Origin of the sequence: Rhizobium herbae (genome assembly GCF_019511375.1) — a bacterium.
Lineage (GTDB): Bacteria > Pseudomonadota > Alphaproteobacteria > Rhizobiales > Rhizobiaceae > Pararhizobium > Pararhizobium herbae_A.
Genome location: NZ_JAEUAO010000001.1, coordinates 1,016,489 through 1,071,318, shown reverse-complemented (window position 1 = coordinate 1,071,318; position 54,830 = coordinate 1,016,489). Strand labels below are relative to the sequence as shown.

General features: G+C 61.5%; 59 protein-coding genes (2 of these 59 running past the window's edge). 27 read left to right on the top strand and 32 right to left on the bottom strand.

Features of this window, described 5'->3' with window-relative positions; all coding sequences use genetic code 11:
* Nucleotides 1-768: the 5' portion of a redox-regulated ATPase YchF gene (gene ychF / locus JNB71_RS05220; protein ID WP_018326940.1), read on the bottom strand. The gene continues 336 nt to the left of window position 1, outside the view; only the first 768 of its 1,104 coding nucleotides appear in the window; it begins with the start codon at nt 766-768; its stop codon lies beyond the left edge, outside the window.
* 278 nt (nt 769-1,046) lie between these two features.
* Between ychF and clpS the strand changes: the two genes are divergently transcribed.
* Nucleotides 1,047-1,358, top strand: a complete 312-nt coding sequence (clpS, locus tag JNB71_RS05215) for an ATP-dependent Clp protease adapter ClpS (RefSeq protein ID WP_220370739.1) — start codon at nt 1,047-1,049, stop codon at nt 1,356-1,358.
* Here clpS and JNB71_RS05210 read toward each other — a convergent pair whose 3' ends face one another.
* From JNB71_RS05210 to JNB71_RS05185, 6 genes are all read right to left on the bottom strand, one after another.
* On the bottom strand, nt 1,359-1,820 hold the full coding sequence (locus JNB71_RS05210; RefSeq protein WP_220370738.1) for a GNAT family N-acetyltransferase: 462 nt from the start codon (nt 1,818-1,820) through the stop codon (nt 1,359-1,361).
* A gap of 3 nt (nt 1,821-1,823) precedes the next feature.
* Complete coding sequence (pth, locus tag JNB71_RS05205; RefSeq protein WP_220370737.1) at nt 1,824-2,537, bottom strand: aminoacyl-tRNA hydrolase; 714 nt, start codon at nt 2,535-2,537, stop codon at nt 1,824-1,826.
* 118 nt (nt 2,538-2,655) lie between these two features.
* Nucleotides 2,656-3,372 (bottom strand): substrate-binding periplasmic protein, encoded by a 717-nt coding sequence (locus tag JNB71_RS05200; RefSeq protein WP_220370736.1) that lies wholly within the window; start codon nt 3,370-3,372, stop codon nt 2,656-2,658.
* A gap of 22 nt (nt 3,373-3,394) precedes the next feature.
* Nucleotides 3,395-5,776, bottom strand: a complete 2,382-nt coding sequence (locus tag JNB71_RS05195) for a putative bifunctional diguanylate cyclase/phosphodiesterase (RefSeq protein ID WP_220370735.1) — start codon at nt 5,774-5,776, stop codon at nt 3,395-3,397.
* Nucleotides 5,777-6,012: 236 nt separating this feature from the next.
* Entirely contained in the window at nt 6,013-6,624 is a 612-nt protein-coding gene (locus JNB71_RS05190) for a 50S ribosomal protein L25/general stress protein Ctc (RefSeq protein ID WP_220370734.1), read from the bottom strand.
* A gap of 209 nt (nt 6,625-6,833) precedes the next feature.
* Entirely contained in the window at nt 6,834-8,021 is a 1,188-nt protein-coding gene (locus JNB71_RS05185) for a benzoate/H(+) symporter BenE family transporter (RefSeq protein ID WP_220370733.1), read from the bottom strand.
* Between the two features lie 194 nt (nt 8,022-8,215).
* Between JNB71_RS05185 and JNB71_RS05180 the strand changes: the two genes are divergently transcribed.
* The 5 genes from JNB71_RS05180 (at nt 8,216) to JNB71_RS05160 (ending at nt 12,343) form a co-directional block, all read left to right on the top strand.
* Nucleotides 8,216-9,163: a helix-turn-helix domain-containing protein gene (locus JNB71_RS05180; RefSeq protein WP_220370732.1), complete on the top strand. Its 948-nt coding sequence runs from the start codon at nt 8,216-8,218 to the stop codon at nt 9,161-9,163.
* Between the two features lie 178 nt (nt 9,164-9,341).
* A complete protein-coding gene (gene adh, locus JNB71_RS05175) occupies nt 9,342-10,850 on the top strand; it encodes an aldehyde dehydrogenase (protein ID WP_220370731.1) in 1,509 nt (502 codons plus the stop codon).
* Nucleotides 10,851-10,979: 129 nt separating this feature from the next.
* The gene (locus tag JNB71_RS05170) at nt 10,980-11,360 is read left to right on the top strand and encodes a DUF779 domain-containing protein (protein ID WP_220370730.1); all 381 of its coding nucleotides are present in this window, start codon (nt 10,980-10,982) and stop codon (nt 11,358-11,360) included.
* A gap of 63 nt (nt 11,361-11,423) precedes the next feature.
* Complete coding sequence (locus JNB71_RS05165) at nt 11,424-11,783, top strand: ArsR/SmtB family transcription factor (protein ID WP_223215749.1); 360 nt, start codon at nt 11,424-11,426, stop codon at nt 11,781-11,783.
* Nucleotides 11,780-12,343, top strand: a complete 564-nt coding sequence (locus JNB71_RS05160; protein ID WP_220370729.1) for an SRPBCC family protein — start codon at nt 11,780-11,782, stop codon at nt 12,341-12,343. Before JNB71_RS05165 ends, JNB71_RS05160 begins: the two co-directional genes overlap by 4 nt.
* Here JNB71_RS05160 and JNB71_RS05155 read toward each other — a convergent pair whose 3' ends face one another.
* The 6 genes from JNB71_RS05155 to lgt all read right to left on the bottom strand — a co-directional run bounded on the left by JNB71_RS05155 (nt 12,344) and on the right by lgt (nt 18,479).
* The gene (locus JNB71_RS05155) at nt 12,344-13,276 is read right to left on the bottom strand and encodes a ribose-phosphate pyrophosphokinase (protein WP_018326953.1); all 933 of its coding nucleotides are present in this window, start codon (nt 13,274-13,276) and stop codon (nt 12,344-12,346) included. It lies immediately after the preceding gene.
* Nucleotides 13,277-13,499: 223 nt separating this feature from the next.
* A complete protein-coding gene (locus JNB71_RS05150) occupies nt 13,500-14,369 on the bottom strand; it encodes a hypothetical protein (protein WP_220370728.1) in 870 nt (289 codons plus the stop codon).
* Nucleotides 14,370-14,455: 86 nt separating this feature from the next.
* Entirely contained in the window at nt 14,456-15,607 is a 1,152-nt protein-coding gene (locus JNB71_RS05145; protein ID WP_220370727.1) for a M24 family metallopeptidase, read from the bottom strand.
* 1 nt (nt 15,608) lies between these two features.
* Nucleotides 15,609-16,403 carry a peptidoglycan editing factor PgeF gene (pgeF, locus tag JNB71_RS05140; RefSeq protein ID WP_220370726.1) on the bottom strand — a complete coding sequence of 265 codons (795 nt, stop codon included), beginning with the start codon at nt 16,401-16,403 and terminating at the stop codon, nt 15,609-15,611.
* Nucleotides 16,404-16,560: 157 nt separating this feature from the next.
* Complete coding sequence (locus JNB71_RS05135; protein ID WP_220370725.1) at nt 16,561-17,655, bottom strand: class I SAM-dependent methyltransferase; 1,095 nt, start codon at nt 17,653-17,655, stop codon at nt 16,561-16,563.
* Between the two features lie 8 nt (nt 17,656-17,663).
* Nucleotides 17,664-18,479 (bottom strand): prolipoprotein diacylglyceryl transferase, encoded by an 816-nt coding sequence (gene lgt, locus JNB71_RS05130; protein WP_431028321.1) that lies wholly within the window; start codon nt 18,477-18,479, stop codon nt 17,664-17,666.
* A gap of 220 nt (nt 18,480-18,699) precedes the next feature.
* Between lgt and JNB71_RS05125 the strand changes: the two genes are divergently transcribed.
* The 6 genes from JNB71_RS05125 to JNB71_RS05100 all read left to right on the top strand — a co-directional run bounded on the left by JNB71_RS05125 (nt 18,700) and on the right by JNB71_RS05100 (nt 22,040).
* Nucleotides 18,700-18,960, top strand: coding sequence for an accessory factor UbiK family protein (locus tag JNB71_RS05125; protein ID WP_018326959.1), 261 nt, complete (start codon nt 18,700-18,702; stop codon nt 18,958-18,960).
* A gap of 434 nt (nt 18,961-19,394) precedes the next feature.
* A complete protein-coding gene (locus JNB71_RS05120) occupies nt 19,395-19,895 on the top strand; it encodes a YbjN domain-containing protein (RefSeq protein WP_112849477.1) in 501 nt (166 codons plus the stop codon).
* Nucleotides 19,896-19,897: 2 nt separating this feature from the next.
* Nucleotides 19,898-20,716, top strand: a complete 819-nt coding sequence (gene proC, locus JNB71_RS05115; RefSeq protein WP_220370723.1) for a pyrroline-5-carboxylate reductase — start codon at nt 19,898-19,900, stop codon at nt 20,714-20,716.
* Nucleotides 20,717-20,730: 14 nt separating this feature from the next.
* Entirely contained in the window at nt 20,731-21,072 is a 342-nt protein-coding gene (locus JNB71_RS05110) for a tRNA-binding protein (protein ID WP_018326962.1), read from the top strand.
* 11 nt (nt 21,073-21,083) lie between these two features.
* Nucleotides 21,084-21,641 (top strand): protein tyrosine phosphatase, encoded by a 558-nt coding sequence (locus JNB71_RS05105; protein WP_220370722.1) that lies wholly within the window; start codon nt 21,084-21,086, stop codon nt 21,639-21,641.
* A gap of 18 nt (nt 21,642-21,659) precedes the next feature.
* Nucleotides 21,660-22,040 carry a type II toxin-antitoxin system VapC family toxin gene (locus JNB71_RS05100; RefSeq protein WP_220370721.1) on the top strand — a complete coding sequence of 127 codons (381 nt, stop codon included), beginning with the start codon at nt 21,660-21,662 and terminating at the stop codon, nt 22,038-22,040.
* A gap of 16 nt (nt 22,041-22,056) precedes the next feature.
* On the opposite strand, the gene JNB71_RS05095 is transcribed toward JNB71_RS05100, so the two are convergent.
* Genes JNB71_RS05095 through JNB71_RS05085 form a run of 3 tightly spaced genes read right to left on the bottom strand, consistent with a single transcriptional unit; the run spans nt 22,057 to nt 24,695 of the window.
* Complete coding sequence (locus tag JNB71_RS05095) at nt 22,057-23,436, bottom strand: ATP-binding protein (RefSeq protein ID WP_220370720.1); 1,380 nt, start codon at nt 23,434-23,436, stop codon at nt 22,057-22,059.
* Between the two features lie 23 nt (nt 23,437-23,459).
* Nucleotides 23,460-24,161, bottom strand: a complete 702-nt coding sequence (locus JNB71_RS05090; protein WP_220370719.1) for a response regulator — start codon at nt 24,159-24,161, stop codon at nt 23,460-23,462.
* 48 nt (nt 24,162-24,209) lie between these two features.
* Nucleotides 24,210-24,695, bottom strand: a complete 486-nt coding sequence (locus JNB71_RS05085) for a MarR family winged helix-turn-helix transcriptional regulator (protein ID WP_220370718.1) — start codon at nt 24,693-24,695, stop codon at nt 24,210-24,212.
* 272 nt (nt 24,696-24,967) lie between these two features.
* Here JNB71_RS05085 and JNB71_RS05080 point away from each other — a divergent pair, with 272 nt between their 5' ends.
* From JNB71_RS05080 to JNB71_RS05070, 3 genes are all read left to right on the top strand, one after another.
* Nucleotides 24,968-25,858 carry a branched-chain amino acid aminotransferase gene (locus JNB71_RS05080; RefSeq protein WP_220370717.1) on the top strand — a complete coding sequence of 297 codons (891 nt, stop codon included), beginning with the start codon at nt 24,968-24,970 and terminating at the stop codon, nt 25,856-25,858.
* A 321-nt stretch (nt 25,859-26,179) separates the two neighbouring features.
* Complete coding sequence (locus tag JNB71_RS05075; RefSeq protein ID WP_220370716.1) at nt 26,180-26,344, top strand: hypothetical protein; 165 nt, start codon at nt 26,180-26,182, stop codon at nt 26,342-26,344.
* A 125-nt stretch (nt 26,345-26,469) separates the two neighbouring features.
* On the top strand, nt 26,470-27,111 hold the full coding sequence (locus tag JNB71_RS05070) for an MBL fold metallo-hydrolase (protein WP_220370715.1): 642 nt from the start codon (nt 26,470-26,472) through the stop codon (nt 27,109-27,111).
* A 79-nt stretch (nt 27,112-27,190) separates the two neighbouring features.
* Here JNB71_RS05070 and JNB71_RS05065 read toward each other — a convergent pair whose 3' ends face one another.
* The 5 genes from JNB71_RS05065 to JNB71_RS05045 all read right to left on the bottom strand — a co-directional run bounded on the left by JNB71_RS05065 (nt 27,191) and on the right by JNB71_RS05045 (nt 32,885).
* A complete protein-coding gene (locus JNB71_RS05065; RefSeq protein WP_220370714.1) occupies nt 27,191-27,598 on the bottom strand; it encodes a BA14K family protein in 408 nt (135 codons plus the stop codon).
* Between the two features lie 145 nt (nt 27,599-27,743).
* Entirely contained in the window at nt 27,744-27,959 is a 216-nt protein-coding gene (locus JNB71_RS05060) for a cold-shock protein (protein ID WP_018326972.1), read from the bottom strand.
* Nucleotides 27,960-28,657: 698 nt separating this feature from the next.
* On the bottom strand, nt 28,658-29,764 hold the full coding sequence (locus JNB71_RS05055; protein WP_431028319.1) for a PQQ-dependent sugar dehydrogenase: 1,107 nt from the start codon (nt 29,762-29,764) through the stop codon (nt 28,658-28,660).
* A gap of 102 nt (nt 29,765-29,866) precedes the next feature.
* Complete coding sequence (locus tag JNB71_RS05050) at nt 29,867-30,499, bottom strand: class GN sortase (protein ID WP_222857204.1); 633 nt, start codon at nt 30,497-30,499, stop codon at nt 29,867-29,869.
* Between the two features lie 43 nt (nt 30,500-30,542).
* Entirely contained in the window at nt 30,543-32,885 is a 2,343-nt protein-coding gene (locus JNB71_RS05045) for a marine proteobacterial sortase target protein (RefSeq protein WP_220370711.1), read from the bottom strand.
* Between the two features lie 469 nt (nt 32,886-33,354).
* Between JNB71_RS05045 and JNB71_RS05040 the strand changes: the two genes are divergently transcribed.
* Both JNB71_RS05040 and JNB71_RS05035 read left to right on the top strand, forming a co-directional pair.
* On the top strand, nt 33,355-34,557 hold the full coding sequence (locus JNB71_RS05040) for a pyridoxal phosphate-dependent aminotransferase (protein ID WP_220370710.1): 1,203 nt from the start codon (nt 33,355-33,357) through the stop codon (nt 34,555-34,557).
* 182 nt (nt 34,558-34,739) lie between these two features.
* Nucleotides 34,740-35,147, top strand: a complete 408-nt coding sequence (locus JNB71_RS05035; protein ID WP_220370709.1) for a GFA family protein — start codon at nt 34,740-34,742, stop codon at nt 35,145-35,147.
* Nucleotides 35,148-35,156: 9 nt separating this feature from the next.
* On the opposite strand, the gene JNB71_RS05030 is transcribed toward JNB71_RS05035, so the two are convergent.
* Nucleotides 35,157-36,050 carry a LysR family transcriptional regulator gene (locus JNB71_RS05030; RefSeq protein WP_220370708.1) on the bottom strand — a complete coding sequence of 298 codons (894 nt, stop codon included), beginning with the start codon at nt 36,048-36,050 and terminating at the stop codon, nt 35,157-35,159.
* Nucleotides 36,051-36,140: 90 nt separating this feature from the next.
* On the opposite strand from JNB71_RS05030, the gene JNB71_RS05025 reads away from it, so the two are divergent.
* On the top strand, nt 36,141-37,181 hold the full coding sequence (locus JNB71_RS05025; RefSeq protein ID WP_220370707.1) for an NAD(P)H-binding protein: 1,041 nt from the start codon (nt 36,141-36,143) through the stop codon (nt 37,179-37,181).
* On the opposite strand, the gene JNB71_RS05020 is transcribed toward JNB71_RS05025, so the two are convergent.
* From JNB71_RS05020 to trxB, 6 genes are all read right to left on the bottom strand, one after another.
* Nucleotides 37,171-38,112: a lytic transglycosylase domain-containing protein gene (locus JNB71_RS05020; protein WP_223215748.1), complete on the bottom strand. Its 942-nt coding sequence runs from the start codon at nt 38,110-38,112 to the stop codon at nt 37,171-37,173. The two genes, JNB71_RS05025 and JNB71_RS05020, sit on opposite strands and share 11 nt — an antisense overlap.
* A 69-nt stretch (nt 38,113-38,181) precedes the next feature.
* Complete coding sequence (locus JNB71_RS05015; RefSeq protein ID WP_220370706.1) at nt 38,182-38,685, bottom strand: GNAT family N-acetyltransferase; 504 nt, start codon at nt 38,683-38,685, stop codon at nt 38,182-38,184.
* Nucleotides 38,686-38,859: 174 nt separating this feature from the next.
* Complete coding sequence (locus tag JNB71_RS05010; RefSeq protein WP_220370705.1) at nt 38,860-39,984, bottom strand: alkene reductase; 1,125 nt, start codon at nt 39,982-39,984, stop codon at nt 38,860-38,862.
* 58 nt (nt 39,985-40,042) lie between these two features.
* Complete coding sequence (locus tag JNB71_RS05005; RefSeq protein WP_220370704.1) at nt 40,043-40,336, bottom strand: ArsR/SmtB family transcription factor; 294 nt, start codon at nt 40,334-40,336, stop codon at nt 40,043-40,045.
* Between the two features lie 630 nt (nt 40,337-40,966).
* The gene (locus tag JNB71_RS05000) at nt 40,967-41,863 is read right to left on the bottom strand and encodes a LysR family transcriptional regulator VtlR (RefSeq protein WP_220370703.1); all 897 of its coding nucleotides are present in this window, start codon (nt 41,861-41,863) and stop codon (nt 40,967-40,969) included.
* A 113-nt stretch (nt 41,864-41,976) separates the two neighbouring features.
* Nucleotides 41,977-42,951 (bottom strand): thioredoxin-disulfide reductase, encoded by a 975-nt coding sequence (trxB, locus tag JNB71_RS04995; protein WP_112857291.1) that lies wholly within the window; start codon nt 42,949-42,951, stop codon nt 41,977-41,979.
* 394 nt (nt 42,952-43,345) lie between these two features.
* Between trxB and JNB71_RS04990 the strand changes: the two genes are divergently transcribed.
* The 6 genes from JNB71_RS04990 to JNB71_RS04965 are packed head-to-tail and all read left to right on the top strand — an operon-like array spanning nt 43,346 to nt 47,944.
* Nucleotides 43,346-44,269 (top strand): glycosyltransferase family 2 protein, encoded by a 924-nt coding sequence (locus JNB71_RS04990; RefSeq protein WP_222857203.1) that lies wholly within the window; start codon nt 43,346-43,348, stop codon nt 44,267-44,269.
* Nucleotides 44,270-44,274: 5 nt separating this feature from the next.
* On the top strand, nt 44,275-44,808 hold the full coding sequence (locus JNB71_RS04985; RefSeq protein WP_346657238.1) for an acyltransferase: 534 nt from the start codon (nt 44,275-44,277) through the stop codon (nt 44,806-44,808).
* A 52-nt stretch (nt 44,809-44,860) separates the two neighbouring features.
* The gene (locus JNB71_RS04980; RefSeq protein WP_220370702.1) at nt 44,861-45,331 is read left to right on the top strand and encodes an Lrp/AsnC family transcriptional regulator; all 471 of its coding nucleotides are present in this window, start codon (nt 44,861-44,863) and stop codon (nt 45,329-45,331) included.
* A gap of 43 nt (nt 45,332-45,374) precedes the next feature.
* The gene (locus JNB71_RS04975) at nt 45,375-46,076 is read left to right on the top strand and encodes an FkbM family methyltransferase (protein WP_220370701.1); all 702 of its coding nucleotides are present in this window, start codon (nt 45,375-45,377) and stop codon (nt 46,074-46,076) included.
* A gap of 13 nt (nt 46,077-46,089) precedes the next feature.
* Complete coding sequence (locus JNB71_RS04970; protein ID WP_220370700.1) at nt 46,090-46,914, top strand: glycosyltransferase family 2 protein; 825 nt, start codon at nt 46,090-46,092, stop codon at nt 46,912-46,914.
* Between the two features lie 7 nt (nt 46,915-46,921).
* Nucleotides 46,922-47,944 carry a glycosyltransferase gene (locus JNB71_RS04965; RefSeq protein WP_220370699.1) on the top strand — a complete coding sequence of 341 codons (1,023 nt, stop codon included), beginning with the start codon at nt 46,922-46,924 and terminating at the stop codon, nt 47,942-47,944.
* A gap of 182 nt (nt 47,945-48,126) precedes the next feature.
* On the opposite strand, the gene JNB71_RS04960 is transcribed toward JNB71_RS04965, so the two are convergent.
* On the bottom strand, nt 48,127-49,197 hold the full coding sequence (locus JNB71_RS04960; RefSeq protein ID WP_220370698.1) for a glycosyltransferase family 4 protein: 1,071 nt from the start codon (nt 49,195-49,197) through the stop codon (nt 48,127-48,129).
* An 83-nt stretch (nt 49,198-49,280) separates the two neighbouring features.
* Nucleotides 49,281-49,757 (bottom strand): transcription elongation factor GreA, encoded by a 477-nt coding sequence (gene greA, locus JNB71_RS04955; protein ID WP_220370697.1) that lies wholly within the window; start codon nt 49,755-49,757, stop codon nt 49,281-49,283.
* A 247-nt stretch (nt 49,758-50,004) separates the two neighbouring features.
* Here greA and JNB71_RS04950 point away from each other — a divergent pair, with 247 nt between their 5' ends.
* From JNB71_RS04950 to JNB71_RS04940, 3 genes are read left to right on the top strand one after another with little or no spacing between them, the layout of a single operon-like run.
* Entirely contained in the window at nt 50,005-50,301 is a 297-nt protein-coding gene (locus JNB71_RS04950; RefSeq protein WP_220370696.1) for a hypothetical protein, read from the top strand.
* A 14-nt stretch (nt 50,302-50,315) separates the two neighbouring features.
* Nucleotides 50,316-50,669, top strand: a complete 354-nt coding sequence (locus JNB71_RS04945) for a hypothetical protein (RefSeq protein WP_220370695.1) — start codon at nt 50,316-50,318, stop codon at nt 50,667-50,669.
* Between the two features lie 17 nt (nt 50,670-50,686).
* Nucleotides 50,687-51,667, top strand: coding sequence for an SDR family oxidoreductase (locus tag JNB71_RS04940; protein WP_220370694.1), 981 nt, complete (start codon nt 50,687-50,689; stop codon nt 51,665-51,667).
* Between the two features lie 149 nt (nt 51,668-51,816).
* On the opposite strand, the gene JNB71_RS04935 is transcribed toward JNB71_RS04940, so the two are convergent.
* The gene (locus tag JNB71_RS04935; protein ID WP_220370693.1) at nt 51,817-53,367 is read right to left on the bottom strand and encodes an MFS transporter; all 1,551 of its coding nucleotides are present in this window, start codon (nt 53,365-53,367) and stop codon (nt 51,817-51,819) included.
* A gap of 171 nt (nt 53,368-53,538) precedes the next feature.
* A protein-coding gene (gene carB / locus JNB71_RS04930; protein ID WP_220370692.1) for a carbamoyl-phosphate synthase large subunit crosses the window boundary here: on the bottom strand, nt 53,539-54,830 show its 3' end. It continues 2,200 nt past the right edge of the window; 1,292 of the gene's 3,492 nt are visible here — the last part of the coding sequence; its start codon lies off the right edge, out of view — the gene reads right to left on this strand; the stop codon is at nt 53,539-53,541.

Here is a 54,830-nt window from a genome sequence, read left to right as displayed (position 1 = left end):
GGCCTCCTCCTCAGGCAGCTGTGCAACTTCGGCTTCGATCGCAGCCGAAATAACCACGGTTTCGGCGCCCTGCGCCTTCGCCATTTCCTCGACCGCCCTGGTATGGGCGTTGCCGGAGACGGCATCTCCCTCGGCGACGTTGCAGACGTAGAGCACCGGATGGGCGGTCAGAAGGTTCAAACCCTGCAGGATTTTCTTTTCTTCGGCATCCAGCGTCGACAGCAACGTGCGGACCGGCTTGCCGTCCTGAAGCAGCTTCAGGGCTGCGTCCATGACCGGCAGCAGCGTCATCGATTCCTTGTCCTTGGAGGCGGCGCGCTTGCGGGTCTGCTCGGTGCGGCGCTCGAGGCTCTCGAGATCGGCGAGCATCAGCTCTGTCTCGATCGTCTCGGCATCGCCGACCGGGTTGATGCGGCCCTCCACATGGGTGACGTCGTCATCCTCGAAGCAGCGCAGCACATGCACCGTCGCATCGACCTCGCGGATGTTGGCGAGAAACTTGTTGCCGAGGCCTTCGCCCTTCGAGGCGCCGCGCACGAGGCCGGCGATATCGACGAAGGAGATGCGGGTCGGGATCAGTTCCTTCGACTTGGCGACATCGGCAAGCGCGCGCATGCGCGGGTCCGGCACGGCCACTTCGCCCGTGTTCGGCTCGATGGTGCAGAACGGATAATTCGCGGCTTGAGCCTGCGCCGTCTTGGTGAGCGCATTGAAGAGAGTGGACTTGCCGACATTCGGCAGTCCGACGATACCGCATTTGAAACCCATGGCACCTTGTCCATATCTTGAAGAACTTTGCCCTGCCTATGGGGGAAGGGGGTGATATGGTCAAGCCTTGCGGCGGTACGGCGGCGCTTTTTCCGGATTTGCCGCCTGCGGCGCCGGCAAACTGGCCGGCATGGCCGGGCGCAGCCATCTCACTCGCGCAGCACCCGCGTCATCGTTGCCACGGGCGGCCCCACTTGAACGGCGTTTCCGGCGGTGCGAATATTGCCGGGTTGAAATCATCCTCCGCCGGCCCTCTTTGTTTTTGAGAGGATATCCAGATGAGTGAAAACGACACCACCATCAAACCGAAAACCAGGACCCGGCCGAAGCTGGCGAGGCCGAAGCTCTACAAGGTCATTCTCCTCAACGACGACTACACGCCGCGCGAATTCGTCATCCTGGTGCTGAAGGCGGTATTTCGCATGAGCGAGGAGACCGGCTACCGGATGATGATGACGGCGCACAAGCTCGGCGTCTGCGTCATCGTCGTCTGCGCCCGCGACATCGCCGAGACGAAGGCGAAGGAAGCGACCGATCTCGGCAAGCAGGCGGGATTTCCGCTGATGTTCACCACGGAGCCGGAGGAATAGTCAGATGCCGGCCGGTCGTCTTTTCTGAAAACCCGTCTTGTCCTGCACGAAGCCACAGCCCTCATAGAATTTCAGCGTCGCCGGGTCCTGCGAGCCGGTCAGGAGCATCACCTTGTAGCAGCCTTTCTGCCAGGCCTGCTCGAAGGCATGGCGGATCAGCGCCCCGGCATGGCCGCGCTTGCGAAACCGCGCGTCGGTCACGACGTTTTCGATGAGCGCATAGGGCTTGCCGCCGCGGGTGAGGTTTGGAAGGATGCTCAGCGCCACCGATGACGTGATCGTTTCTGCAGAAACGGAAACGAAGACCGTCATGCCGGGATGCGCCAGTATCTCGGCGAACCTTTCGGCGGCAAGACCGGAGGGGAGCGGCGGATCGTCGGCATGGAGCTGCCGGTAGAGAGCGAGCAGCCCGGACAGGTCGCTCGCCTTCGCCGGCCGGATGGCCAAGTCGCCGGTCGTCACCGGCTATTCGCCCTTATTGCCGAACAGCTTCTTCAGCATGTCGGCCATCGGTCCGGTTGCCGGCAGCGTTTTCGGCTGGGTACTGTTGCGGGCCTGGCGGATATGCGATTTTCCGGCGGACTTTGCTGGTGCCAGTTCGGGCTCCGGTTTGCTGCCGGTGGCGAGTGCCAGCTTGTTCAGGAGCTGCGAATCCTCGCCCCTGACCAGCATCGCCGCATTGTCGGCGAGCGCGTCGAGCAAAGGGTCCAGCCAGACACGGTCGGCCTTGGCGAAATCGCCGAGCACGTGGTTGTGTACCTGTTCCTTCGAGCCGGGATGGCCGATGCCGAGCCGCAGGCGGCGATAGTCCTTGCCGCAATGGGCGTCGAGCGATTTGATGCCGTTGTGGCCGCCATGACCGCCCGCCGTCTTGATACGCGCTTTGCCGGGCAGAAGGTCGAGCTCGTCGTAGATCGCCAGGATGTCCTTCGGCTCCAGCTTGTAGAAGCGCATGGCTTCGCCGACCGCTTCGCCGGAAAGGTTCATGAAGGTCTGCGGCTTCATCAACAGCACGCGCTCGCCGCCGAGCTCTCCTTCGGAGACCAGCGCCTTGAACTTCCTGGACCAGGGCGAAAAACCGTGCCGCCGCTGGATCGCGTCGACGGCCATGAAACCGATATTGTGGCGGTTGCCTGCATATTGGGGGCCGGGATTGCCGAGCCCTGCGAAAATCAGCATGGATATATCTCTACCAGTCAAACAGCGCTGTCTTGCACCGCGTCGGAGCGCGCAAGTCAACTGTTTACCACAGACGATCCGTCATTTCTCATCTGGCGCGAATGCCGCCTGTGATCCGCTATCGGTTCGGTCGCAGGCCGTATTTGGCGAAAATGCGGTCCTGGGTGCCATTGGCAATCAATGTGTCGAGTTCTGCCTGCATCTTTGCAATGAATTCGTCCGGCAGGTTGAGATTGCAGGCAAAGCCGTACAGTTTTCCCTCAAGCACGAGAGCCGATTCAAGCGGCTGGCCTTGATCGCGCATGGTCTCGAAGGTCTTTTCGGACGTCATCATCAGGTCGATGCGGCCGCTCACCAGCTTCTTTTCTGTCGTCTCCATGTCGGCGGCGAGATCGATCTTCGGGAAACTGTTCTTTTTCAGGAAGTTGAAGGAAAAGTCGTCGCGCTGTGTGCCGACGGTGAAGCGCTTTGCGTCCTCGATATTGGACGGATTGACGCCGGATCCCGCCTTGCGCACCATCACCATGCGGTCGGCGAGCAGCGGTTCGACCCATTTGAACCGCTTGTCGCGCTCCTCGTCATGGCCCGTGGTAAACAGACAGGTCCAAGGCTGGTTCTCCGTCAGAGACAGCGCTCGCGCCCAGGGCAGGATTTCGAGCGAATATTCGGCATCGAGCGCCTTCATCATCAGTTCGGCCTGCTCGACCGACGCTCCCTTCACAGCGCTGTTCTCGCTGAAATTATATGGCGGATACTCCTCGGTCAGCAATCGGAGGGTCTCGGCATGGGCCGTGCCCGACAGGAGCAAAAACAGTGCTAAGGCGAATTGTTTCATATCTGCTTTTCTTCTGTTTTTGTCATGCGCAGTCCGTAGCCTTCACTTCCGATTCCATTTCCAGCATGAGCAGCATGTTTTCAATCGGCATCGGTCGGCTGAAAAGATAACCCTGGCCGTAGTCAAGTCCGAGCTTGCGCAGAAGCTCCCACTGTTCCTTCGTCTCGATGCCCTCGGCAACGACGGTGCAGCCCATCTGGTGGGAGATGGTGCGGATGCCCTTGATCAGCATTCTGCTCTTGCGGCGAACATCGGCGGTTCCGGTGCTGAGCGAGCGGGTGAAGGACTGGTCGACCTTGACGATATCGACGGGGAAGCGGTTGAGGTAGCTGAGCGAGGAATAGCCCGTTCCGAAATCGTCGAGCGCGATGCGGCAGCCGAATTCACTGAGCTGCTTCAACACTGCGTGAACGTCCGGATTGTCGAGCATCAGCACGGCCTCGGTGATCTCGATGACGATACGGGCAGGGGAGATGTGGTGTTTCAGAAGCAGCGCCGCGAGCTTGTGCGGCAGCGTTTCCGTGAACTGAAGCGGTGAGAAGTTGATGGCGAGATAGGTCGTATCGGCGCCTTCGAGCTGGGTCAGGCGCGCGAGATTGCCGATTGCTTTCTCCAGCACGCGCTCACCAACGCGAGCGATCGATCCGTTCTCCTCGGCGATACCGATGATTTTGGCGGGAGACAGAATGCCCTTTTCCGGATGGTTGAGGCGCATCAACGCTTCGAACCCGGCAATACGGCCGTCACCGAGACTTACGATCGGCTGCAGGTAGGCCTCGAACCAGTCCTCCTTCAGCGCCGCCTCGATATTCTGCTCCATTTCATGGCGCTCGCGGGCGCTGTCGAGCATGCTGGTGTCGAAGACGAGCATGCCGTTCTTGCCGTCACGTTTGCGGGCGTACATCGCCATGTCGGATTTCAACAGCAGCTCCGCTGCGTTGGCCGCGTGATCGGGGTAAAGCGCGATGCCGATGCTGGCGCTCACCGAAAGGTCTGCCCCCTCGACGAGGATCGGCTCGCGCAGCTTGGCACAGATGCGGTCGCCGATCTCGCTTGCCAGGGCTTCGACCTCGTCGGCATTGACGAGAATGGCGAATTCGTCGCCGCCGAGGCGGGACATCGTGTCTTCCAGGCGCAACGTGGTACGGATGCGGGCAACCACCTGGCGCAGCACCTCGTCGCCGACGGCGTGGCCGAAATGGTCGTTGATCCACTTGAAGCGGTCGAGATCGATGAAGATGCAGGCCAGTTGCGTCGTCGTCTCGTCGGCGTTGCGAATGGCGTCGTCCAGCACTGCCTCAAAACCCTGGCGATTGAGAAGGCCGGTCAGGTGATCGGTAATCGCCTGCGCGTGGTTGCGGCTCTCGGCCTGCTTGAGTTCGGTGACGTCGGTCATGACCGAGAGCGAAAGACCGCAGTGCTCGTCGCCCGTGGCGCTCTTCATCTCGAGGATGAGAACCGTCATGGTCTCGCCGTCGGCCTTGATGAAAGGCACGGTGACTTCACAGATATTGGCATGCGTGGCATTGCCGTTGCCGCGGCGCGCCCGATAGGTCTCATGCCAGTGGTCGTCGACGAAATCGGTGAAGGTACGTCCGATGACCTGGTGGCGGCTGTAACCGGTTGCAATCAGCCAATAGTCGCTGACCGCAGTGAGGCGGTTGTCGGCATCGAGTGAGAACAGCATGGACGGTGTCAGGTTGTAGATATCCGTCGCGCGGGCATGCGCGAGCTTCAGTTCCTTCTCCTCGCGCTCCAGATTGCTCTGCATTTCATTGAAATTATGGGCGAGTGTGCCCATTTCGTCGTCCGACGTCCAGTCGACATGGTGGCGGGAGCCGAGCCGCCGTGTCGCTTCGATCGCGGCTGTGAGGCGCATCAAGGGCCGGATCACGGTGATGCGGTTTCCGAGGATGGCGGAGGCGAAGACCACGCCGACAGCGACAACCAGAATGGCAAAGACGGTGAGTTCGTCCTTGCTGAAGCGCGACAGCAGGCCCGGCGTTGCCACCCAGATTTCGACGGTGCCGACCGACCTCTGGCCATCCTGCGAATTGTAGAGGATCTCTTTCGAGAGGGTCTTGTGCGGCACGTTCGGATCGACGGGAACAGGGGGAACGTGGACGGAAATGGTTCCGGAGCTATCCTTGATGTGGACGCTGAGGACGTCGACGTTGGCGCTCAGGGATTTTGCGATGTGCTCGGCGCCGTCGCGGTCGAAATCCCAAAGGGGCTTGCCGAGAGCCTGGGCACCGGCCTCCATGAGGATCTGCGTGTTTTGCAGCCGTTCACGGGCGACGCGTTCCGATGACAGGGTCAGGAAAAGGACGATGAGAGGGGCGACGAACATAAGCATCGCGCCACAGACAATGGCAATAAAACGGTTCTCGACAGAATGCATCATCGGATGCACCCGGTCGCGCTGCTAGTCTCGCGTCCCATTCGGATTCTCGTACATTGAAGCCGGAGCAATCCCCCGGGGACAACACATCATGAAAGTCTTAAATGTTGCTGAAATCGCAGGGTAAAGAGTTTTAGTTTTGGTTGCGGGCTGCAAGCGAATGCCGCTGGCGGCGAGCAACAAAAAACCCGCCCCATGGGAAATGGGACGGGTTGTCGATCGAGCTTTGAAAGCGCCGATTACTCGGAAGCGGCTTCTGTTTCTTCTGCTTCCGATACGCCGCCGGCCGGGGTGGCAATGGTGGCAATCGTGAAGTCGCGGTCGGTGATGACCGGAGTCGCGCCCTTCGGCAGCTTGATGTCCGAGATATGGATGCCGTCGCCGATCTTCAGGCCGGAGAGGTCGGCCGTCAGGAATTCCGGAATCTCTTCGGCAGCAACGACCACTTCGACTTCGTGGCGAACGATGTTCAGCACGCCGCCGATCTTGAGGCCCGGGGACTTTTCTTCGTTGACGAAGTGAACCGGAACTTCGACGGTGACCGTCGAGTCCTTGGACACGCGCAGGAAGTCGACATGCATGGTGAAGTCACGGACCGGATCCAGCTGGTAGTCCTTCGGCAGGACGCGGATCTTCTCGCCGCCAACGTCGATCGTGGCGATCGTGGTCATGAAACCACCGGCGTGAATTTTCTGGGTGACTTCCTTCGTGGAAAGGGCGATGGAAATCGGAGCCTGCTTGTCGCCGTAGATGACAGCAGGAATAAGACCGTTGCGGCGAAGTTCACGGGAGGACCCCTTACCAACCCGTTCGCGCGTTTCGGCCTTGAGCTCGTAGGATGCGTGGCTCATGGCAGTACCTTTCTGGTGTTTTTGGAGAGCTCATCCGCTTGCTATGAAGACAGGGATGAACCGAGGCCTTTGACCGCCTCATCCGCGTTTGCCTCCAAGGGTGTCTGCGCGGACGCGCGTCCATAACCGAGAATACCGTGAAATGCAAGCAAGTGCCGGTTCTGGCCGAAAAAACTGCGTGAAGCGCAGCCCAGGAACGAGCGATGCCGTCATCGGCGCCCGCGCGATCGCGTGAACCGGGCGAGTGCGAGCATGAGGCCGCCGGCCAGCAGCCCCCAGAAGGCACCCGAAATTCCTGCAAAGCTGACCCCGGAGGCCGTTACGAGGAACGTGACGGCCGCGGCTTCGCGGCTATCCTGCTCCTTGAAGGCTGCCATGGCCGAGCCGGCAAAGGCGCTGATCAGGGCAAGACCGGCGACCGCCTGGATCAGGATCGGCGGCGCCAGGCTGACGAAGGCGGTAACGGCCGCGGCAAGGAAGCCGAAGACGATATATACAGCCCCGGCGATAATTGCCGACCAGTAGCGCCGGGATGGGTCGTGATGCGCATCCTCGCCAGCGCACATGGCCGCCGTGATTGCGGCGAGATTGACCGCATGGCCACCGAAGGGCGCGCTCAGGATGGAAAAGAAACCGGTCGTCGTGAAGAGCGGCCCGGGCTGCGGCTCGTAGCCATTGACCTTGAGTACGGTGATGCCCGGAATGTTCTGCGAGGCCATGGTGACGATGAACAGCGGCAGCGCGATGCTGACCAAGCCGGCCAGGGTAAAGCTCGGGCTGACCCACTCGACATGCGGGATGAGCGTCGCCAATACCCGCGCCATGGCATCGGCCGGCATGTCAACACCGAAGGCGAGCACCAGAACGAAGGCGAGCAGGGCCGCGGGGACGGCAAACAGCCGGTTGGCGCTGCCGACGATGACCCAGGCGAGTACGATGGGAAGGCCGAACAGCGGATTGAAGGCGATCGCCTTGACCGGCGCGAAGCAGAGCCCGATCAGGACGCCCGCCAGCATGGCATTGGCGAGTGGCGTAGGAATTGCCGCCACCGCACGGCCGAGCGGTTTCCAAAGGCCGGCCAGAATGATGAGCACGCCGCAGACCAGGAAGCCGCCGACAGCCGTGTTGAAGCCGCCCGCGACCGCGCCGGAACTGGCAAGCAGCGCCGCCCCGGGCGTCGACCAGGCGATGCTGACCGGCACCCTCGTCGCAACACTGAGCACGATTGCACACAGCCCCATCGATACCGACAGCGCCATCAGTCCCGAGGCTGCCTGCGCCTCCGTTGCCCCGACGCCGGTCAACCCGTTAAGCACGACGGCAAAGGAACTGGCAAAGCCGACAAAGGCGGTAAGCAGCCCCATGAAAAGGCTCTGGAACGAGAATTCACGAATCATCGTGCGGGGACCATCAAAGCTTGGAGGTAAACGGGGTAAGCTGCCCTATCACATCGTCATCTTCATGCAAGAGCACGCAGGCGAAGCGGCGTGTGCGGTGCTGACCGGTTTTGCCTTTGGACCTTTGTCGAGGTGGACGTTTCGCCGAATATGCCTATAGTTGCATCAGCGTCAGCCCTCAGGGAGGAGAGCCGATGAATCATTCGGATCACGTTCATTCCGTCGCACATCATGCTTCGGCTGCGGCCAGCTCGCCTGTCGCGGCATCCTGGCGCCGCTGCCTGACGGTGCATGGCCTTTCTCCGGAAGAGGCGCGTGCGCCGCAGCGCCTGTCCGAACGCGAGTTTCAGGCGGCGCGGGAGGCGTCCGGGCATCTGATCGAAGAAGCCCAGGGCGAACTTGACCGATTGTTTTCGACAGTCGGCAGAGCCGGGTGCTGCCTGCTTTTGACCGATGGCAACGGCGTTGCCCTCGAACGTCGCGGCGCTGCCGGCGACGACAAGGATTTTCGCGGGCTTGGCCTCTGGTCCGGCACCGTCTGGAGTGAAGCGAGCGTCGGCACCAACGGCATCGGGACGGCGATTGCCGACGAGCGCCCTGTTGTCATCCAGCGCGACCAGCATTTCCTCAGCTGCAACACCAGCCTTATCTGCTCGACCGCCCCGATCCGCGACCATTGCGGCCGGGTTGCTGCCGCCATCGACATCTCGACCTGCCGGGAGGACGCCGGCGAAATGGCCATGCTGCTGATGTCGCAGGCTGTCCGGGATGCCGCCGCCCGGATCGAGGCCAATCTCTTCCGCCGCGCCTTCAACGGCGCCCGCATCCTGCTGGTCCCTGGCGAAGGCAAGAGCAGCCCGGCGCTGCTTGCGATCGACCGCGATGACCTCGTGCTTGGAGCGACGCGGGCGGCGCGTCTGCGCCTCAATCTCGATGACCGGCGCATTGCCGCCGGCGTACCAGCCGCCGATGTGCTCGACGAGGTGCCGGCGGGGCAGGGCGAGGATCTTTTCGAGGCCGAGCGTGCGGCGCTGCGCCGCGTCCTGTCGCGCAGCAGCGGCAATGTCTCGCAGGCGGCCGATACGCTTGGCATCAGTCGGGCAACGCTCTACCGGAAAATGAAGAAGCTCTCGATCAACTGATCGGCCGGACGCCAGCGCGGTCCCCGTACCGCGCTGCAGCATGCTTCGCGTCATTCAACTGTCGCACATCTGAGACACTTGCCCGCCCCGGCACGTCTCGCCTCTCTATCCGCATGAACGGTTTCGGCGCACCTTCCTGGCAGCAGATGTTGGAGTCTGTTTCAGGAGGAGAAATCAAATGTTGCATCAGAAAATCGTCGAGAATCCGTTCAAGCAGAAGTATGGCAACTTTATCGGTGGTCAGTGGCGCGAGCCGGTCGACGGGCGCTATTTCGACAACACGACGCCGGTCACCGGCGGTGTTCTCTGCCAGATCGCCCGCAGCCAGGCCGCCGATGTCGAGCTGGCGCTCGACGCCGCCCACGCCGCCAAGGACAAGTGGGCCCGCACCTCGACCACCGAGCGCGCCAATATCCTCATGAAGATCGCGCAACGCATGGAAGACAATATCGAGCTCCTGGCGCGCGCCGAGACCTGGGACAATGGCAAGCCGCTGCGCGAAACCAAGGCAGCCGACATGCCGCTTGCCATCGATCACTTCCGCTACTTCGCTTCCTGCGTCCGTGCCCAGGAAGGCTCGATCGGCGAGATCGACCACGACACCATTGCCTACCACTTCCATGAACCGCTCGGCGTCGTCGGCCAGATCATCCCGTGGAACTTCCCTATCCTGATGGCTGCGTGGAAGCTTGCGCCCGCGCTTGCCGCCGGCAATTGTGTCGTGCTGAAGCCCGCCGAGCAGACGCCCGCCTCGATCCTCGTCTGGATAGAACTGGTCGGCGACCTCTTGCCGCCGGGCGTGCTCAACATCGTCAACGGCTTCGGCCTGGAAGCCGGCAAGCCGCTGGCCACCAGCCCGCGTATCAACAAGGTGGCCTTTACCGGCGAAACGTCGACCGGCCGGCTCATCATGCAGTATGCCAGCCAGAACCTCATTCCGGTGACGCTGGAACTGGGCGGCAAGTCGCCGAACATCTTCTTCGAAGATGTGCTTCGTGAGGACGACGACTATCTCGACAAGGCACTGGAAGGGTTCGCGATGTTCGCGCTCAACCAGGGTGAGGTCTGCACATGCCCGAGCCGCGCGCTGGTGCACGAGAAGATCTACGACCGTTTCATGGAAAAGGCGGTCAAACGCGTCGCGGCGATCAAGCAGGGCAACCCGCTCGACATGACGACGATGATAGGCGCCCAGGCCTCGAGCGAGCAGCTGGAAAAGATCCTGTCCTATCTGGATATCGGCCGCCAGGAAGGCGCTGAGGTGCTGATCGGCGGCGAGCGCAATACGCTCGAAGGCGAACTCGCCGGCGGCTTCTACGTCAAGCCGACGGTGTTCAAGGGCCACAACAGGATGCGTATCTTCCAGGAGGAAATCTTCGGGCCGGTCGTGTCCGTGACCACCTTCAAGGATGATGCTGAAGCGCTCGAAATCGCCAATGACACGCTGTATGGCCTCGGCGCGGGCGTGTGGAGCCGCGACGCCAATCGCTGCTACAATTTCGGCCGCAACATCGAGGCCGGCCGTGTCTGGACCAATTGCTATCACGCCTATCCGGCCCATGCCGCTTTCGGCGGCTACAAGCAGTCCGGCATCGGCCGCGAAACCCACAAGATGATGCTCGAGCACTACCAGCAGACCAAGAACATGCTGGTGAGCTACAGCCCGAAACCCCTGGGCTTCTTCTGAGGTTTCGTCTTCCTTCTCCCCGCTTGCGGGGAGAAGGTGCCCGAAGGGCGGATGGGGGGCGCTCAAATCTGCCCCTCACCCTAACCCTCTCCCCGCAGGCGGGGAGAGGGGACTGTCCTGGAGAAACCCATGACCGACATCACCAACGGCCAGCCCCGCGTTCTCGCGACCGACGCGGCACTCGCCTTCATCACGGAAATCCGGTTGGACCATCCGCATATCCTGTTTCACCAGTCCGGCGGCTGTTGCGACGGCTCGTCGCCGATGTGTTACCCGGCGGATGAGTACATCGTCGGCGACAATGACGTGAAGCTCGGCGAGATCGGCGGCGTGCCGGTCTATATCAGCGCCAGCCAGTTCGAAGTCTGGAAACACACCCAACTGATCATCGATGTCGTGCCGGGCCGGGGTGGCATGTTCTCGCTCGACAACGGCCGTGAGCGGCGCTTCCTCACGCGTTCGCGCTTGTTTTCCGGCGGCGAGGCCTGCACCATCCCCATGCCGCGGTGAGCCTTCGCAAAGCTGCGTCAGCCTATATTCAACCATTCGGTTGACAATTGCTGGCGCCCTGTTATGTTCAACTACATGGTTGAATATCTATCTCCACTCGATGCCGTCTTTCATGCCCTGTCGGATCCCACCCGCAGGGCCATGCTGAAACATTTGAGCGCCGGCGAGCAGAAGGTCGGCGATCTTGCCGCCCCCTTCGACATGTCGCTCGCGGCCGCCTCCAAGCACGTCAAGGTGCTGGAAGCAGCAGGGCTGCTGCGCCGGGAAGTGCGGGGCCGCGCTCATGTCTGCCGCCTGGATGTCGGGCCCATGCATGCTGGCCTTGAATGGATGCGTTACTACGAAAAGTTCTGGAATGCGCAGCTCGATACTCTCGAGGAAATTCTCAACAGCGAAGATAGTGAAAAGGAGAAGAAGTCATGAGCCTGGTCGAATCCATTCCTGTCGCCGAGTTCGGCGTGATCAATCCGAAGGACACTGTACGCATCGAGCGCCTGCTGCCCGGCCCGATCGAACGGATATGGGCCTATCTGACGGAGGAGCAAAAACGCCGTCAGTGGATGGCGGCAGGCCCCATCGAATTGCGAGCGGGCGGAACTGTCTGCCATCTCTTCGACAATTCACGACTGACGGCGAAGGACGATCGGCCTCCGGCAAAATATGCCGCGCATGCCGGACCAATTGAATCGCACGGGACTGTCATCACCTGCGATCCGCCGCGGCTGCTTGTCTACACCTGGGCGGAAGAAATGGGCGAACCGTCCGAGGTTCGTTTCGATCTGGCGGAACAAGGCAGCAAGGTTCTCCTCACCGTCAGCCACAGCCGCATCCTGTCGCGAGACGCGATGCTGAGCTTCGCCGCCGGTTGGCACACGCATCTCGATATTCTCGCCGACAGGCTGAACGATCGGGAGCCGTCCCCCTTCTGGCCGAAACATACGGCGCTCGAAGCGGAATATGGCAAGCGGGTTCCGGCTGCCTGATCAATCGAACAGGCTGGAAACCGATTCTTCCTGGCTGGTGCGGTTGATCGCTTCGCCGATCAGGCTGGCGGTCGAGATGACGCGGATGTTGTGGGCCGATTGCACTGCGGTCGTCGGCTGGATGGAATCGGTGATCACCAGTTCCTTCAGCTTCGACGAGGTGACGCGGGCAACCGCGCCGCCGGAAAGCACGCCGTGGGTGATATAGGCGGTGACGCTGGTCGCGCCGTTCTTCAGAAGTGCTTCGGCGGCATTGCAGAGCGTGCCGCCGGAATCGACGATGTCGTCGATCAACAGACAGTCCTTGCCGGTAACGTCACCGATGACGTTCATGACTTCCGACTCGCCGGCGCGTTCGCGGCGCTTGTCGACGATCGCCAGTTGACAGTCGAGGCGCTTGGCAAGCGCACGCGCACGCACCACGCCGCCGACATCCGGCGATACGACCATGACGTTCCGCAAATCGTAGTTTTCCTTCACGTCGCGCGCGAGGATCGGCACGGCGTAGAGATTGTCAGTCGGGATGTCGAAGAAGCCCTGGATCTGGCCGGCATGCAGGTCGAGTGTCAGGACGCGGTCAGCGCCGGCCTCGGTGATCAGGTTGGCCACAAGCTTGGCCGAAATCGGCGTGCGTGGGCCGGGCTTGCGATCCTGGCGCGCATAGCCGAAATAGGGAATGACGGCGGTGATGCGACGGGCTGAGGATCGGCGCATCGCGTCGATCATGATCAGCAGTTCCATCAGGTGGTCATTGGTCGGAAACGAGGTCGACTGGACGACGAAGACGTCCTCGCCGCGCACGTTTTCCTGAATTTCCACGAAGATTTCCTGGTCTGCAAACCGTCGGACGGTTGCTTTGCCCAGGGGCAGGTTGAGATAATTGCAGATCGCTTCGGCAAGGTGCCGGTTCGAGTTGCCTGCGAAAACCTTCATCGATGGTCCGCCTGTGCTGGCGCGGATTGCCTCCGCGCAAATTCCGTAAGCCAGCCGGGGCCTCGATCGTCCCAAGCCTATGCGCGCTTCATAACCTCCTTGACTTTGAATGCAAGAGGATTGCCGCATTGCAGCGTGGTTTATCCTAAAAAGTTTTGCATTGGCGTGGTTTTGCGACGGGATTTGGCGCTGCAAGGCAGCGAACAGGAGATGCCCGGCAACCTTAGCCGGCGTTTTTCGCCCGCCAGTTCAGGTACTCGGCGATGGTCCTGGTGGCGATCGCCTGCATTGTCTGCGGCGGCACGACCGACCAGAGATTGGCAGCGGTGGCATCGACCGTGTCCTGTCCCTGGATGCGATGCAGCCGGTTACCGCCACCGTCGAGCACGTCCCAGACATAGACGACCGTCGTCTTCTCGCCGTCCTTCAGTGCCGAGAAATAGCCCTTAAGGATGTGTTGGCTGCTGGTATCGGATGCGCTCTTGATGGTCAGGCCGTGGGAACGCGCCTCGCTGCCGAGCTGTTTAGACAACGGCGTGACGGCTTCGACCGGGGCTCCGATGATCGGCAGGAATCGGATCGTGCCCGGCGTCGCCGCCGGCGCGATCGCGGCGCTCTTCTGCGGTTTCTGGATCTCAGGTGTTTCTTCCGCGGCACGCAACGGCGCCGCCGACTGGCGTGGTTCGTCTGATGCGCGCTCGTCGACGGGTGTGGTTTCGGCCTCTTCGGCGATGACCTGGCGGCGCGCCAGCCGCTGCTGTGCCGGGACCAGTCCCTGCTGCAGGCGTCCTGCCTGCGCGTCCAGCGATCCGGCCGGATCGGTGTATTCGCCGTCGCCCTGGGCGAGAACCGTGCCGGTCGCCCCCTCGACAAACCCCTCCTGTGCGGGAGAAGCGAGCTGGGCACTCTGCACCGGTGTCGTTGACTGGGGAGGGACGGTCAACATTGCGTCGAGGTCGGACTGGTTGACGGGCGGGGATCGGAAGGTACCGCCGCCCACGTCGACCTGGGGGGTCAGATCGTCCAGGCTGTTGCAGCCCGAAAGGGTCGCAGCAATTCCAAGGCCTGCAATGAGCATGATCGACTGGCGCATCGTTCTACCGTCCGGTTTCCTCGGGTGGCGGAGTGATCAGGCCCCCACCTTTCTCCGCCTATCCCGCGAACGGTAGATCAATTTTCCTAAGCAGTTATGAAGTCCAGTCCGAAGCGCGACAGAGGTCTCGGAGCGCCGTCGCTGGTCAGGTAGGTCTGGCCAAGCGTCATGGCGGTGCCGCTGTCTGAATCCATGATGATCATGTGCACGAAGAGCGACATATTCGGCTCGATCGCCTCCGGGTTGCCGATGTGGAACATCTGGTGCTCCATCCAGGAGGGCGAGAAACGCGCGCCGAGCGAATAGCCGCAGGCGTTCAGCCGGTGGCGCGTAAGGCCACGCTCGTCCATAATTTTCGCATGCACGTCGAAGACGGTGCCGAAGGTGTTGCCGGGCCGCAGGACCATTTCGATCGCCTGGATCGTCTCGCGGCAGGCGCTGTAGAGTTCACGGTGGCGATTGGTTGGCTCTCCAACGACCACGGTGCGCATCATCGCTGCGTGATAGTGGGCGCTGACGCCCGCCCATTCCAGGGTGAGCTGGTCCTGCGCATCCAGCGTCCGGCGCCCGGCCTTGTAGCGGCACAGAAGCGCGTCCGCCCCGGAGCCGATAATGAACTCATTGGCCGGGTAGTCGCCGCCGCCGGCAAAGACCGCGCCCTGCATGGCCGCCAGGATATCGGCTTCGCTGCCGCCGGCGTGGATCAAGGGGAGGGCGGCGTCGAGCGCGTCGTCGGCAAGGCTTGCGGCCTTTTCGACGTGGAGGATTTCCGCCGGGCTCTTGATGAGGCGCAGGCGGCTGACGAGCAGCGACGCATCGACCATCTCGCCGAAACTGGTCAACTGACGGTCGAGCAGGCGGGCAACGCGGCCAGTCATGCCGTGCGTGTCGTATTCGACGCCGATTCGCGTACCGAGCAGGTCGAGATCGCTCAGGAGGTTCTTCAGGTCCATCGTCGGATCGGCATTGACGCGGTCGACCCAGATCTCGATGTGTTCGATGTTCGAGGTATGTTTGGCCTGGCGCAGATCGGCGGAACGGGTCAGGAGCACCATCGAGCCGTCGGCCTTCACCACCAGCGTCTGGAAGAAGCAGTAGCCGAAGGTGTCGTAGCCTGTCAGCCAGTACATGCTTTCCTGCGCGAACAGCAGCATGGCGGCAAGTTTTTCCTCTTTCATCCTTGTCGTCAGCCGCTCAAGCCGGCTCGCAAATTCGTCCTGCGTGAAATGCAGTGCCATGTCATCTCTCCCGAATCGATATTGCAGAGATTTGCCGGCCATAGTCCGGCTCGCCGCGATGGGTGGTTCGGCGGTAAGAGAAGAAGCGCTCCTCGTCCGCATAGGTGCAAATGTCGAGATTTTCCGCGGTGACGCCTGCCTCGGTCAGCCGCTTGATCGTCAACGCCGGCAGATCGAACATGGCGTGACCCTCGCGTGGCGACGGGAAAAAGAATATCTCGTAGCCAGCATCCTTTTCGAGAAACCGTTGAATGAACTCCGAACCGACCTCGTAGTTCCGCCGGCTGATCGAGGGGCCGAGGCTGGCGACGATGCGTTCGCGGCGAGCGCCGAGCGAGATCATCGCGTCGACGGTGCTTTCGAGCACGCCGCCAAGCGCCCCCTTCCAGCCGGCATGCGCAGCACCGACGACGCCTGCTTCGGCATCGGCGAAAAGAACCGGGCCGCAATCGGCCGACAGCACGCCGATCACCAGCCCCGGCGTCGCGGTCACCAGTGCATCGGCCGTTGCCCGCGTGCCGTCATAACTGCCGTCGACGATAACGACGTCGGGCGAGTGGACCTGATGCACCGTTGCCAGTTTTTGCGGCTCGACGCCGAACCATGCGCTGACGCGGGCCCGATTCTCTTCAACGCGCGAGCGCTCGTCGTGTGAGCCCAGCCCGACATTGAGGCCTCGATAGATGCCTTCGGAGACGCCGCCCGCGCGGGTGAAATAGCCATGTTTTACGGCGTTTCCCGCCTGTTTTGACAGAAGCGGGCTTTGTATGGGCGAGGGCAGGGCATCATCCTTCATCGGGGGTTTTGCCCTTTCGAAATGCTGCAATATGACGGGTTTCCCGGAGCTGTTGGCATGCCGCCCCGGGCTGATTTGGCCGGATGTTGGCCTCAGGGGCTGCCTCTGTCAATCCGTCGAAACGACAGCCGGTGTCGTCACGGGCTGCTGCCGGCAGCTATTTCTGGAAGGGCACGAGAGCCACGTTCGGACTGCTGACGACGAGGACCTTGAACAGTTCGCCCATCTTCCCTTCACCGGCTCCAGCCAGTCTTTCTGCATCTGCGCGAATGTTTTCCTGGGTCTGCGTGTCCTTGTCGCGGCCAAGCGCTGCGGCACGTTCGGCAAGACCCAACGCAAGAAGAAAGTCGCCCTGATAGGTGAGCCCGTTGATCTGCAGCCCTTCGGTGACGGCTCTGCGGGCGAGCTGTTCGAAATCAACATGACTGGTGATATCTGCGTCGCCCGGATGTTTGAGCGGCGGATCGAATTGATGCTCGCGCACCGCCTGCAAGGTATCGCCGAGGCCAGTCGTCATGTGGCCGTAGTCGATGATCACAGCCGTTCCGCCGCTAGCCTTGAGGCGTTCGCAAAGTGCCGCCATCACGGCGTCACGGGCGGGGGCGATCTCGAAAATGGTACCCGGCGCGGCGGTTGCGGCGGCCGGCGGCAGGAGAGCCGGATCGATACTGGCGACGCCCGCTGCAAACGTCAGGTCACCGTCTGCATCAAGGCCGACGAGCCTCTCTCTGAAACCCTGCGCCGTCTTGACGAACTGGCGGATGGGAATGGCATCGAAAAGCTCATTGGCAACCAGAAGCAGAAAACCGTCCGGCAGCGTGTCGAAACTGTCATGCCAGGAAATCTTGAACTTGTGCGCGACGAGCGTCTGGCTCTGAACCTTCTGCAGCCGTTCGCTGGTCTCAACCAGGTGGACCGTTGCTGCCTCGTAAAGCGCAGGTGAAAGCTTGGCGATGACGCGCAGGATGTCCGCCATCATCGTACCGCGGCCGGGACCGATCTCGGCGATGTTGACCGGGGACGGTTGGCCGTGCCGCTGCCAGGCCTGAACGAGGAAAATCCCCATCATCTCGCCGAACAGCTGGCTGATCTCCGGTGCGGTGATGAAGTCTCCGGACCGGCCGAAGGGTTCCCGCGTCTTGTAGTAGCCGTACTCCGGATCGGCCAGACAGAGCGAGAAATAGTCGGTCACGCTGATCGGGCCGTTGGCGAGAATGATGGCCTTGATCTTTTCTGCAAGAAGCGTCGTCATGCGGGCCCTTACACGGTTGCAGCACTTGCGCGGCGGGCGCGCGCGATCGCCCAGAGGCCGATGAAGACCATCGGCAGCGACAGCAGCATACCCATGGTCAGCCAGCCGCCGAGGAGGTAGCCGATCTGCGCATCCGGCTCGCGGAAGAATTCGACGAAAATCCTGGCAAGTCCATATCCCGTGGCAAACACACCGCAGATCAGGCCTGGCGTCTTCAGTGCGTTGCCACGATAGATCATCACGGCAAGAGCCGTGAGAAGGACGACACCCTCGAGGGCAGCTTCATAGAGCTGGCTCGGATGGCGCGCAAAGGGACCGCCGGTCGGAAAGATCACCGCCCAGGGCATGGACGACAGCCGCCCCCAAAGCTCACCGTTGATGAAGTTGGCGACGCGGCCGAAGAAAAGGCCGATCGGCACGACGGCCGCAACGACATCGAAAAGACTCCAGACGGCAATCCTGTTGCGGTGGGCAAACAGCATCATGGCGATCATCGTGCCGATCAAGCCGCCGTGGAAGGACATGCCGCCATTCCAGATTTCCAGCGCCCGGATCGGATTTTGCAGCACGCTGCCAAGATCGTAGAACAGGATGTAGCCGATGCGCCCGCCGCCGACGATGCCGGCAGCGACCCAGAGCAGGAAATCGTCGAGCTGGGCTTCAGTGATGGCCGGTGCCGCGTTGCGCCACAGCGAAACGTTACGCGCCAGCCTGCGGGCATATTGCCAGCCGAGCAGAATGCCAGCCACATAGGCCAGGCCGTACCAGTGGATCTGCAAGGGGCCGATGGAAATCAGCACCGGATCGATGTCCGGGAACGGCATGATGGAGAAGAGTGTCGGTATCGTTTCCAAGGTACTACTTCAGTCCCGTCCGTTGTTTTGGCGGAACATGGGCCCCCGGGGAGGGTCGGTCAAGGCGCGTTTGGTGAGGGAAAGGCGGTCATCCCGGTATTTTTCCTTGCATCGGCACGTCCGTCCTCCTACCTCCTCTGTCCAAGCCTGCGATGGCAGGCAAAGGACGCAAGGATCGGAGACCGAGACGATGAGTACAGGCACAAGCCGCATTCTGGATGACTTCGCCAAGTTGATGACGGACGCTGCCGGCGCCGCCCAGGGCGTGCGGCGCGAGATGGAAACCGTCTTCCGCGCCCAGGGCGAACGCCTGCTGAATTCGATGGATATCGTCAAGCGCGAGGAGTTCGAGGCGGTCAGGGAGATGGCCCTGAAAGCGCGCGAGGAAAACGACGCGCTTCTGGCCCGGATCGCAGCGCTCGAGGCGCGTCTGGCCGAGGCTGGAAAATAAAGATTCGAAGCGGCGGGCTGATTGCGCTGCCGCTTTTTGCTCGCTTCAAGCGCGTGTGTTCCGGGCTGGCACGGCGCGCCTGGCTGCGAGTTGCCGTCTCAACAGCATTTTTCATAAATTTTTCGCCCTGTGGACACTGCCAAAAAATGCTTACAGCAGAGTCGCTTATGAACCGGCGCTGAATCAATTTCACAGGGCCTATCCACAACCGCCGGCGCTATTTTTCATGCGGGGGGCTGGAATGCAGACTCCCGCATTATACACTGATTTTAAATGATGATTCGAAACGGATCACGCAAGCTCCAGGCAGGGTACATAAGCCAGGATGATCGTGTTTCCGGCAATCATAAGTGTTCGTTTCTGGTGTTTGAGTTTGCAGCCTTCGTGTGTGAGCGCGATGACGCATGCCTGCATCGGGACTTTTGGGGTGATGCATGAGCCTGATGGAACTGGAACTTGAGCGCCAATCGAACCCGGTCGACATGATCGAGTTCGTCGCAGCCAACAATGATTGGAGTTTCGAGCGCTCAGGCGAAGACGAGATCGCCATGACGGTCGAGGGCAAGTGGACCGACTATCATGTCTCCTTCTCCTGGATGGAGGAATTCGAGGCGTTGCATCTCGCCTGCGCCTTCGACATCAAGGTTCCCGAAACCCGTGTCAATGAAGTGATCCGTCTGCTTTCCCATATCAACGGGCAGGTGCTGATGGGACATTTCGATCTCTGGCGCCAGGAAGATGTGGTAATCTTCCGCCAGTCGCTTCTTCTTGCCGGCGGCGCCGAGCCGACCAATCAGCAGGTCGAGGTGCTTTTGTCGAGCGCACTTGAAGCCTGCGAATCCTATTTCCAGGCCTTTCAGTTCGTCGTCTGGTCCGGCATCGATGCGCAGAGTGCTGTCGAAGCGGTGATGTTCGAAACTGTCGGAGAGGCATGATCATGAGCGTGAATGCTGCCGGACCGATCGTCCTTGTCGGCGCGGGCAATATGGGCGGCGCGATGCTTGCCGGTTGGCTGAAAAGCGGCATTGCTGGCGCTGACGTGCTGGTTATCGATCCGGGGCCGTCGCCGGCCATGGCAAAGCTGATTGCCGACAATGGCGCACGCCATGAAGCAACAGCGCCTGCGGGCCTGAAGGCCGGCGTTCTTTTCCTTGCGGTCAAGCCGCAGATGATGGCAGCGGTGCTGCCGCCGCTAAAGGGGCTTGTCGGGTCCGAAACGGTCGTCGTTTCGGTTGCCGCCGGCACGACGCTCGGTTTCATGCAGTCTCACCTGGGCGACGCTGCCATGGTGCGCGCCATGCCGAATACGCCGGCGATGATCGGCCGCGGCGTCACCGGCGCGTTTGCCAACGGCGCGGTATCGTCTGCACAGCGCGATCTCGTGCACAATCTCCTCAAAGTCAGCGGCCCCGTTGAGTGGGTCGAAACCGAAGCTGATATCGATGCCGTCACGGCCGTGTCCGGCAGCGGCCCGGCCTATGTCTTTTACCTCGTCGAGTGCATGGCGGAAGCCGGCCGCAAGGCCGGCCTTCAGGCGGACCTCGCCATGCGACTCGCGCGGGAAACCGTCGCGGGGGCTGGTGAACTTTTGCACCAGTCCCCCGATGACGCTTCGAAACTGCGCCAGAACGTAACGTCGCCGGGCGGGACGACGGCCGCTGCTCTGTCTATTCTCATGGCCGATGACGGCATGCAGCCGTTGTTCGACAAGGCGATCGCCGCAGCCCGCAAGCGGGCGGAAGAACTGGCCGGCTAGATCGGGATCCTGTCATGACCGAGACCATCGCCTATGCCGATTTCGAGCGCGTCGATATTCGCGCCGGCACCATCGTCGAGGCTTCTCCCTTTCCCGAAGCGCGCAAGCCGGCGTTCAAGATCGTCATCGATTTCGGTTCCGAGATCGGCCTCAAGAAATCCTCGGCGCAGATCACCGTTCACTATACGCTGGAAAGCCTTGTCGGCCGCCAGGTGCTCGGTGTCGTCAACTTCCCGCCGCGCCAGATCGGCCCGTTCCGCTCGGAAGTCCTGACGCTCGGTTTCGAGGACGAAAACGGCGACATTGTTCTGGCCGCGGTGGATAAGCCGGTGCCGAACGGCAAGAAGATGCTGTAGGAATTTCATCGATGGACATGAACGCTGTCCGCGAATTCGTCCGAGTCACCTGCCTGCGCGATGCGGCCGCTGTCGCCGGCGATTGGTCCGCCACGCACGTCGTCTCGCTTCTCGATCCGGAACTGCCGGAAGAGCATGTTCCGCGCATTGCCGGCGCGACGCACCATGTCGTGCGGTTGCGCGATCAGGAAAACGCGCTGGCCACCGGTCATTTTCCCGAAACGATCACGGCGTTCTTCGACCTCGTGCTTCCCGCCATCGAGCAGCGTGACAGCCGCATCCTCGTGCATTGCCATGCGGGCGTCAGCCGTTCCACCGCTTTCGCCTACGGCGTCATTGCCCACCGGTTCGGTGCCGGCCGCGAAGCAGAGGCTTTCGATGCGCTGATGTCGATCGTCAACAAGCCCTGGCCCAACCGCCGCATCATCGAGATATTCGACGCGCACTGGCAGAGGGAAGGGCGGCTTCTCGCCCCGTTAGACGCGATGAGGGCACAATATCCCAAACGGATCGACGCGTGGCATCGGTTCAACGCGCGGCGCGGGATGACCGGCGGTTATTCGCGGTGAACCACTGTCGACACAAACGTGTTGCTTCGTGTCTTCGTTGCCGACTACCCGGCGCAGTGCGAGGTCGCCGTCGAGGCGATGGAGCAGGCAGATATCGTTGGGGTGAGCGTACAATCGCTTTGTGAGTTTGTCTGGGTGCTCGGCCGCAACTACGGGACCGCGCGTGCCGATATCGCTGCCGCCATCCGGCGTCTGATTGATACGCGCAACGTCTTGGTCAATCGTCCAGCGGTGGAGGCAGGCCTGCTGATGCTGGAAGCCGGCGGCGATTTTGCCGATGGCGTGATCGCCTTTGAGGGCCGTTGGCTTGGCGGTGAGAAGTTTGTGTCGTTCGACAGAGAGGCCGTCAAGGTCCTTGCCGCTCAGGGGCAGGCGGCGCGTCTTCTGGCCGCAAAATAGGTGGCCGACCTGCCGATCAAGCCGGCACCCTGACGACCGCTCTCAACCCACCCAACGGACTATCAGACAGAATGACATTGCCGCCGTGGCTGCGGGCGATGTCGAGGGCGATGGCCAGGCCGAGGCCGGTTCCCGAGCTGTCGAGATTGCGCGCCTCGTCGAGCCGGAAGAACGGCTTGAAGACGTCGTCGCGGGACGCTTCCGGAATGCCGGGACCATCGTCGTCCACCGTGACGGTAATCCATTTCGTCCCGTGCCTGGCGTCGATATGGACGGTGTTGGCATAGCGATAGGCGTTCGAGGCGAGGTTGGCGACCAGCCGGGTGAAGGCATTGGGGCGGACGCGCACGTTGTCGTCGCCCTGGATGGTGGTTGTCACCGTCTTGCCCTGCAGCTCGGCTTCCAGCGTCAGCCGGTTCATCAGATCGTGCAGTTTCAGTTCGCCGACATCCTCTTCCGCCTCGCCGCGAGCGAAAGACAGGTAGCCTTCGAGCATGCTCTGCATGTCCTCGACGTCCTGGTTGAGATTGTCGAGATCGGCGTTGTCGCCGGCCAGCGCCAGTTGCAGCTTGAAACGGGTAAGGATCGTGCGCAGGTCGTGGCTGACGCCGGTCAGCATGGCGGTTCGCTGCTCGATCTGGCGTTCGATGCGCTCGCGCATCTGGATGAAGGCAAGGCCGGCGCGGCGGATTTCCTCGGCGCCGCGCGGCGAAAAATCGTCGATCTTCTGGCCCTTGCCGAAGCTCTCCGCCGCCTTGGCAAGCGCAAGGATCGGCCGGATCTGGCCACGCAGGAAGAGAATGGCAATGGTCAAAAGCACCAGCGAGGCGCCAACCATCCAGACGATGAAGATATGGGTATTCGAGGCGTAGGCCTGGCTGCGGCGAGCAAAGACGCGAAGGATGCGCTCGCCGTCGAGCTTGACGCGAATTTCGACGAAATCGGAATCGCCGACCGTATCGATCCAGAAGGGGCGGTGGATCTGGCGGGAGATCTCCTCGCTGAGAATCTGGTCGAGAATCTCGAAGAAAGGTTTCGGGCGTGGTGCGGGCAGTTCCCCATCCGGCTCGATTGCGATGTTGAGGTCCAGTTTTTCCCGGGCAATCCGCACGATCGTGGCATAGTCGCTTTCCGGCATTTCGTCGATGAGGTCGATGACCGCCGCGATATCGCCCGTGACGGCGGCTGACAAACGCTGGGTGACGAGCTGCCAGTGTCGCTCCATGAACACGAAGGCGACCACCGACTGCAACAGGACCATGGGAATGATGACGATCAGCAGCGAGCGGGCGTAGAGTCCCATCGGCAATTGCCGCCGTAGCCAGCGCATGACGCGATTCCCGGTGCTGTCGCCCGTTCGCGTCCGATAGCGCCGCAGGATGTCAAAGCTCGCCATGGAAACTCAGCCGTGTCATTTCGCTAGTCCACGCTTAGCCGATAGCCAATGCCACGCACCGTCTGCAGCCAGACCGGGTTTGACGGGTCGTCCTCGATCTTGCGGCGCAGCCGGTTGATCTGCACGTCGATGGTCCGCTCGCCGACCTCGGCGTCGTCGCTTACCAGCTCGTGGCGCGGAATGGTTTCGCCGGCACGCTGGGAGAACAGCATCATGATCTCCTGTTCCCGGTCGGTCAGGCGAATATGGTCGGCGCCCCGGCGCAATTCCTTGCGCACGACGGAGAAAGTAAAGGGGCCGAAAATCACCTGTTCGATCTTCGGCGGCTTGGCGGGGGCGTTGCGCCGCAGGATGTTGTTGATGCGCAGCACCAGTTCGCGCGGGTCGAAGGGCTTGGGCAGATAGTCGTCGGCGCCGGCCTCCAGTCCCTCGATTCTGGCATTCGATTCGGCGAGCGCGGTCAGCATGATCACCGGTACGCTCTTTATCTTGCGCAGGCTCTGGGTCAGCGAAATGCCGGTTTCTCCGGGCATCATCACGTCGACGATCAACAGGTCGTAGTCGATGCCTTCGAGCTTGCGGCGAGCCTCGCCTGCGTCAGCAGCCGTCGTCACGCGAAAGCCCTTTTCCATCAGGTAGCGGTTCAGAAGATCGCGGATGCGGCGGTCGTCGTCGACTACCAGAAGATGGGCGGCATCGTCGTCGATCCTCGTCGTCTTTGTCATCTTTCGTATTGCCCCTGCCTTGTCGCTGCCGGCCCGACAGGCCAGCTGTTAGTTTTCCTCGGCTGTCTTCATGCCGGCAAGGAAGCGCTTGATCGTGTCGCGAGCTCCCGGGCCGGTTTTCGCCAGGGCTTCGGCTATGCGCCGCGACTGTGGCTCAGCCAAGGCCCTTGCCAGAGTCTTGCCTTCCTTTGTTGTATAGAGCTTACGCTGCCTGCGATCCTCCGGCCCGGCAACTTGGTGAATATACCCTGAATCGATGAGCTGCTTTAAGACACGGGCAAGGCTTTGCTTGGTGATCCTCAGCGTGTCGAGCAGATCGGCGACGGTCATACCGGGTTCGCGGTCGACGAAGTGCAGCACGCGGTGATGCGCCCGCCCGAAGCCGCGTTTTTCGAGAATCACATCCGGGTCGGAGGTAAAATCCCGGTAGGCGAAAAAGAGCAGTTCGATGATTTCAAAATCCACCGCGTCCGTGATGTCTGTGCCGGCCGGAGAGATATCCGCATCGGCCTTCTTGTTCGGCTGTCCTGCCACGCCGTCATTTCCTTTCAATTGCAACGCACCCTGCGAAACTTCCGGAACAATATGTCAGTTATGTTGACATATTTTTTCGCCATTGGTAAGCGTCTTCACAGCGGAAGGGCGAATATTCGACGCTGACCTGTCGTTGAAGATAGGCCGCGCCGCTCTGATCGCCAATCCAAAATCACCAAAACGGATTTTACTCGCTCCAGTTTGACGGTAAAACTGAGGCAGGAAAGACAATCAACGCAAAGTATGGCGTTCACGCGCCGGAGGATGAGACGATGGCAGCAGTTCCCTTTGATCAGTTGGACGGTCAGATCTGGTTCAACGGTGAATTTGTCGATTGGAAGGACGCGAAGATCCATGTGCTCACGCACGGCCTGCATTATGCCAGCGCCGTTTTCGAAGGCGAGCGCGCCTATGGCGGCCGCGTCTTCAAACTGACAGAGCACAACGAGCGCCTGCACAGGTCGGCCGAAATCCTCGGCTTCAAAGTGCCCTATTCGGTCGAGGAACTGGATGCGGCAACGATCGAGCTTCTGAAGCGCCAGGGCTTCGCAGATGCTTATGTCCGGCCGATCGCCTGGCGCGGCTCAGAATCGATGGGTGTCTCTGCGCAGAACAACCGCATCAATGTCGCCATCGCCATCTGGCAGTGGGGCAGCTATTTCAATCCGGCAGAGAAGCTCAAGGGCATCCGCCTCGATATTGCCGAGTACCGCCGCCCCGACCCGAGGACTGCACCCTGCGCCTCCAAGGCCGCCGGCCTCTACATGATCTGCACCATCTCCAAGCATGCCGCCGAAGCCAAGGGTTATGCGGATGCGATGATGCTCGACTATCGCGGCCAGGTCGCCGAAGCCACGGGCGCCAACATCTTCTTCGTCAAGGACGGCGTAATCCACACGCCGACGCCGGACTGCTTCCTCAACGGCATCACCCGCCAGACGGTCATCGAACTCGCCAAGCGCCGCGGCTACGAAGTGGTGGAGCGGGCGATCATGCCGGAGGAACTCGCAGGCTTCAGCGAATGCTTCCTGACCGGTTCGGCCGCTGAAGTGACGCCTGTCTCGGAGATCGGGCCCCATACGTTCAAGCCGGCGACGATTTCCGAGACGCTGATGAACGACTATATGAAGGAAGTCTACCCGGTGGCCGCTGCCGCTGAGTGACCGCTCGGCACGGAATTGAAAAAGGCGGCCTTCGAGCCGCCTTTTCTGTTGCCGCAATCAAGGCGAGCGCGCTGCCGCTGCGCGTGTCGATCAACCATGTTGCCAAACCCGGCAGCGGCCGCTTCTCCATGTAGTATCGCAACGAAAATTGCTGCCAGCCCCGCAATGGCGGGCCATTCCACGCGTGAGTAACGGCGCATTGTTCCGGTGTTCCCCATGGAACTGCGACAAGCAGGTCAATGCAAAATACTGGAATGGTTCCACTATTGCCGGAACCATTTGCGCAATGGCGGGGTTAGTCGCCAGCAGGAGGATATTGAGATGCAACAGGATACCGCCCAGGACGAGAATTCGACTGCCCGCCAGTTGCGTCCCGTCGTCATCACCGTCATCGCCGCCAAGCTTGCTGTCTTCGCCTTGCTGATGACCACCATCAACTTCCAGCCACCACTGCAAAGCCCCCTCGAAGTTGCCGCAGCACGCTGACGCGACTTGTTTTGCCCAGCGGCCGCCGCCCATGATCTCTAAAACCGGCCTCGCGTCATTGACCGTTTTCATTGGGTCGCTTCCGTCCTATATGCTTTGCAACACGGTTTTCAAAGCGAGGCGGCATGCTACAGGCGGGCATCATTCCGGTTACACATTTCCAGCAGAACTGCACGGTTCTGTTCGACACCCAAACCAAGGAGGGCGTGATCGTCGATCCGGGCGGTGACGTCGACGTCATCCTGCAGACGATCAAGGAAAACGGCATTACGCTGAAGGCGATCTGGCTGACCCATGGCCATATCGATCACGCCGGCGGTGCCAAGGAACTCAGCCAAGCCTTGGATATCAATATCATCGGTCCGCACAAGGACGACCAGCCGCTGCTCGAAAGGCTCGAAGCCCAGGCGGAAAAATACGGGCTGGCAATGAAGGTTGAGAACGTTCTGCCGGACCAGTGGCTGGAGGACGGCGATACGGTGTCCTTCGGCGATCACGTCTTCGAGGTGCTGCACTGCCCCGGCCATGCGCCCGGCCATGTCGTCTATTTCAATCGCAAACAGGGCTTCGCCCATGTCGGCGACGTCCTGTTTCACGGTTCGGTCGGTCGCACGGATCTTCCCGGCGGCAATCACCAGCAGCTTCTTGATTCGATTCGCGACAAGATCCTGCCGCTCGGCGATAGCGTCGGCTTCATCTGCGGCCACGGGCCGGGGGGCCAGATCGGCGAGGAGCGGCGCACCAATCCCTATCTGCGCGGCCTGTAGCGGCGCGGCGCCGCGCCAGAGAACAAGAAAAAAGGCACGCGCCGCTCGGCACGTGCCTTTTTATAATGGTGTCGCGGACTTAGCCGGCCCTGCAAAAATGCTCTCTGCCGTCGTAGCCGACGAAGGTCCCGGATTGCGGATCGAACGAGCGATAGCGCTGCGAGCAATAGCGGTACCAGGCCCGGCTCCATGGCTCCAGGCCGCCGTCGCTTTCGACGACGACAGTGCGGGTGCGATAGACGCGACGCGGTTCGTAATATTCGGGTTCCGGATCGACATAGACGCGTTCCTGGTAGCGCGGCTGGCTGGCAACGGCGCCGCCGATGATCACGCCGGTGGCAAGGCCGAGGGCACCCGCTGCAATGGCATCATCATGGTTGTGGTGATGGCGGCGGCCCCAGTCTTCGGCCTGCGCGGATGTTACCGTCGGGATCACGGTGGCCGCGGTGGCAAGGGCGAGAACGGCAGCTTTGATAAACTTGTTCATTGTATTTCGATCCTGTTTTGGGTCGGCTAGTTTCAGTCCGTAATGCTGAAAACAGGATATTGTGGCGAAAATGAACGCATGCTGAATGAAAAAACCCGGCGACGAGGCCGGGCTTCAACGTGTGAATCTGGCTGCAGCGCCCGGCTCAGCCGGAAATCTGCAGGTTGACCGCCTTGGGGCCTTTGCCGCGGCGATCCGGTTCCGTGTCGAAGCTGACCTTCTGATTTTCCGACAGTCCGTTCAGGCCCGAGGCCTGTACTGCGGAGATATGCACGAAGATGTCCGCGCCACCATTATCAGGCTTTATGAAGCCGAAGCCCTTGTCGGTGTTGAAGAATTTAACAATGCCAGTCTCGGCCATGCGTCAGGTCCTTTTTCCTCTGCCCGGTGCGGCGGGCAGCATTACAATGTTTGCCCAAGGGGCGTGCGGCAGGCAGTTCTCGACTGTGAGGAAAGGATCCCTGTAATTGCAGCCAGCCATCGAAAAAACTCTGTCTTTGTCCGACTGCCCGGTCCATTTTGCGTGTCCGGCGCGCATTATTTAAAGGTCTTCCCGTGTTCGCAAATTGCCCGAACCCGATAAGCTTGCTGTGTTTATTTTAAATTGGCAAGCAAAAGTTTTTTGAAACAAGTGCGCCGATTTGGTTTGTTCAAAAAGCAATCAACTGCTGAAAAATATGATTTTTGTACAGATATATTGCAAGCTATTGAAAATATTGAGCATTGCGGAATTCTGCTCGCTTTTTAAGCTGTTTGCGGCATGATATGTCGCAGAATGCCAAGGTCTGGTGGCCCGCTCAGGAAGTTTCGCCAAATATTAGCTGCTCGAAAACTGGCGGCTCTTCATAGGCCGCCGTCATCCGCGAGTGAAACCTGCGGCGGCGTCATGTTGCGGAAGCAACAGCGTTCGGCTTCTCAGTAGGGCGCTGAGCATGGCGGCAAAATGATCGCGCAGCCGAGGTCGCTGAGCGGCGCGACGTTTCTCCGTGTAGCATGGAGCCGATCTGGACGGCGAACAGGGCTTGGCTCGACAGGAGATCGCCGCCTGCGGCGCGCTCGTCAGCTTTTCTTGTCGGTCGCCGAGACCCGCAGCAGCGCGCCGCCGTCCGTGACTAACAGCACCGCGCCATCGGGTGCCACCTTGACGTCGCGGATGCGTCCGAATTCGCCTTCGAACAGGCGTTCCTCCGAGACGATCTTGCCGGTTTCATCGCGCTCCAGCCGCGCCAGCAGCTGGTATTTCAGCGCCGATACCAACAGATTGCCGTCCCACTGCGGGAACATCGCGCCGTGATAGACGTCGATCGCGCCCGGTGCGATGGAGGGGTCCCAGTAATAGAGCGGCTGCTCGTAGCCCTCCGCTGCCTGGCCGACGCCGATCTCGGCGCCGGAATAGTCCTTGCCATAGGTGATGACCGGCCAGCCGTAGTTCCGGCCGGGCTGCGGCGCGTTGATTTCATCGCCGCCGCGCGCGCCATGCTCGACGGTCAGCAATTGACGGTTCTTCGGGTCGATGACGATACCCTGCGGATTGCGATGGCCCTTGGACCAGACTTCCGGCAGCCCGGCCTTGCCGTCCTTGTAGGGGTTGTCCGCGGGAATGCTGCCGTCCGGCTCGATATGCAGGATGGCGCCCGCGTGGTCTCGCATGTCCTGGGCGCGGTCGCGCTCGCCGCGATCGCCGATGCCGAAGAACAGGCTGCCGTCGGAGGCAATCGCGATGCGCGATCCGAAATGCTGGCCCTTGCCGGTGAACTTGTTCATCCGGAAGAGTTCCTTGACGCCGGTCAGTTTCTTTCCATCCGCTGAAAGCTCGCCGCGCACGAGTGCCGTTCCATAACGGCTGCCATTCGCCACGGCCATGGACAGGAACAACGTCCGGCTGGTTTCGAAATCCGGGGAGAGCGCCACATCGAGGAGGCCGCCTTGCCCTTGCCGCGCCACCTTCGGAACGCCGGCGATCGGCGCGGAGGTCTTGCCGTCGCGAATGATGCGCAGGCTGCCGCCAAGCTCGGTGATGATGAAGGCGCCATCCGGCATCACTTCGACCGACCAGGGATTGTCGAGCCCCGAGGCAAGCGTTTCGACCTGGACGGATACCTTCTCGGTCGAGAATTGCGCAGGTTCCTGTGCGCAGGCGAGGGCAGGGCTTGCCAAAAGGATCATCGCCAGGCCGGCGGGTCTATACAGCTTTTCAAGCGTCGTCTTCATTTCACCCTCCATTCGCTCGCTGATACCTGGGGTGGGGCGCGAAAGGATCAAGGCCGATCAAAAGGATGTGACCGGCAACTGGATGGGGAGAGGAAGTGCCGAAAGCTTCGTTTGCGGTGCATCGGAAACGAGCTCCGCCTGGACGATGTAGCGCAGCGGGCCCTGCCCGGTCGCATCGAAGGGCCAGCAGGTGGCGAGCGCCAGATTGCGCCCGGGGGCATCTGCGTTGATGCCGCTCTCGTCCCAGCGGGCGATCCGGCTTGAGCCGGCTCGGAATGTCAGGTTCGTTCCGTCCTTGCGGGTGACCACCAGAAGATCGCCAGGCTTGACGTCCTTCAGCCAGCGGAAATGCGTGTCGCGATGGGCGGCAATGACGGAGGTGCCGAGTTCACCCGGCGACGGCGTGTTGGTCAGTCGCGCCGGGCCGAAGGCGAGCGCCTCACCGCTGGCGCCCGACAGCACGATCGCAGTCTTGCCGATGCGTGGCGCGGTAATTTCCGCTTCGGTCGAAAAGTCGGCCCAGGGCCATGGTTTGACATTGGGCGCGCCATGCAGTTGCGCCTCGAAGCTTCGCTTCAGCAACACCTGCGAAACCTCGGCCTTCACCTTCATGTAGAAGCCTTTACCGACCAGCATCAGGCCGGCGATCGCCACAAGCGAAATGGCCGCGAGCACCAGCGTCTCCAGCATGTTGAGGCGCGCCAGAAAGCCATCGCGCCCGTCGAGCGTCTGTCTATTGGACACGGCTGCGTGCCTCCAGATTCAGGCCGCGCATCTGCCAGCGCCACAGGCCGAAGGTTGATGTTGCCATTACCGCGACGGCGAGCAGCATCAGGCCGATCAGGATATACCGGTCGGCCAGCGTCGCGGTCTGGGGCAGGTGGACCTGATTGCCCGCTTGCGCGATCAGGCCGGCGGCTCGTGCCGTGGGCGCTGTCGCCATCCGGTCGGCGACCAGCATTGCCTGTTCCTCGGCCTGGTCGAGCGAGGCCTTGCGCTGGCCCTCCGGACGCATCGTCTCGCCGAACACCTTCTCGAAATCCCATCCCTCAGGCAGGTTGAGCGGCACGTCGGTGCTGGCAACGGGCTCACCCGCCGGGCGCGACGGCGTCACGTCGACGGCAACCAGGCTGGTGACCCGCGAAACGAGGTGATGCGCAAGCGCCACGGTCTCGATCTTTCTGTCGAGCGCTGCCCCGTCGTTCACGGCATAGGCGTTTGCCTCGAGATCGTCGATCTTGCGCCGCGCCCAGAGCTTGGCAATGCCGTTGCCTCGAGACGCCTTGGCGACATCCAGCTCGATACGCCAGGGCTGCTCGCCGGTCTTGCCGGTGATCTGCAGCTTGCCTGCAGGTGAGGTGCCATCAAGCTTCGCGGTCAGCACCACCGGCTCGCCGCGATAGAGGTCAGGCATCGGGTTGGGCGTGATATCCTGCGCATTCGCGCCGGCGAAGGTGACGGCGATGTCGGTCATCGCCGGGTTTTCCAGCTTGTCGAAGAGCTCGCCCATGCGGGCGGCCACCTGGTCTTCCGAGCCGATCAGCGTAAACGTGCCCCGGCCGAGTTCGGCAGCCTTGGTCATGAAGTGGGTGTTGGGCGCCGAGCCGATCCCGACGGTGAAGACACGGGCATCGCCGCGGTTCTTCGATATCTCGTCGAACAATTGCGCCTCGTTGCCGATCGCCCCATCTGTCAGAAACACGACCTGTCGCAACGTACCGGGCTCGATCGGCCCCTGCGTGCGCAGGGCTGCCTCCAGCGCCGGCAGCATCTCCGTGCCGCCATCGGCCGTCAGGCCGCGCACGAATGCGATCGCATCCTCGCGCTTGTCCGGCGTCGCCGGCACGAGGGAGGGAAAATGCATGCTCATCGTGTCGTCGAAGCGGATGACGTTGAACCGGTCTTCCGGACGCAGCCGGGAGATGGCAAGCGCCAGGCTGTCGCGGGCCTGCTCGATCGATGTGCCGGCCATCGAGCCGGAATTGTCGATGACGAAGACCACTTCGCGCTTTGGCGTCGTTTCCGTCGCGGCCTCATCAGTCGGAGGCGTCACGAAGCCAAGCAGATAGGTCTTGCCGTCGACCGTCTCGCGGAAGAGGCCTGCATGCGGCGCCTTGCCGGCGGCCGCGTTCCAGCTCAGTTCGAAATCCTTGTCGGCCGGCACGCTGCCGCTTTTCAAGCTAATCACGCGGGCCATGTCATCGACCGTCCGGACGTCGGTCTCATGGAACGGCGAGGTGAGGGTGCCGATCGGGAAACCGGCATTGAGATTGACCGTCAGCGTCACCGGATTGATCCTTGCATTTTCCGCAGGATCAAGCACCGGCGGGGCGATCTTGCCGCGGTCCGGCACCGGATCGCTGACGGCGTAACCGGAACTGGGATCGAGATCGACCGTCTGGACGATCGGATCGGGATTGTAGCGGGGGGCCACGACCATCGGGAAGCGCAACGAGAACGCGCCGCCCGACTGATGCACGCTGCCCTGATACTCGATCTGTACGATGATGGTTTCGCCGGGACCGATATTGGCGACCTGGTTGGTGAAGATGTTGGGGCGCTGCTGTTCGAGAAGCGCCGTCTTCTTGCCGGAGGCCTTGGCTTCCTCATAGACCTTGCGCGCTTCCTCGCGGGCTTTGATCTGACCCTCGATGAAGCGGTCGCCGATCTGCATCTTCAACGTATCGACAGCGGCGTTTTCCGGCAGCGGGAAGACGTAGGTGCCCTCAACCCAACCCTTGCTCGGATTGCGGAACCGCTGCGTCACGCGCGTGCGCAGGATCGGGCCGTTGACGTCGATCAGCACATCGGTTGCCAGCCGCGGTGCCTCGACGAAGGCGCCGGGTTCCTTGGATGGGAAGAGCAGGGCACCGGTGCCCAAATCGTTGGGGTGCACATAGCCTGCTAAATGCTTCGGTCGGCCCTGTCCGGTTTCGGCCGAGGCCTCCGAGAAAGAGCCCATCACGAAAAACAGCACGATCGTCACAGCCAGAAGTGCGGCGACCAGCAGATATTCGACATAGGGCGTGTACTGGCGGCGCGGGGTCGCAGCGCCGATTTCCGTGTCGACAAACATTGCTTAAGGCCCTTGGGTGCGGATGGATTCGGGTAGGCCCTCAGAAAAGGCCTGGAAATCGGCTGCAGGAGGACGGAATTGCGGCAGGCCGCGGCATTTGTTGTGACCAAATCAAGGCGTTGCGGAAATGTCGCAAAGCTCCTGTTTTTGAAGAATAAAATCCGAGCGTGAGGCGTTATTGTCCTTCGGACTCGAACGCCTTGCCGCTGGCTTAAGCTTTGCTGCAGCGGGCATGAAAATCCGGAGTCGATTCAAGCTTCTGCGCGGCGCTGTCGAGAAAGTGATTCATCCCAGGCGCTGATGGGACTGATGAAACATTGTCATGGTCACGCATTTTGCCGGTTCTGCGGGCTCTTTGCGCTTGAAACCGGGCCTGTCTTTCGACATACACCTAACCGCTACGGAGCCCGGCAAAGACCGCTCCCGCTGGCGCGCATGCTGTTTCAACCTGATCAGGATAAACCACATCATGGCCTTTCTTGCCGACGCCCTTTCCCGTGTGAAGCCATCCGCCACCATCGCCGTTTCCCAAAAAGCCCGGGAACTGAAAGCCAAGGGGCGCGATGTGATCGGGCTCGGTGCCGGTGAGCCGGATTTCGATACTCCGGACAATATCAAGAAGGCAGCCATCGACGCGATCAACCGCGGCGAGACGAAGTACACGCCAATCTCGGGCATCCCGGAACTGCGCGAGGCGATCGCCAGGAAGTTCAAGCGCGAGAACAATCTCGACTACACCGCCGCCCAGACGATCGTCGGCACCGGCGGAAAGCAGATTCTTTTCAATGCATTCATGGCGACGATGAATCCGGGTGATGAAGTCGTTATCCCGGCGCCGTACTGGGTGTCCTACCCTGAAATGGTGGCGCTTTGCGGCGGAACTCCGGTGTTTGTCGCCGCGACACAGGAAAACAATTTCAAGCTGACGCCGGCTGATCTGGAAAGGGCGATCACGCCGAAGACCAAGTGGTTCGTCTTCAACTCGCCGTCCAACCCGTCGGGTGCCGCCTATACTCATGCGGAACTCAAGGGCCTGACGGATGTGCTGCTGAAGCATCCGCATGTCTGGATCCTGACGGACGACATGTACGAGCACCTGACCTATGGCGACTTCAAGTTCGCCACTCCGGTCGAGGTCGAGCCTGCCCTCTACGACCGCACGCTGACGATGAACGGCGTCTCCAAGGCCTATGCCATGACCGGCTGGCGCATCGGCTATGCCGCTGGCCCGCTCGCCCTCATCAAGGCCATGGACATGATTCAGGGCCAGCAGACGTCCGGCGCCTGCTCGATCGCCCAGTGGGCCGCCGTCGAGGCGCTGAACGGCACACAGGACTTCATCCCGGAAAACAAGAAGATCTTCGAAGGCCGCCGCGACCTCGTCGTCTCCATGCTCAACCAGGCCAAGGGTATCGAGTGCCCTTCGCCGGAAGGCGCCTTCTACGTCTACCCGTCCTGCAAGGGCCTGATCGGCAAGACCGCACCTTCGGGCAAGGTCATCGAAACCGACGAGGACTTCGTCTCCGAACTTCTCGAGTCCGAGGGCGTCGCCGTTGTCCACGGTTCCGCCTTCGGCCTTGGTCCCAACTTCCGGATCTCCTACGCGACTTCGGAAGAACTGCTGGAAGAAGCCTGCAAGCGCATCCAGCGCTTTTGCGCAGCCTGCAAGTAAGGCAGGAATGCGACTGACAACGAGCCCGCCGGAAACGGCGGGTTTTTTGTTGGGCGGTTTGCTGTGCGAAAGACTCGGGCAAGAGACCGCCGTTTCGGTGCGAGGTTAAGCTGTCAAGCGGTGGCCATCACTGTCTTCTTCGAATAACCTGATGGGGAGGCTGTCGGGGGCGAAGAACACCAATGCTGAAAACCTATTGCGGAAGTTGCCATTGTGGCGCGGTTCGCTTCGAGGCGGATCTCGATCTCAGCCGCGGCACCGGCAAATGCAATTGCTCGGTTTGTTGGAAGATGCGCCTCTGGACCGTCAAGGTGAGGCCGGAGGCGTTCCACCTGGTGGCCGGCGACGATGAACTGATCAACTATCAGTTCAATTCCGGCGTCGCGCATCATCTCTTCTGTCGGCACTGCGGTGTCCGCCCGTTCGAATGGGTGGACATTCCCAACATGACCGGCGCCAAATATTACAATATCAACATCGCCTGCCTCGACGACCTCGACATCGAAGAACTGATGGCCGCGCCGCTCACTTACTTCGACGGTCGCAACGACGACTGGGGTGCGACACCGGCCGAAACGCGCCATCTTTAGCCCTGTCTGCTATTTCCTGACATAGGCCAGAAGCCCCTCGACCAGCGCATCGAAGGTGACGCGGCAGCGCGGCGTCGTCTTCATGGTCTCGTGCATCACGACGAAGGTCTCCAGCGGCAATTCGAACTCGGTGGCGAGCAACCGCACGAGGTTCGGATCGCGCCTGGCAAGCTCCACCTGGCAGACGCCGATGCCGCAGCCGGCGCGGATCATCGCCATCTGGGCAAGGTTGCTGTCCGATTTCAGCGTCGGCCGCATGATGCCGAGGAGCGGCACGCGTTTGCGCATGGCGCGGACGAAGGCGCTTTCGCGGTCGAACCCGATCATTCGATGGTCGCGCAGATCGTCCAGCTTTTCAGGCACGCCGTGCAGGTCGAGATAGCGGCGGTGTGCGTGGAGCCCGAGCGGAATGCCGCCGATCCGCCGGGTGATCAGCGCGTCCTGTGCCGGCGCCACCATGCGCACGGCGATGTCGGCCTGCTGCCGCAGAAGATCCTCGACCTGGTCCGATACCGAAAGCTCGATGACGAGATCCGGGTGCCGTTCGTTGAGGGTGGCAAGCATCGGCGGCAGCACCTCGATGCCGATCACCTCGCTGGCGCTGATGCGCACCGTGCCGCGCACCGTCTTTCCCTGTCCGGTCGCCGCCCGCAGCAGTGCCGCCGCGTTGGCCGCCAGTTGCTCGGCATGCGGCTTGAGGTCGAGTGCGGCTTCCGTCGGGATCAGGCCCTGCGGCGAGCGAATGAACAACTGGAAGCCGATGATGCCTTCTAGAGCGTCGATATGCCGGCCGACGGTCGGCTGCGTCAGCCCCAGGTCGCGCGCGGCGGCCGACAGCGAGCCCTCCTTCATCACGGTCAGGAAGGTGCGGTAGAAATCCCAGCTCGGCTCGATTTCGCTCATTCGTTTTTGTATATCAGATAAAGAAATTTTGGCAATTTCGTTTAACCAAGTTTGCGATCAGGATCATCTCATCGAACAAGGAGACGAGACATGACCAGCCAAGCAAGACAGATTGCCCTCATCCTCGGCGCGACCGGTGGCATCGGCGGCGCGGTCGCCCGAACCCTGAAAGTCCGCGGCTGGACGATACGCGCCCTCCATCGCGATGCCGCCAAGGCCGCGGCAGGAAGCCCGGACTTCGAATGGGTGCAGGGCGATGCAATGAGCGCCTTGGACGTGCTTGCGGCTGCGGAAGGTGCAAGCCTGATCGTTCATGCCGTCAATCCGGCGGGTTACCGCAACTGGGGTACGCTGGTGCTGCCGATGATCGACAATACGATCGCCGCCGCCAAGGCGACAGGCGCGACCGTTCTTCTGCCGGGCACCATCTACAATTTCGGTCCCGACGCCTTCCCGCTGCTGCATGAGAAATCGCCGCAGAACCCGGTGACGGCAAAGGGAAAGATCCGCGCCGAGATGGAGCGACGTCTCGAGGCCGCGTCAGCGGAAGGTGTTCGCGTCATTGTGGTCAGGGCAGGGGATTTCTTCGGGCCTGGTGCTGCCAACAACTGGTTCTCGCAGGGGCTCGTCACCCCCGGGAAACCCCTCACCGCGGTGACTTATCCCGGCAAGAAAGGCAGCGGTCACCAATGGGCCTATCTGCCGGATGTCGCTGAAACGATGGCGCGGCTCGCCGATCGCCGCGAGACACTGCCCGCCTTTGCCGTCTATCACATGCAGGGTTTCTGGGATGATGACGGCACGAGGATGGTCGCTGCCATCCGCCGCGCCAGCGGCAATCCGCGCCTCAAGGTCAAGGCCTTTCCCTGGTGGATGATGCCGTTCGCAGCACCCTTCGTGCCGTTGCTGAAGGAATTGCGGGAGATGCGTTACACATGGCAAGAGCCGCTGCGCATGCCGAACGACCGGTTGGTGGCTGTCATCGGCGCCGAACCCTGGACGCCGATCGACGAGGCTGTGCGCACTACGCTCGCCGGCCTTGGCTGCCTGCCACCGGAGAAAGCCTCTTCGCAGCGCGCCTTGCCAGCGCCCCGCGTGTCGGAGATCGCTCGATCACGCCTCAGTTCTTGAAGACGATGCAGGCGCCGCCGCCCTTGCGGATCTCGCCGCAGACCGCCTCGGCCTCGCGCCTCGTCTCGCGGCCGATGCGGGCGGTGTAGCGCAGCCTGTTGCCGAAGGCGCGGTTGCGCTCCCGCTGGATCAGCGGTTTTTCCGCATTGAGCGGCGAGGGCATGCGCTTGATGGCGGCGAGGAACAGCCGCTGCGCAACGGATTTCTGGAAATGCGCCGAGAGTTGCGCGCCCCAGGGCGCCCAGTTGCCCTCTTCCTCGAACACCACGTCCTTCAGGCGGCGCTTGTCGGCAAGGGCGGTACAGGCATCGTAGAACGGCTTGTCCCGGTCGAGCCGCAGATCGAGCGTCTCCGGCGGATTGTCCTTCCATTCCTCCACCGGATGGGCGGTGATGGCGAGCACATAGGCGCGTGTCTCATAAGGAAGGTTGCCGGTGCGCAGAAATGTCTCCACCCCGCCTTCACCGGCATTGTAGGCGGCGGCCGCAAGGCCGAGATTGCCGAAGCGGTCACGCAGGTCATCGAGATATTCAGCCGATTTTCCCAGGGCTTCGAGCGCATCGAAGCTGTTGGAAAGGCCGCGCAGCTTCGCCGTCGAGGGGATGAACTGCGCGATCCCCTCGGCCCCCTTCGGGCTGACGGCATCTGGACGGAACAGGCTTTCCTTCCAGATCAGCCGTGCAAAGAAATCGGGCGGCAAGGCGTTAGTCTTGGCGAAATGGCCAAGGGCGGTGCAGATGTCGCGGCTGTAGCTGTGGGCGCGAACGCAGAGCGTCGTCTCCGTCGTGCTGGCGGAATAGATGCAGGGCGGCGCGCGCCATTCCGATTGGGCTACTGCGGTTGCGGGGGCTGCGGACGTGGTGACGATCAAGGCGACCGCAAAGAGTGCCGCGAGCCACGCCTGGTGATGCCATGGTCTTTCACGTCTCATCCGCTCAGCCATCCGCCAAACATCTCGACGGTCCTTGATAGCACCGATGCGGCGGAATCGGGAGACCGACTATCGGTGCTCCGGCAGGATGAGTTGCATGAAGGTCAGATCCAGCCAGCGGCCGAACTTGGTGCCGACCTCTTTCATCTGCCCGGTGATTTCGAAGCCGAGTTTCTCGTGCAGCCGGATCGAGGCTTCGTTGTTGGCCTCGATGCCGGCGACCATCACATGTTTGCCGCAGGCCGCCGCTCGCTCGATCAGGGCCAGCATCAGCATCCTGCCGATGCCGCCGCCGCGCCGGTTCCTCTCGACATAGACCGAATGCTCGACCGTATGGCGATAGCCGTCGAAAGCCCGCCAGTCGCCGAAGGAGGCATAGCCGGCGATCGTGCCATCATCGGCGACTGCCACCAGCACCGGATAGCCGAGCCGCCGGCGCTCGGCGAGCCAGCTTGCACGATTTTCGAGGTCCACCTGGGTGTCGTTCCAGATCGCCGTCGTGTTGACGACGGCGTCGTTGTAGATGTCGCGGATGGCGGGAAGGTCGGCCTCTTCGGCGTCGCGCAGATGCATCAAATCTCTCCGGCAGTTTGCCGATGCTCTAGGCTCTGACGGGGATGTTGTACAGCCCGATAAATCATGCCGAATAGCGGGGCGCTGATGGCTCGCAAATTCCGCCTCAGGGGCTTCAGGTTCCCGCTCAAAAAATCCCGCCCGGTGAAGGGCGGGATCCAGACTTTGGAATTGTTAGGCGACCTGCTTTTCAAGCACCGGATAGTCGGTATAGCCCTTGGCGCCGCCACCGTAGAAGGTCGCCTGGTCCGGGGTGTTGAGCGGTGCGTTGTCCTTGAGACGCTGCACGAGGTCGGGATTGGCGATGAACGGCTTGCCGAACGCGACGAGGTCGGTCTTGCCCTGTTCGACGGCCTCAATGGCAAGTTCGCGGTCATAGCCGTTGTTGGTCATCCATGCGGCCTTGCCGCCGGCCGTTTCATAGGCCTGGCGAAGGGCCTCGTAGTCGAACGGCTTTTCGCCCTGCTGGAAGTCGCGCGGGCCGCCCGTCGCACCCTCGACCACGTGGATATAGGCGAGCTTGTACTTGGCCAGCCCTTCGACGACGTAGGTGAACAGCGCCTGCGCGTCCGGATCGGACGAGTCGTTGGCAGGCGTTACCGGCGAAATGCGGATGCCGGTGCGGCCTTCGCCGATTTCCTTGGTGATCGCATCGACGACTTCCAACAGGAAGCGGGCGCGGTTCTCGATCGGTCCGCCATACTGGTCGGTGCGCACGTTCGAGCCGGACCGCAGGAACTGGTCGATCAGATAGCCGTTGGCGGCATGGATCTCGACGCCGTCGAAACCGGCGTCGATCGCTGCCCGGGCGGCCTTGCGGTAGTCCTCGACGATGCCCGGAATTTCGGAGAGTTCGAGCGCACGGGGCTCGGAGGTCTCGGCGAAGGTGCCGGTGCCGTCTTCATTGACCAGATAGGTCTTCGACTTTGCCTGGATGGCTGAGGCCGACACCGGCTTGCTGCCGTTCGGCTGCAGCGAGGTGTGCGAAATCCGGCCGACATGCCACATCTGCACGACGATCTTGCCACCGGCCTTGTGCACGGCTGTGGTCACTTGCTTCCAGCCATCCAGCGCTTCCTTTGTGTAGAGGCCGGGAACATCGGCATAGCCCTGGCCCTGATGGGTGATCGCCGTCGCCTCGGTGATCAGCAGGCCGGCGGTGGCGCGCTGCTCGTAATAGGTCACGTTCAGCGCGTTGGGCACGGCGCCCGGCGAGCGGTTGCGGGTCAGCGGTGCCATGACGACGCGATTGGCAAGCTCGATATCGCCGATCCTGATGGGGTCGAAGAGGGAAGCCATGGGAAGTCCTTTTGGTTCGTTGCGGGGGGAGGATAGAGGCTGGCGGGTCGGTTTCCCGTCAGAGTGTGTCGCCGATGTCTTTCAGGAACGCCCGGATTGTCTCCTCGTTGCGTTTGTAGAAAATCCATTGGCCGACGCGTTGCGTGGTCACGAGGCCTGCGCGCTGCAGGATCGCAAGATGGCTGGACACGGTCGATTGCGACAGGCCGCAGCGCTCGAACTGGCTGGCGCAGATGCCCATCTCGAAGGGGTGATGCTGGCTGGAAAAATGCGCGTCCGGTTCTTTCATCCAGCCCAGCATCTCCATGCGTTTGGGGTGTGCCAACGCCTTGAGGATTTCGTCTTTGTCCATCGGTCGCCTACGTATCGATAAATCTCGATATATCGATATATAGATCGTGGATTAGCGATATTCAAGTCACAACTTCTTGAAGGACCGTCGTCAGGGCAAAAAAAAGAGGGCCACGGGAAAAGCCGGGCCCTTTAGGTGTGAAGGTATAAACCTCCAGAGGGGAACAGCTGCTGCGGTGGCACTGGGAGGAAAAAGACCACCATCTGCATCAGCTAAAACCGATATGGGCAAGTGGCGCGAAGATTTCAATGCTGAGTGGTCGGGAAAAATTGCAACCGCAAGGATGTGCTTGAATTCAGGGCAAAAAAAAGAGGGCCACAAGAAAACTTGGGCCCTTTATAGTTATGAAGGTAATTAACCTCCAGAGGGGAACAGCTGCTGCGGTGGCACTGGGAGGAAAAAAGCCACCAAAATGCATCAGCTGCAGTCGGTATGATGGTTTTTTGGGCGAACCGCAATCATTTAATCTGCATGACAGCCATGTGTCGCACGCAGCTCTGCACACTTTTCAAGCGATTTAAATCGCCTATTCGAGGCGGATGATTTAGCTTTTGGGAAAAAATCAGTCAAAACAGTCGTTTGTCTAGAAGCAGTATAGAGAACATTTTTTGTGCAACTGCGAAGGCAGTGTCAGAAGCTCCAGTTGCGTGCCTTTGCGACGATAAAATCGCGGAAGACTTTCAGCTTGGCGGCGTTCTTCATCTCGTCCGGATAGCAGAAATAGGTGTCGAATGACGGAATGTCGGCACTGATCGGCAGTTGAATGAGGCCTGGATCGCGTCCGACGATGTAGTCGGGCATCATGGCGACGCCGATGCCGAGCAGGCAGGCGCGCTTGATCGAGGTCTGGCTGTTGATCTGCAGATGCGAGGGCCGGGGATTGTCCTGGTCGCGCCCGGCAATCTCCAGCCAGTTGACGTCGAGCAGGTAGTTGGGCGCCGGCTCGCCGAAGGTGATGATGCGATGGTTGTCCAGATCTTCGATCGACTGCGGCTCGCCGTATTTGTTGATGTAGGACGGCGCAGCATAAAGATGCATGTGTACGGTGAAGAGCTTGCGCTGGATCAGGTCGGATTGCTGCGGCTGGCGCAACCGGATGGCGCAGTCGGCGTGGCGCATGTTGACGTCCAGCTCCTCGTTGTCGAGGATCAGCTGAACCTGCATTTCAGGATAGAGCGACAGGAATTCCTGGACCTTGTCGGTCAGCCACCCCTGGCCGAGACCGACGGTGGTGGTGATGCGCAGCTTGCCGGAAGGCTTGTCGGTGGTCTCGGTAAGCTGGACCCTGACGCTTTCGAGCTTCATCAGCACTTCGTGGGCGGTGCGATAGAGAATCTCGCCCTGTTCGGTGAGGATCAGGCCACGGGCATGGCGATGAAAGAGCTTGATGCCGACGTCCTGCTCGAGCGAACTCACCTGGCGGCTGATGGCCGATTGCGAGAGGTGCAGCTTGTCGGCCGCATGGGTAAACGATCCCGCTTCCGCCGCCGCATGGAAAATGCGTAGTTTGTCCCAGTCTAGCGGCATGAAGCCCCCCATAGGCGCTTATGGCGGAAAACGGCCTCGTTGTTTCCCACCATAGAGCTGATTGTCTGTTCCCACTCTGGAGCGGGGATTCCCGCTCCAATTGTTCGCGGCTTCTATTCGGCCGCAATTGCGACGGGCATATGGCCCGCCAGATATTTTTCCGCTTCGAGTGCTGCCATGCAGCCCATTCCGGCCGCGGTGATCGCCTGGCGATAGATATCGTCGGTAACGTCGCCGGCCGCGTAAACACCCGGCACGTCCGTTGCCGTTGAATCAGGGGCAGTCCAGAGATAGCCGTTCGGCTTCAGGCGCAGCTTGTCCTTGAAAAGTTCGACCGCCGGCGCATGGCCGATCGCCACGAAGACGCCGTCGATCGGCATCTCGCTTAGCTCTCCCGTGCGGGTATTGCGCAGCTTGACGCCGTTGACAGACGCCGGCATTGGCGGCTTGGCCGGCGTGCCGAGATATTCGACCACCTCGTGATCCCAGATCACCCTGATGTTTTCCTTGGCGAACAGCCGCTCCTGCAGGATCTTTTCCGAGCGGAAGCTGTCGCGGCGGTGGATGACGGTCACAGTCTTTGCAAGGTTGGACAGATAGAGCGCTTCCTCGACGGCCGAATTGCCGCCGCCGACCACGATCACGTCCTTGTTGCGGTAGAAGAAGCCGTCGCAGGTGGCGCAGGCCGAAACGCCGAAGCCTTGGAAGGTCGCCTCGCTCTCGATGCCGAGCCACTTGGCCTTGGCGCCAGTGGCGATGATCAGCACGTCGGCCGTCCAGTCGGTGCCGCTGTCGGTCGTGAGCCTGAACGGCCGCACCGAGAGATCGACGCTGGTGACGAGGTCATTGACGATCTCGGCGCCGACATGTTGGGCCTGCTTGAGCATCTGCTCCATCATCCAGGGACCCTGGACCGGATCGGCATAGCCCGGATAGTTTTCGACATCGGTCGTGATCATCAACTGGCCGCCCTGTTCCATCCCGGCGATCAGCACCGGATTGAGCATGGCGCGCGCCGAATAGATGGCGGCGGTGTAGCCAGCCGGGCCGGAGCCGATGATGAGAACTTTGGTGTGTCGGGCAGTCATGGGCCGGTCCTTCGATCGCCTGAACGGTATAACATCGTCCGGCTTCGTCATATGGTGAGAAATTGTCCCTTAGTCTAGGGATTCCGGCAGCCTTGTTTCAAGGGCGACCCCGTTGATACACACAGATGTGTTGCGCGATTGCCCCGGTTTCGCGAGGTTTTTGTGCATGGCGCGCAAAGACGCTCTCGTTTTTTCATCCTAATACGTGTTACCGACAAAACTTGTGACAATCGCCGATCGGACAGACGTGGCAGTGAACAAGCGGCAATCCCCATACCCGTTTCGCAATCCCGGCGACTTCGATTACGGCCGCACGCTTTTTCACCGGTTCGGCACCTGGCTCGACAGCCGCCGCGTTTCGTCCCGCCGCAAGAGCAGGACCGAAACGGTGCCATTGTCGCTGTTGTCGCCGCAAACCTTCCGGCCGTTGCGGAGCGCGGATGTTCCGCTGCTTTTCCTGGCGCATGACGATCTGAAATTCATGCGGTCGCTGCTGTTGCATTATCGCCGGCTCGGCGTGACCCGCTTCATCTGCGTCGACGATCAATCCGACGACGGCACGCGCGCGTTTCTCTGCGCGCAGCCGGACGTCGACGTCTGGACCTCCGGCGTGCGGTATCGCGAGGCAAGGCGCGGCAAGCTGTGGCGCGAAGCCCTGTTTGCCCGTTATGGCAAGAACCGCTGGTATCTAAATATCGACGCGGACGAATATCTCGTCTACGACCGATGCTTCGAGCGACCGCTGCCGCAACTGATCGCCCATCTCGAAAGTCTTGGCGTGCGCCGGCTCGCGGCACCGATGATCGACATGTATCCCGGGGGCGAGGTGAGCGCGTTCGCCTTCGACGGCTCGACGGATGCCATGCCCTGGGAGATTGCCGACTGCATCGACGGTAGCGGTTACGTCATCGAGAAGACCAAGCGCTTCCTCAGCCTTGCGGGCGGGCCGCGGCGGCGCAAGTTCGCTGCCGAAGCGGAGATGATGAAGTACCCGCTGATGTATTGGGACGACGAGTGCAGTTTCGGGATCAGCATCCATCAGCCGTTGCCCTTCGATCGCAATTTCTCGCCGATCTGCGGCGTGCTCCTGCATTTCAAGTTCTTTGCCGATTATCACGAGAAAACCCGTCAGGCGGTTGAGGACAAGCAGTATTTCGGCGGCGCGCGCGAGTATCAGCGCATTCTCGATACCGTGGCGGCCAGCGGCGAGCTCGATTTCGTCTATCAAGACACGCTGAAATATTCCTCGCCGGAACAATTGATCGAGCACGGCTTCATGCGCTCGGTCTGGTCTGCCGACCGGCCCGCGGAGGTTTAACGGCCGTGCGCATCGGATCGCTTTCGCATTATTACTGTCTCCTTCGCGGGCTTGTTCTGCCGGGCTATTTGCGCGTCGGCCGCAAGGCGCAGATCAAGCAGGGCGCGTCGATCGATGCCTACCGCGGCAGCGTGGTGATCGGCGATCGGTTCAAGATCCATCGAGGCGGTTTCATCGACGCGCAGAAGGGCACGATCGAGATCGGCTCGAACGTGTCGATCAATCCCTACAGCATCCTTTATGGTCTCGGCGGCATCAGGATCGGCAACGACGTGAGGATCGCCGCCCACGTCGTCGTCGTTTCGTTCGACCATCGTTACGACGAAGTCTCCAAAGCCATCACGATGCAGGGCGTCGTCGCCAAGCCCATCGTGATCGAGGACGATGTCTGGATCGGCGCCGGCGCGAAGATCCTGGGCGGCTCGCATATCGCCAAAGGCTGCGTCATCGGCGCGAATGCCGTGGTCAAAGGCAGGACGGAACCCTACGGAATTTATGTTGGCAGCCCGGCGCGGCTTTTGAAGTATCGCGGGCAATAACAAATACGGTCCGCGACATGCGGGATCGACAGGAAAAACGGGAAGCTCAACCATGGTGATGCGCGTCGACCTTGATGCTATCGATATGAAGATTCTGCGCGAGCTTCAGCATGACGGTCGGATGACCAATGTCGAGCTGGCAGAACGGGTGGGCATCTCGGCGCCGCCCTGTCTGAGGCGCGTGCGCAAGCTGGAGGAGGCCGGCATCATCCGCGGCTATCGCGCGCTCTTGAACGCACCGGCGCTCGGCTATGACCTTGTTGCCTTCTGCATGGTGGGCCTCAAGCACCAGTCGGATGCCAATCTCAAGGCCTTTGCCAAGCAGACGGCCAACTGGCCGCTGGTGCGCGAAGCCTGGATGGTCTCGGGCGAGTCCGACTTTCTCCTGCAGTGCGTGGCCGAAAACCTTGCAGCGTTTCAGGATTTCGTTATTGAGGAACTCACGGCCACGGAGAACGTCGATACCGTGCGCACGATGCTGACCATCCGGCAGGTCAAGGATGTTGCTCTGATAGAGATCTAGGCCGCTTCCGCGTCTCCGGTTATCACGATAGGATTCAGGTGTTTTGAAAAGACTGCTGCGATCGCTGCGCAAGAGCTTCCGGTACATGTTCAACGTCCGCACTGTCCGCTTGGGCGGCATTGCGATCGACACGACCGCCGGTCATATCCCTGAAAACGTTCGGGAACTGATCTTCCGCGAAATCTACGAAGACACCGAACGCGACCTGATCGGCAATATTCTGCGGCCCGGCATGCGCACGCTCGAAATCGGCACGGGCATCGGCTTTGTCAGCCTGGTCGCCGCCCGCATCTGCGGCGAAGCCAATGTCTTCTGCTACGAGGCCAATCCGGAATTGGAGAAGACGATCCGGCGCAATTTCGCGCTCAACGGCATGAAGCCCAATCTGACCATGCGCGCGGTCACCGTCGACGGGACGCCCATCACCTTCTTCAAGAGCGACAACATCATCTCCTCCAGCCTCTACGACCGCAAGCGCGACGATAAGCCGATCATGGTCGAAAGCGAGGCGCTCTGCGACGTGCTGGCAAAACACGATCCTGCTGCATTGATCATGGACGTCGAGGGCGCCGAAATCCAGTTGCTCGCCGTCGACCTGAAAAACGTCGCCGACATCATCGTCGAACTGCACCCGCACATCGTCGGCGAGGATGCGATCGCGGCGCTGGTTTCAAACTTGAAGAGCCGCGGTTACGTCATGCTGAGCAACAACCGCAAGACCTCCCATTTCGCCCGCGCAGCCTGAAGGGCACTCCTCCATGCCATCGAAGCTTCCGGTTTCCGCATACATCATCTGCCTGAACGAGGAAGCCTATCTCGGCAATTGCATCGAAAGCCTTCGAGCCTGCGCGGAAATCGTCATCGTCGATTCCGGCTCCACCGATGGCACGGCGGCGCTGGTGCAGTCCTATATCGACAAGGGCTGGCCGATCCGTTTCCTGTTCGAAGCCTGGCGCGGTTATGCCGGCCAGAAGCAGTTCGCGCTTGAGCAGTGCAGGGAGCCGTGGTGCCTGAATATCGATGCCGACGAGCGGCTGGACGAACCCTTGCAGGCGCTGCTGCCGTCACTGATTGCGGCGCCGGCCGAGACCGTCGGCTGGCGCGTCGCCCGGCGGCCCTATCTGATTGGCTACGGCTATACGCCGGAAAAGGTCCGCGAACGCAAGAACCTCAGGCTGATCCGCAAGGGCAGGGGCGCTTACGACCTCGCGCAGAAGGTGCATGAGGGCATCGTTCCCGACGGCAAGGTCGAGGCGGCGGCGACGGGAAGCCTCTTGCATTACCGGCCGCTTGTTATCGACGAGCAGATCCTCAAGGAAAACAAATACTCCACGCTGAAGGCGGACCAGCAGTTTGCGGCCGGCAAGCCGCCGCGCCCCTACAAGGTGATCTTCAGCCCGCCGCTCTATTTCCTGCGGCTCTATTTCCGCAATGGCCTCTGGCGCTGCGGCCTTCCCGGCTTTATCGAGGCGGCAACCGGCGGCGTCTACGCATTTCTGACGGCGGCAAAGATCTATCAGCGGCATGCGCTCAAGCGCAGGCCGAATTTCGACGACATGGAGCGCGCGCGGCGTGGCAAATGAGGACCGCATGAAGGTTATGCACTATCACTTCGGCAAGGACGGCGGCGCCGAGCGCTTCTTCGTCCACCTCGTCAATGCGCTTGCCCGGCGCGGCGTCGAGCAGACCGCCGTCATCCGTCCGAACCGTCTGTGGCGCAAGGACATCGAGCCGCATGCCCGGCTGATCGAAAGCAATTTCCGCAACCTGTCGCCGGATCGCATCCTGCTGCCATTGAAGGTCAAGCACCTGGCGCGCCGCGAAAGGCCGGATGCACTGTTTTCCTGGGCAACCCGGGCAAGCCGGCTGATGCCGAACTACAAGGGCTGCATCAAGATTTCGCGGCTCGGCGACTACCCGACCAATCTCGGCTACTTCAAGAACACCGACGTGCTGGTCTGCAACACGCCGGGGATCGGCGAGCACGTGCGCCGTCTCGGCTGGAAGCGCGGCGTCGAGGTGATTTCCAACTTCACCAATACCGGGCGCGTCACGCCGATCGACCGCAGACGCGTTGACACGCCGGAAGATGCGCCGGTCGTCATGTCGATGGGCCGCTTCGTGCGGCGCAAGGGCTTTGCGCTGCTGACGGAAGCGGTGGCAAGGCTGCCGGGCGTCTATCTCTGGCTTGCAGGCGACGGCGAGGAGATGGGGAATGTCCGCAAGCTCGCGGCCGACCTCGGCATTGCCGACCGTGTTCGGTTCCTCGGCTGGCAGAAGGATACGCGTCCTTACGTGGCCGCAGCCGATATCTTCGTCATGCCGTCGAGCCACGAGCCCCTCGGCAACGTCATTCTCGAGGCCTGGGCACAGCAGAAGCCCGTCGTCTCCAGTCGGTCGGAGGGGCCGACCTGGTTCATGCGGGACGGCGAAAACGGCCTGCTCGTCGATATCGGCGATACCGATGGTTTCACGAGGGCGATCGAGCGCTTGATCAACGACAGGCAACTTGCCGATCACGTCGCCTCGGGCGGCCACGAGACCCTGATGGGGCAGTTTTCCGAAGACGCGGTCGCCAACGCCTATCTCGAACTGTTCAAGCGCAAGCCTTAAATTTAGAAGGCTTTTCCGGTTGAACGATCTCTTTGTAGCATTGCCCCTCACCCTAACCCTCTCCCCGCAGGCGGGGAGAGGGCACGACGGAGGGTGCGGCACCTGCCTTCTCCCCGTTCACGGGGAGAAGGTGCCCGGCAGGGCGGATGAGGGGCCGCAGCGCAGGAATATGTTTGAGACGATCAACCGCAAACCGTATCGGACAGAAGCTTCTCATAGATCGCACCGATCCTCGACGCCTCCCCCTGAATACTGAAAACCTCGCGGGCGCGGGCGAGGCCGCGTTCGCCTGCGCGTCTTGCGCGCTCCGCATCGTCCATGAACACGCCGGCGGCCTCGGCCATTTCCGTCAGCGCGTTTGCCGCAATGAGGATGCCGGTTTCATCCTGCCCCGTCACCAGCAATTCCGAAAAGGCGCCGACATCGGTCGCCACCACCGGCACCTGCGTTGCCATCGCCTCGAGCGGCGTCAGCCCGAAACCTTCCCAGCGCTGCGGCGCGACGAACAGGTCCAGTGCCCGATACCAGTCCGGAATGTTGGTGTGCTCGCCAACGAACAGGATGCGATCGGCAAGGCCGGCCCGAGCGACCTTTTCCTTCAGCTCGGTTTCGAAGGAGACATGCGCCGCCGTGGCGCGACCGGCGACAACGGCGATCCAGTCGGGCCGTTGCGGCAGCAGGCCGATCATGCTGTCGACGAAGAGATCCGTGCCCTTCTGATGGCGCACCCGGCCGAAACAGCCGGCAATCTTCCTGTCTGCCGGGAGTCCAAGCGCGGCCTTGGCCGCGGCCTTGTCAGCCGCGGGAAAGAAGCGCTGAGTGTCGATGCCGTGCATGATCGTCGTGCTCGGCACGTCGAGATAGGCGGCGGTCCGGTTGCTGGTGGCGATCACCGCGTCCATGCGCCTGATCAGGAATTTGGTCCAGCCTGAGTGCTTGCGCTGGGAAGCCGAGGTGAAGACGATCTTGAGCTTCATCCGCAGGACATCGCGCAGCACGATCGCCGGCAGCATCTCGACGTTGCGCCGGGCATGCCAGACCCGCAGCGACCGGCTCCTCGGGCGTCCCCACAGCCGAAGCAACGCGCAATAGCCGATGCGCGGCAAACCCGTCGGCAGGCCAGGGCCCAGTGTCGCGATCTTCTGGCCGAGCGCGCGCTGGACCGGAACGAGTTGGATGATGGTAGAGGTGACGCCGGAAAGGCGGCGCTTGAAGTTTGGCGCGATGACCTCGACGTTGCTGATGTCTTCCACGCTGGCGTACCCTTGTTCGTAACAGAAAAAGCCCGGCGGCAGCTTTACGCGCCATCCGGGCTTTCAGTGCAATATGCCGGGGATCAGCCCCAGTTGATCGCGAGGATTTCGTAGGCCTTCGAGCCGCCGGGCGCGACCACCTCGATCGAATCACCGACTTCCTTGCCGATCAGCGCGCGGGCGATTGGCGAGGAGATCGAGATGCGGCCCTGCTTCACGTCGGCTTCCTGGTCGCCGACGATCTGGTAGGTCTTGTTCTCTTCGGTGTCCTCGTCGACCAGCTTGACAGTCGCGCCAAACTTGATCTTCGAGCCCGACATTTTCGACAGATCGATAACCTCGGCGCGGGCCACGAAATCCTCGAGCTCGCCGATGCGGCCTTCGTTGTGGCTCTGGGCTTCCTTGGCCGCATGGTATTCCGCATTTTCCGAAAGGTCGCCATGGGAACGCGCTTCGGAAATGGCTTCGATGATCCGCGGGCGCTCTTCCTGCTGACGCCAACGCAGTTCTTCCTGCAGCTTGACGAATCCGCTCTGAGTCATCGGCACTTTATCGACCATTTCACTGTCCTTCATAGTCCGCACCGAGGCCTTAAAAGGCGGGTTCGGCGCAAAAGAAAACGGTCGCCGGAGCGTTAACTCCGGAACCGTCCGAAACATTTGAACGACGCTTATAGCAGAAAGCGGCGTGCAAAAGCCAGATTATTCGCAGCAGGTCCGAATGCGCAGAAGCGCATCCGGCGTTGCAACGTCGCTATGGGAACAATCTCGATGCATGATCGTTGGTTCTGCAGACGAGGATCAACTCATGCCGAACCCATCACCGGAACACCTGGAAGGCAGGCTCAACGCGCATCGCAAGCTCTTCATCGCGCTCACCGCTTTCATCGCCGAAAGCGCCGAGGGCCGGGCGTTCCTGGAGCGCCTCGCCCGCGACAGCGAAACCGTGTCCGATCACGAGGAGGACCCAGGCATCGAGCCCGACGATGGTTTCGCGATGCAGCAGATCGCCGACGACGAGATGCAATCGATCGTCAAGGCGGCACTGTCGCGGGTGACGGCCGCAGAAAGCGAGGCGCAGCGGCGCAAGGACGTCGTGCCTTGAAATGAGGAAACAGCATGCAGAACGGCATTCTTCCCAAACACCGGTTGAAGCTCTATCGGCTGGTTCCCGTGGCAGCCGCCACGGATCCCAGTTGGGGCAACGCAGACTATCAGGGCGAGGTCGTCGTTCGTGCCTTTTCGCCCGCCGATGCCCGTGTGGTCGCCGCGCAAGCCGAACTCGATTTTACCGAGATCGATGCAGCGCCGGCCGAAGGCAATTCGACCCGCGATGCCAGCGCATTCCGCAATGAGCGTCTCTACACGGTGGTCGAGATACCCGAGCCGCAGGGGCTTGCCACGGACGGGCCGCGCGGCGTGGTCGATGGTGTCGTTTCCGTCGGCACGATCAAGCCGACACAGGTTTCATGAGACAGGAGGAGTAAGACATGGCCGCACCAGCAAGCCAGGCTGCCCGCACGGCGCAAAAGCAGCGCGATATTCAGCAACAGGTCGAGAAGGCCGATACCAAGGACAAGCGGCGGAAATCCGCAAAACCGAAGGCGATGCAGGCGGGCGCGCGGCTCTATCCGGTGCCGCCGTTTCCCAAACAGCATCAGCCGAAGCCCGGCGCCGAATACAGGCTTGATCCCGCTCCCCTCTACGATGCGCCGTTCTACAAGGGCTCCGGCAAACTCGAAGGCAAGGTGGCAATGATTACCGGCGGCGACAGCGGCATCGGCCGCGCGGTCGCTGTACTCTTTGCGCGGGAGGGCGCCGACGTGGCAATCCTGCATCTCGCAGAAAGCCGGGATGCCGAAGACACCGTGAAGGCGATCGAGGCGGAGGGACGCAGGGCCATGGCCATTCCCGGCGACGTCAAGGACCGGGCCTTCTGCCATAAGGCCGTGGCAGCGGTGGTGGAGGCGTTCGGAAGGCTCGACGTGCTGGTCAACAATGCCGCCTTCCAGGTCCATACCGCCGATGTGCTCGACCTGACGGAAGAACATTTCGACGAAACGCTCAAGACCAATCTCTACGGTTATTTCTTCATGGCCCAGGCCGCCGTGCCGCATATGAAGGAAGGAAGCGCCATTATCAACACGGGCTCGGTCACCGGCATCGAGGGCAGCAAGCAGCTTCTGGATTATTCGATGACCAAGGGCGGCATCCATGCCTTCACCCGGGCGCTGTCCGGGCAGCTTGTCGAAAAGGGCATTCGCGTCAACGCGGTTGCTCCCGGCCCGGTCTGGACGCCGCTCAATCCGTCCGACAAGGAGGCGGAGGACGTGTCCACATTCGGTTCCGACACACCGATGAAACGCCCCGCCCAACCGGAAGAAATCGCGCCAGCCTATGTCTTCCTCGCCTCGCCGCAATGCTCGAGCTACATAACCGGCGAGATATTGCCGATCATTGGCGGCTATTGATCCGCGGAGACGAGACGGGCCATGGGGTTAACTATTGCGATGCCTGCGTCGCGACCTCCGACCTGCTGCGCAGCGCCGCATCTGGACGCCGCCCGCGCCCTCGGCCGCCAATCTCTTCACTGTCCGGGAAGCGGGTCGAGCGCCGGGTCCTAGTGCGCGCCGATCGCGCTTTCGTCGAGATCGGCTCTTGCGTAGATGCGCCGGGCGATCGCTGCAAGTGCCAGAAGAGTAAGCGTCGCAATGACGCAAGAAAGGGTAAAGCCGAGCGAAAAGGCAGAGCGGGCCGCCTCCAGCCAGGCCGGCACCGCCCCGCCATTCAAGCTTGCGGCAGTCTCGACCGCACCTGCAAGTGTCTCGGAAACCGCGGCCGCTTGCGGCGGTGTCAGCCCGGCAAGATCGATGCCGGACATGGCGATACGATAGACCACGGCGCCAAGACTGCCGAGAAGTGCAATGCCAAGCGCTCCGCCGAACTCCGCGCTGGTCTCGGAAACAGCCGAGGCTGAGCCTGCACGCTCTGGCGGCGCCGTGCCGACGATGAGGCCGGTCGTCGTCAGGATCACCGGCACGAAACCGAGGGCGATCACCATGCTGGAGGCGAGCACCGCGACGGCACTCTGCTGATAGGCTGCGATCGCCATGGCAGCCGTGCCCGCCGCGTTGACGACAAGCCCGGAAAGCACCGTGCGGACCGGACCGAGCCGGTTCGTGAAGCGGTAGGCCTGAAGAGACATGACGGTGAAAACCGTGGCTGACGGGACCGACCAGATCGCGGCTTCAAGCGGCGACAACCCGGTCACCAGTTGCAGGAAAAGGTTCTGGTAGAGAAACACTGCGAAAACGAAGAATATGCCGGCCATGTTGACCGCAAGCGACGCGTTAAATGCCGGGATGCGGAAGAGCCGAAGATCGACCAGCGGATCTGTAAGCCTTGTCTGGCGGCGGACGAACAGAAAGCCGAAGACGAGACCTGCGATGATCGCCACCGGCTGATCCAGTTGAAAGCCGTAGGCCGCCATGTGCTTCAGGCCGTATATCACCGGCAATACGGCAGCCAGCGACAAGGCAACGCTGACAAGGTCGAGCCGGGAAGCTGCGGCATTCTTGTGCTCCGGAAGCAGGATCGGACCGGCGATGAGAAGCGCCAGCATCACCGGAATATTGACGAGAAATACAGATCCCCAGTGAAAATATTGCAACAGCACGCCGCCGATCAGTGGGCCAACCAAGCCCCCGAGCGCAAAAGCGGTCCCCCAGATACCGATGGCGCGGGTGCGTTCTGCTTCGTCGTGGAAAAGATTGAAGATCAGCGACAGCGTTGAAGGCGCCACGGTCGCGCCGGCAATGCCCAGCAGGGCTCGAGAGGCGATGAGTTGCTCGGCGGTCGTGGAAAATGCCGCCAGGAGGGACGCTAGTCCGAAGCAAAAAGCGCCGACGAGAAGCACACGCCTGCGGCCGATCCGGTCGCCAAGCGTGCCCATGGTGACCAGAAACCCGGCCACCATGAAGCCGTAGACATCGTTGATCCACAACAGTTCGGACGCGCTCGGATCAAGGTCCGCTACGATGGCCGGCATGGCAAGAAACAGCACCGAAAGGTCCATGGAATAGATAAGGCAGGCGATCGACAACACGAAAAGGCCGATCCACTCCCGCCGTCCAGCGAGGAGTTCGCCGCCAATGGTCTCTTCCTGCTGCATCGCTTGAGCTCCCGCGGAAACGCGGTGCAATCTCGCCTTTCCCGCCACCATTGGCAATGTCGAATCAGAGTGTTGATGCGAGGACGGCGCTGGATGACGGTTTATTCAGGTCTTGGCGGCAGCGGAAGGGTGGGTAAAGGGCTTTTCGTCCCGGAGTCATTTCTTCCGCCATCAAACAAAATAGCTCTGCAGCGTCCTGACTTCGAGGCTTCCGGCCTTCAACGCCTTGATCGCCCGGGCCGCGGCTTCGGCGCCGGCCATGGTCGTGTAGTAGGGCACCTTCTGCATCAGCGTCGCGCGGCGCAGCGACTTCGAATCAGAGATCGCCTTGTTGCCGTCCGTCGTGTTGATGACGAGGTGAACCTGGCGGTTGCGGATGGCGTCTTCGATATGCGGACGGCCTTCCTGGACCTTGTTGATCTTGGTCGCGATAATGCCCTTTTCCGCGAGGAAGCGGGCGGTGCCGCCGGTTGCCAGTACCTTGAAGCCGATGTCGGTGAGGTGGCGGATGGCGGGCAGGACACGTTCCTTGTCTTCGTCGCGCACGGAGACGAACACGGTGCCCTCGCGCGGCAGGTCGACGCCGGCGCCGAGCTGGGCCTTGGCGAAGGCCAGCGCGAAGTCGGTGTCGAGACCGATGACTTCCCCGGTCGAGCGCATTTCGGGGCCGAGCAGGATGTCGACGCCCGGGAAGCGGGCAAACGGGAAGACGGCTTCCTTGACGGCGATATGCTTGAGGTTGCGCGGGTCCGGCTTCTTGCCATAGGCGGCGATCGCGTCATCGAGCTTTTCGCCGGCCATGATGCGCGCGGCGATCTTGGCGATCGGCGCACCGATCGTTTTGGCGACGAACGGCACGGTGCGCGAGGCGCGCGGGTTGACTTCGAGAACGTAGATCGTGCCGTCCTTGATAGCGTATTGCACGTTCATCAGGCCGCCGACGTTGAGTGCCTTCGCCATCGCCTTGGTCTGGCGCTCGAGTTCGTCGACGATCTCGTCGGCCAGCGAATAGACCGGCAGCGAGCAGGCCGAGTCGCCCGAATGGATGCCGGCTTCCTCGATATGCTCCATGATGCCGGAGACGAAAACCGTCTCGCCGTCCGAAAGCGCATCGACATCCACCTCGACCGCATTGGTCAGGTAGCTGTCGAACAAAAGCGGGTTCTTGCCGAGCAGCGTGTTGATCTGGCCGGTCTTGTCGTTCGGATAGCGCTGCTTGATGTCTTCCGGCACCAGTTCCGGCACGGTGTCGAGCAGGTAGGTCTGCAGCATCGATTCCGAATGGATGATCTGCATCGCCCGGCCGCCGAGCACATAGGAGGGCCGCACGACGAGCGGGAAGCCAATCTCGGCGGCGACCAGGCGGGCCTGCTCGACCGAATAGGCGATGCCGTTGTTCGGCTGGTTGAGGTCGAGCTTCTGCAGAAGCTTCTGGAAGCGGTCGCGGTCTTCGGCCAGGTCGA

Excerpts from the sequence above, each read along its gene's own strand:
- JNB71_RS05135 (WP_220370725.1), bottom strand. The coding sequence starts at position 17,655 with ATGACGACGCTTCTTGCAGAAAAGATCAAGGCCATCATTCTCGCCAAC.
- JNB71_RS05000 (WP_220370703.1), bottom strand. The coding sequence starts at position 41,863 with ATGCCGCTAGACTGGGACAAACTACGCATTTTCCATGCGGCGGCGGAA.
- JNB71_RS05025 (WP_220370707.1), top strand. The coding sequence starts at position 36,141 with ATGACCAGCCAAGCAAGACAGATTGCCCTCATCCTCGGCGCGACCGGT.
- JNB71_RS05060 (WP_018326972.1), bottom strand. The coding sequence starts at position 27,959 with ATGGCCGAGACTGGCATTGTTAAATTCTTCAACACCGACAAGGGCTTC.
- pth (WP_220370737.1), bottom strand. The coding sequence starts at position 2,537 with ATGCTGATTTTCGCAGGGCTCGGCAATCCCGGCCCCCAATATGCAGGC.
- JNB71_RS04965 (WP_220370699.1), top strand. The coding sequence starts at position 46,922 with ATGAAGGTTATGCACTATCACTTCGGCAAGGACGGCGGCGCCGAGCGC.
- JNB71_RS05065 (WP_220370714.1), bottom strand. The coding sequence starts at position 27,598 with ATGAACAAGTTTATCAAAGCTGCCGTTCTCGCCCTTGCCACCGCGGCC.
- pgeF (WP_220370726.1), bottom strand. The coding sequence starts at position 16,403 with ATGAAGGATGATGCCCTGCCCTCGCCCATACAAAGCCCGCTTCTGTCA.
- JNB71_RS04935 (WP_220370693.1), bottom strand. The coding sequence starts at position 53,367 with ATGCAGCAGGAAGAGACCATTGGCGGCGAACTCCTCGCTGGACGGCGG.
- JNB71_RS05165 (WP_223215749.1), top strand. The coding sequence starts at position 11,424 with ATGTTCAACTACATGGTTGAATATCTATCTCCACTCGATGCCGTCTTT.
- JNB71_RS05040 (WP_220370710.1), top strand. The coding sequence starts at position 33,355 with ATGGCCTTTCTTGCCGACGCCCTTTCCCGTGTGAAGCCATCCGCCACC.
- JNB71_RS05150 (WP_220370728.1), bottom strand. The coding sequence starts at position 14,369 with ATGCGCCAGTCGATCATGCTCATTGCAGGCCTTGGAATTGCTGCGACC.
- JNB71_RS05105 (WP_220370722.1), top strand. The coding sequence starts at position 21,084 with ATGGACATGAACGCTGTCCGCGAATTCGTCCGAGTCACCTGCCTGCGC.
- JNB71_RS05185 (WP_220370733.1), bottom strand. The coding sequence starts at position 8,021 with ATGATTCGTGAATTCTCGTTCCAGAGCCTTTTCATGGGGCTGCTTACC.
- JNB71_RS05190 (WP_220370734.1), bottom strand. The coding sequence starts at position 6,624 with ATGAGCCACGCATCCTACGAGCTCAAGGCCGAAACGCGCGAACGGGTT.
- JNB71_RS04950 (WP_220370696.1), top strand. The coding sequence starts at position 50,005 with ATGCCGAACCCATCACCGGAACACCTGGAAGGCAGGCTCAACGCGCAT.
- JNB71_RS05145 (WP_220370727.1), bottom strand. The coding sequence starts at position 15,607 with ATGGCACTGCATTTCACGCAGGACGAATTTGCGAGCCGGCTTGAGCGG.
- adh (WP_220370731.1), top strand. The coding sequence starts at position 9,342 with ATGTTGCATCAGAAAATCGTCGAGAATCCGTTCAAGCAGAAGTATGGC.
- JNB71_RS05010 (WP_220370705.1), bottom strand. The coding sequence starts at position 39,984 with ATGGCTTCCCTCTTCGACCCCATCAGGATCGGCGATATCGAGCTTGCC.
- JNB71_RS04945 (WP_220370695.1), top strand. The coding sequence starts at position 50,316 with ATGCAGAACGGCATTCTTCCCAAACACCGGTTGAAGCTCTATCGGCTG.
- JNB71_RS05110 (WP_018326962.1), top strand. The coding sequence starts at position 20,731 with ATGACCGAGACCATCGCCTATGCCGATTTCGAGCGCGTCGATATTCGC.
- JNB71_RS05090 (WP_220370719.1), bottom strand. The coding sequence starts at position 24,161 with ATGACAAAGACGACGAGGATCGACGACGATGCCGCCCATCTTCTGGTA.
- JNB71_RS05180 (WP_220370732.1), top strand. The coding sequence starts at position 8,216 with ATGAATCATTCGGATCACGTTCATTCCGTCGCACATCATGCTTCGGCT.
- JNB71_RS05080 (WP_220370717.1), top strand. The coding sequence starts at position 24,968 with ATGGCAGCAGTTCCCTTTGATCAGTTGGACGGTCAGATCTGGTTCAAC.
- JNB71_RS05200 (WP_220370736.1), bottom strand. The coding sequence starts at position 3,372 with ATGAAACAATTCGCCTTAGCACTGTTTTTGCTCCTGTCGGGCACGGCC.
- JNB71_RS04980 (WP_220370702.1), top strand. The coding sequence starts at position 44,861 with ATGGTGATGCGCGTCGACCTTGATGCTATCGATATGAAGATTCTGCGC.
- proC (WP_220370723.1), top strand. The coding sequence starts at position 19,898 with ATGAGCGTGAATGCTGCCGGACCGATCGTCCTTGTCGGCGCGGGCAAT.
- JNB71_RS05075 (WP_220370716.1), top strand. The coding sequence starts at position 26,180 with ATGCAACAGGATACCGCCCAGGACGAGAATTCGACTGCCCGCCAGTTG.
- JNB71_RS05015 (WP_220370706.1), bottom strand. The coding sequence starts at position 38,685 with ATGCATCTGCGCGACGCCGAAGAGGCCGACCTTCCCGCCATCCGCGAC.
- JNB71_RS05155 (WP_018326953.1), bottom strand. The coding sequence starts at position 13,276 with ATGAAGGTTTTCGCAGGCAACTCGAACCGGCACCTTGCCGAAGCGATC.
- JNB71_RS05125 (WP_018326959.1), top strand. The coding sequence starts at position 18,700 with ATGAGTACAGGCACAAGCCGCATTCTGGATGACTTCGCCAAGTTGATG.
- JNB71_RS05095 (WP_220370720.1), bottom strand. The coding sequence starts at position 23,436 with ATGGCGAGCTTTGACATCCTGCGGCGCTATCGGACGCGAACGGGCGAC.
- trxB (WP_112857291.1), bottom strand. The coding sequence starts at position 42,951 with ATGACTGCCCGACACACCAAAGTTCTCATCATCGGCTCCGGCCCGGCT.
- JNB71_RS05160 (WP_220370729.1), top strand. The coding sequence starts at position 11,780 with ATGAGCCTGGTCGAATCCATTCCTGTCGCCGAGTTCGGCGTGATCAAT.
- JNB71_RS05045 (WP_220370711.1), bottom strand. The coding sequence starts at position 32,885 with ATGTTTGTCGACACGGAAATCGGCGCTGCGACCCCGCGCCGCCAGTAC.
- JNB71_RS05055 (WP_431028319.1), bottom strand. The coding sequence starts at position 29,764 with ATGATCCTTTTGGCAAGCCCTGCCCTCGCCTGCGCACAGGAACCTGCG.
- JNB71_RS05005 (WP_220370704.1), bottom strand. The coding sequence starts at position 40,336 with ATGGACAAAGACGAAATCCTCAAGGCGTTGGCACACCCCAAACGCATG.
- JNB71_RS04940 (WP_220370694.1), top strand. The coding sequence starts at position 50,687 with ATGGCCGCACCAGCAAGCCAGGCTGCCCGCACGGCGCAAAAGCAGCGC.
- JNB71_RS05195 (WP_220370735.1), bottom strand. The coding sequence starts at position 5,776 with ATGATGCATTCTGTCGAGAACCGTTTTATTGCCATTGTCTGTGGCGCG.
- JNB71_RS05050 (WP_222857204.1), bottom strand. The coding sequence starts at position 30,499 with ATGCTGGAGACGCTGGTGCTCGCGGCCATTTCGCTTGTGGCGATCGCC.
- JNB71_RS05120 (WP_112849477.1), top strand. The coding sequence starts at position 19,395 with ATGAGCCTGATGGAACTGGAACTTGAGCGCCAATCGAACCCGGTCGAC.
- JNB71_RS05030 (WP_220370708.1), bottom strand. The coding sequence starts at position 36,050 with ATGAGCGAAATCGAGCCGAGCTGGGATTTCTACCGCACCTTCCTGACC.
- JNB71_RS05170 (WP_220370730.1), top strand. The coding sequence starts at position 10,980 with ATGACCGACATCACCAACGGCCAGCCCCGCGTTCTCGCGACCGACGCG.
- JNB71_RS04970 (WP_220370700.1), top strand. The coding sequence starts at position 46,090 with ATGCCATCGAAGCTTCCGGTTTCCGCATACATCATCTGCCTGAACGAG.
- JNB71_RS05035 (WP_220370709.1), top strand. The coding sequence starts at position 34,740 with ATGCTGAAAACCTATTGCGGAAGTTGCCATTGTGGCGCGGTTCGCTTC.
- JNB71_RS05070 (WP_220370715.1), top strand. The coding sequence starts at position 26,470 with ATGCTACAGGCGGGCATCATTCCGGTTACACATTTCCAGCAGAACTGC.
- greA (WP_220370697.1), bottom strand. The coding sequence starts at position 49,757 with ATGGTCGATAAAGTGCCGATGACTCAGAGCGGATTCGTCAAGCTGCAG.
- lgt (WP_431028321.1), bottom strand. The coding sequence starts at position 18,479 with ATGCCGTTCCCGGACATCGATCCGGTGCTGATTTCCATCGGCCCCTTG.
- clpS (WP_220370739.1), top strand. The coding sequence starts at position 1,047 with ATGAGTGAAAACGACACCACCATCAAACCGAAAACCAGGACCCGGCCG.
- JNB71_RS05020 (WP_223215748.1), bottom strand. The coding sequence starts at position 38,112 with ATGAGACGTGAAAGACCATGGCATCACCAGGCGTGGCTCGCGGCACTC.